59 protein-coding genes, 1 tRNA gene, 1 pseudogene and 1 riboswitch (1 of these 62 cut by a window edge) are annotated in these 55,523 nt (G+C 71.7%); of the genes and pseudogenes, 35 read left to right on the top strand and 26 right to left on the bottom strand.

Annotated features, from left to right (window positions below; all coding sequences use genetic code 11):
* The 5 genes and pseudogenes from L2C96_RS20305 to proB all read left to right on the top strand — a co-directional run.
* Positions 1–506, top strand: a pseudogene (locus tag L2C96_RS20305) (ribonuclease E/G); the annotation flags it as partial.
* Positions 507–661: 155 nt separating this feature from the next.
* Positions 662–976, top strand: a complete 315-nt coding sequence (rplU, locus tag L2C96_RS20300; RefSeq protein ID WP_017987730.1) for a 50S ribosomal protein L21 — start codon at positions 662–664, stop codon at positions 974–976.
* Between the two features lie 15 nt (positions 977–991).
* A complete protein-coding gene (gene rpmA / locus L2C96_RS20295; protein WP_017987731.1) occupies positions 992–1,249 on the top strand; it encodes a 50S ribosomal protein L27 in 258 nt (85 codons plus the stop codon).
* Positions 1,250–1,368: 119 nt separating this feature from the next.
* Positions 1,369–2,826: a GTPase ObgE gene (gene obgE / locus L2C96_RS20290; protein ID WP_237337354.1), complete on the top strand. Its 1,458-nt coding sequence runs from the start codon at positions 1,369–1,371 to the stop codon at positions 2,824–2,826.
* On the top strand, positions 2,823–3,932 hold the full coding sequence (gene proB, locus L2C96_RS20285; protein ID WP_237337353.1) for a glutamate 5-kinase: 1,110 nt from the start codon (positions 2,823–2,825) through the stop codon (positions 3,930–3,932). The genes obgE and proB overlap by 4 nt, the downstream gene beginning before the upstream one ends.
* Here the strand turns inward: proB and L2C96_RS20280 are convergent.
* Positions 3,929–5,218: an MFS transporter gene (locus L2C96_RS20280; RefSeq protein WP_237337352.1), complete on the bottom strand. Its 1,290-nt coding sequence runs from the start codon at positions 5,216–5,218 to the stop codon at positions 3,929–3,931. The two genes, proB and L2C96_RS20280, sit on opposite strands and share 4 nt — an antisense overlap.
* Before the next feature lie 941 nt (positions 5,219–6,159).
* Complete coding sequence (locus L2C96_RS20275; protein WP_237337351.1) at positions 6,160–8,265, bottom strand: RecQ family ATP-dependent DNA helicase; 2,106 nt, start codon at positions 8,263–8,265, stop codon at positions 6,160–6,162.
* 264 nt (positions 8,266–8,529) lie between these two features.
* Between L2C96_RS20275 and nadD the strand changes: the two genes are divergently transcribed.
* The 7 genes from nadD to L2C96_RS20240 all read left to right on the top strand — a co-directional run bounded on the left by nadD (position 8,530) and on the right by L2C96_RS20240 (position 15,106).
* On the top strand, positions 8,530–9,123 hold the full coding sequence (gene nadD, locus L2C96_RS20270) for a nicotinate-nucleotide adenylyltransferase (protein WP_081617688.1): 594 nt from the start codon (positions 8,530–8,532) through the stop codon (positions 9,121–9,123).
* Between the two features lie 73 nt (positions 9,124–9,196).
* Positions 9,197–9,586, top strand: coding sequence for a ribosome silencing factor (gene rsfS / locus L2C96_RS20265; protein WP_020420803.1), 390 nt, complete (start codon positions 9,197–9,199; stop codon positions 9,584–9,586).
* A complete protein-coding gene (locus L2C96_RS20260; RefSeq protein WP_020420804.1) occupies positions 9,583–10,194 on the top strand; it encodes a histidine phosphatase family protein in 612 nt (203 codons plus the stop codon). Before rsfS ends, L2C96_RS20260 begins: the two co-directional genes overlap by 4 nt.
* Position 10,195: 1 nt before the next feature.
* A complete protein-coding gene (octT, locus tag L2C96_RS20255; protein ID WP_237337350.1) occupies positions 10,196–10,930 on the top strand; it encodes a diglucosylglycerate octanoyltransferase in 735 nt (244 codons plus the stop codon).
* Positions 10,931–10,940: 10 nt separating this feature from the next.
* Positions 10,941–11,804, top strand: coding sequence for a DegV family protein (locus L2C96_RS20250; RefSeq protein ID WP_020420806.1), 864 nt, complete (start codon positions 10,941–10,943; stop codon positions 11,802–11,804).
* A 198-nt stretch (positions 11,805–12,002) separates the two neighbouring features.
* Positions 12,003–12,758, top strand: a complete 756-nt coding sequence (locus L2C96_RS20245) for a ComEA family DNA-binding protein (RefSeq protein WP_237337349.1) — start codon at positions 12,003–12,005, stop codon at positions 12,756–12,758.
* A 35-nt stretch (positions 12,759–12,793) separates the two neighbouring features.
* Positions 12,794–15,106 (top strand): ComEC/Rec2 family competence protein, encoded by a 2,313-nt coding sequence (locus tag L2C96_RS20240; protein ID WP_237337348.1) that lies wholly within the window; start codon positions 12,794–12,796, stop codon positions 15,104–15,106.
* Between the two features lie 49 nt (positions 15,107–15,155).
* Here the strand turns inward: L2C96_RS20240 and thrC are convergent, their stop codons facing one another.
* Entirely contained in the window at positions 15,156–16,421 is a 1,266-nt protein-coding gene (thrC, locus tag L2C96_RS20235; protein WP_020420809.1) for a threonine synthase, read from the bottom strand.
* A 13-nt stretch (positions 16,422–16,434) separates the two neighbouring features.
* Positions 16,435–16,567: riboswitch (SAM riboswitch) on the bottom strand.
* 136 nt (positions 16,568–16,703) lie between these two features.
* Here thrC and holA point away from each other — a divergent pair.
* Positions 16,704–17,684, top strand: a complete 981-nt coding sequence (gene holA, locus L2C96_RS20230; RefSeq protein WP_237337347.1) for a DNA polymerase III subunit delta — start codon at positions 16,704–16,706, stop codon at positions 17,682–17,684.
* Positions 17,685–18,031: 347 nt separating this feature from the next.
* Here holA and rpsT read toward each other — a convergent pair whose 3' ends face one another.
* A complete protein-coding gene (rpsT, locus tag L2C96_RS20225; RefSeq protein WP_020420811.1) occupies positions 18,032–18,292 on the bottom strand; it encodes a 30S ribosomal protein S20 in 261 nt (86 codons plus the stop codon).
* A gap of 152 nt (positions 18,293–18,444) precedes the next feature.
* Here rpsT and L2C96_RS20220 point away from each other — a divergent pair, with 152 nt between their 5' ends.
* Together L2C96_RS20220 and L2C96_RS20215 are read left to right on the top strand one after the other, a co-directional pair.
* Complete coding sequence (locus L2C96_RS20220) at positions 18,445–19,308, top strand: EamA family transporter (protein ID WP_020420812.1); 864 nt, start codon at positions 18,445–18,447, stop codon at positions 19,306–19,308.
* Between the two features lie 22 nt (positions 19,309–19,330).
* A complete protein-coding gene (locus tag L2C96_RS20215) occupies positions 19,331–19,711 on the top strand; it encodes a VOC family protein (RefSeq protein WP_020420813.1) in 381 nt (126 codons plus the stop codon).
* A 231-nt stretch (positions 19,712–19,942) separates the two neighbouring features.
* Here the strand turns inward: L2C96_RS20215 and L2C96_RS20210 are convergent, their stop codons facing one another.
* Complete coding sequence (locus L2C96_RS20210) at positions 19,943–20,542, bottom strand: class I SAM-dependent methyltransferase (RefSeq protein ID WP_237337346.1); 600 nt, start codon at positions 20,540–20,542, stop codon at positions 19,943–19,945.
* 102 nt (positions 20,543–20,644) lie between these two features.
* On the opposite strand from L2C96_RS20210, the gene lepA reads away from it, so the two are divergent.
* Positions 20,645–22,495, top strand: coding sequence for a translation elongation factor 4 (gene lepA / locus L2C96_RS20205; RefSeq protein ID WP_020420815.1), 1,851 nt, complete (start codon positions 20,645–20,647; stop codon positions 22,493–22,495).
* A 6-nt stretch (positions 22,496–22,501) separates the two neighbouring features.
* Here the strand turns inward: lepA and L2C96_RS20200 are convergent, their stop codons facing one another.
* The 3 genes from L2C96_RS20200 to L2C96_RS20190 are packed head-to-tail and all read right to left on the bottom strand — an operon-like array spanning position 22,502 to position 24,645.
* Complete coding sequence (locus L2C96_RS20200) at positions 22,502–22,945, bottom strand: pyridoxamine 5'-phosphate oxidase family protein (protein WP_020420816.1); 444 nt, start codon at positions 22,943–22,945, stop codon at positions 22,502–22,504.
* Between the two features lie 9 nt (positions 22,946–22,954).
* A complete protein-coding gene (locus tag L2C96_RS20195; RefSeq protein ID WP_237337345.1) occupies positions 22,955–23,725 on the bottom strand; it encodes an ABC transporter permease in 771 nt (256 codons plus the stop codon).
* Positions 23,722–24,645, bottom strand: coding sequence for an ATP-binding cassette domain-containing protein (locus L2C96_RS20190; protein ID WP_237337344.1), 924 nt, complete (start codon positions 24,643–24,645; stop codon positions 23,722–23,724). The genes L2C96_RS20195 and L2C96_RS20190 overlap by 4 nt, the downstream gene beginning before the upstream one ends.
* A 64-nt stretch (positions 24,646–24,709) precedes the next feature.
* Between L2C96_RS20190 and L2C96_RS20185 the strand changes: the two genes are divergently transcribed.
* The 6 genes from L2C96_RS20185 (at position 24,710) to L2C96_RS20160 (ending at position 29,796) form a co-directional block, all read left to right on the top strand.
* Positions 24,710–25,483, top strand: a complete 774-nt coding sequence (locus L2C96_RS20185; RefSeq protein ID WP_020420819.1) for a TetR/AcrR family transcriptional regulator — start codon at positions 24,710–24,712, stop codon at positions 25,481–25,483.
* A gap of 10 nt (positions 25,484–25,493) precedes the next feature.
* Positions 25,494–26,546 carry a nitronate monooxygenase gene (locus L2C96_RS20180; protein ID WP_237337343.1) on the top strand — a complete coding sequence of 351 codons (1,053 nt, stop codon included), beginning with the start codon at positions 25,494–25,496 and terminating at the stop codon, positions 26,544–26,546.
* 43 nt (positions 26,547–26,589) lie between these two features.
* A tRNA-Val gene (locus tag L2C96_RS20175) sits at positions 26,590–26,661 on the top strand.
* A 434-nt stretch (positions 26,662–27,095) separates the two neighbouring features.
* A complete protein-coding gene (locus L2C96_RS20170) occupies positions 27,096–28,301 on the top strand; it encodes a glycosyltransferase (RefSeq protein WP_237337342.1) in 1,206 nt (401 codons plus the stop codon).
* Positions 28,302–28,354: 53 nt separating this feature from the next.
* Positions 28,355–29,206: a helix-turn-helix transcriptional regulator gene (locus L2C96_RS20165; RefSeq protein WP_237337341.1), complete on the top strand. Its 852-nt coding sequence runs from the start codon at positions 28,355–28,357 to the stop codon at positions 29,204–29,206.
* Between the two features lie 41 nt (positions 29,207–29,247).
* Positions 29,248–29,796 (top strand): glycine-rich domain-containing protein, encoded by a 549-nt coding sequence (locus L2C96_RS20160; RefSeq protein WP_237337340.1) that lies wholly within the window; start codon positions 29,248–29,250, stop codon positions 29,794–29,796.
* On the opposite strand, the gene L2C96_RS20155 is transcribed toward L2C96_RS20160, so the two are convergent.
* From L2C96_RS20155 to L2C96_RS20140, 4 genes are all read right to left on the bottom strand, one after another.
* Positions 29,781–31,199 carry an amino acid permease gene (locus tag L2C96_RS20155; protein WP_020416554.1) on the bottom strand — a complete coding sequence of 473 codons (1,419 nt, stop codon included), beginning with the start codon at positions 31,197–31,199 and terminating at the stop codon, positions 29,781–29,783. The two genes, L2C96_RS20160 and L2C96_RS20155, sit on opposite strands and share 16 nt — an antisense overlap.
* A gap of 97 nt (positions 31,200–31,296) precedes the next feature.
* Positions 31,297–31,770 carry a carboxymuconolactone decarboxylase family protein gene (locus L2C96_RS20150; RefSeq protein ID WP_020416555.1) on the bottom strand — a complete coding sequence of 158 codons (474 nt, stop codon included), beginning with the start codon at positions 31,768–31,770 and terminating at the stop codon, positions 31,297–31,299.
* Positions 31,771–31,837: 67 nt separating this feature from the next.
* On the bottom strand, positions 31,838–32,809 hold the full coding sequence (locus L2C96_RS20145) for an alpha/beta fold hydrolase (RefSeq protein WP_237337339.1): 972 nt from the start codon (positions 32,807–32,809) through the stop codon (positions 31,838–31,840).
* 104 nt (positions 32,810–32,913) lie between these two features.
* Positions 32,914–33,879, bottom strand: a complete 966-nt coding sequence (locus L2C96_RS20140; RefSeq protein WP_237337338.1) for a quinone oxidoreductase family protein — start codon at positions 33,877–33,879, stop codon at positions 32,914–32,916.
* Between the two features lie 44 nt (positions 33,880–33,923).
* On the opposite strand from L2C96_RS20140, the gene L2C96_RS20135 reads away from it, so the two are divergent.
* From L2C96_RS20135 to L2C96_RS20125, 3 genes are read left to right on the top strand one after another with little or no spacing between them, the layout of a single operon-like run.
* Positions 33,924–34,124 (top strand): hypothetical protein, encoded by a 201-nt coding sequence (locus tag L2C96_RS20135; RefSeq protein ID WP_017981180.1) that lies wholly within the window; start codon positions 33,924–33,926, stop codon positions 34,122–34,124.
* A gap of 10 nt (positions 34,125–34,134) precedes the next feature.
* The gene (locus tag L2C96_RS20130; protein WP_027935639.1) at positions 34,135–34,518 is read left to right on the top strand and encodes a guanyl-specific ribonuclease; all 384 of its coding nucleotides are present in this window, start codon (positions 34,135–34,137) and stop codon (positions 34,516–34,518) included.
* Positions 34,519–34,528: 10 nt separating this feature from the next.
* A complete protein-coding gene (locus L2C96_RS20125; RefSeq protein WP_017981182.1) occupies positions 34,529–34,885 on the top strand; it encodes a barstar family protein in 357 nt (118 codons plus the stop codon).
* Here L2C96_RS20125 and L2C96_RS20120 read toward each other — a convergent pair.
* A complete protein-coding gene (locus L2C96_RS20120; protein WP_027935640.1) occupies positions 34,882–35,655 on the bottom strand; it encodes an enoyl-CoA hydratase-related protein in 774 nt (257 codons plus the stop codon). The two genes, L2C96_RS20125 and L2C96_RS20120, sit on opposite strands and share 4 nt — an antisense overlap.
* 134 nt (positions 35,656–35,789) lie before the next feature.
* Here L2C96_RS20120 and L2C96_RS20115 point away from each other — a divergent pair, with 134 nt between their 5' ends.
* A complete protein-coding gene (locus tag L2C96_RS20115) occupies positions 35,790–36,236 on the top strand; it encodes a hypothetical protein (protein WP_237337337.1) in 447 nt (148 codons plus the stop codon).
* Positions 36,233–36,751, top strand: a complete 519-nt coding sequence (locus L2C96_RS20110) for a DUF3558 domain-containing protein (RefSeq protein ID WP_237337336.1) — start codon at positions 36,233–36,235, stop codon at positions 36,749–36,751. The genes L2C96_RS20115 and L2C96_RS20110 overlap by 4 nt, the downstream gene beginning before the upstream one ends.
* A gap of 3 nt (positions 36,752–36,754) precedes the next feature.
* Here the strand turns inward: L2C96_RS20110 and L2C96_RS20105 are convergent, their stop codons facing one another.
* The 11 genes from L2C96_RS20105 to L2C96_RS45345 all read right to left on the bottom strand — a co-directional run bounded on the left by L2C96_RS20105 (position 36,755) and on the right by L2C96_RS45345 (position 46,178).
* Positions 36,755–37,633: a TIGR03854 family LLM class F420-dependent oxidoreductase gene (locus tag L2C96_RS20105; protein ID WP_237337335.1), complete on the bottom strand. Its 879-nt coding sequence runs from the start codon at positions 37,631–37,633 to the stop codon at positions 36,755–36,757.
* A 17-nt stretch (positions 37,634–37,650) separates the two neighbouring features.
* Positions 37,651–38,370 (bottom strand): sirohydrochlorin chelatase, encoded by a 720-nt coding sequence (locus L2C96_RS20100; protein WP_237337334.1) that lies wholly within the window; start codon positions 38,368–38,370, stop codon positions 37,651–37,653.
* Positions 38,367–39,254 carry an ABC transporter permease gene (locus L2C96_RS20095; RefSeq protein ID WP_020416566.1) on the bottom strand — a complete coding sequence of 296 codons (888 nt, stop codon included), beginning with the start codon at positions 39,252–39,254 and terminating at the stop codon, positions 38,367–38,369. The genes L2C96_RS20100 and L2C96_RS20095 overlap by 4 nt, the downstream gene beginning before the upstream one ends.
* The gene (locus tag L2C96_RS20090; RefSeq protein WP_237337333.1) at positions 39,241–40,041 is read right to left on the bottom strand and encodes an ABC transporter ATP-binding protein; all 801 of its coding nucleotides are present in this window, start codon (positions 40,039–40,041) and stop codon (positions 39,241–39,243) included. Before L2C96_RS20090 ends, L2C96_RS20095 begins: the two co-directional genes overlap by 14 nt.
* Positions 40,042–40,051: 10 nt before the next feature.
* Positions 40,052–41,056 (bottom strand): ABC transporter substrate-binding protein, encoded by a 1,005-nt coding sequence (locus L2C96_RS20085; protein WP_237337378.1) that lies wholly within the window; start codon positions 41,054–41,056, stop codon positions 40,052–40,054.
* An 81-nt stretch (positions 41,057–41,137) separates the two neighbouring features.
* A complete protein-coding gene (locus tag L2C96_RS20080; RefSeq protein WP_020416569.1) occupies positions 41,138–42,439 on the bottom strand; it encodes a sulfate adenylyltransferase subunit 1 in 1,302 nt (433 codons plus the stop codon).
* Positions 42,439–43,353, bottom strand: a complete 915-nt coding sequence (gene cysD / locus L2C96_RS20075; protein ID WP_237337332.1) for a sulfate adenylyltransferase subunit CysD — start codon at positions 43,351–43,353, stop codon at positions 42,439–42,441. The genes L2C96_RS20080 and cysD overlap by 1 nt, the downstream gene beginning before the upstream one ends.
* A 10-nt stretch (positions 43,354–43,363) precedes the next feature.
* Positions 43,364–44,068, bottom strand: a complete 705-nt coding sequence (locus L2C96_RS20070; RefSeq protein WP_020416571.1) for a phosphoadenylyl-sulfate reductase — start codon at positions 44,066–44,068, stop codon at positions 43,364–43,366.
* Positions 44,065–44,277 (bottom strand): hypothetical protein, encoded by a 213-nt coding sequence (locus tag L2C96_RS20065; protein WP_084506014.1) that lies wholly within the window; start codon positions 44,275–44,277, stop codon positions 44,065–44,067. The genes L2C96_RS20070 and L2C96_RS20065 overlap by 4 nt, the downstream gene beginning before the upstream one ends.
* Entirely contained in the window at positions 44,274–45,974 is a 1,701-nt protein-coding gene (locus L2C96_RS20060; protein ID WP_237337331.1) for a nitrite/sulfite reductase, read from the bottom strand. Before L2C96_RS20060 ends, L2C96_RS20065 begins: the two co-directional genes overlap by 4 nt.
* A gap of 132 nt (positions 45,975–46,106) precedes the next feature.
* A complete protein-coding gene (locus tag L2C96_RS45345) occupies positions 46,107–46,178 on the bottom strand; it encodes a putative leader peptide (protein ID WP_354708697.1) in 72 nt (23 codons plus the stop codon).
* Between the two features lie 158 nt (positions 46,179–46,336).
* Between L2C96_RS45345 and hemW the strand changes: the two genes are divergently transcribed.
* Together hemW and L2C96_RS20050 are read left to right on the top strand one after the other, a co-directional pair.
* Positions 46,337–47,521: a radical SAM family heme chaperone HemW gene (gene hemW, locus L2C96_RS20055; protein ID WP_237337377.1), complete on the top strand. Its 1,185-nt coding sequence runs from the start codon at positions 46,337–46,339 to the stop codon at positions 47,519–47,521.
* A gap of 135 nt (positions 47,522–47,656) precedes the next feature.
* The gene (locus L2C96_RS20050; protein ID WP_237337330.1) at positions 47,657–48,118 is read left to right on the top strand and encodes a GNAT family N-acetyltransferase; all 462 of its coding nucleotides are present in this window, start codon (positions 47,657–47,659) and stop codon (positions 48,116–48,118) included.
* A 51-nt stretch (positions 48,119–48,169) separates the two neighbouring features.
* On the opposite strand, the gene L2C96_RS20045 is transcribed toward L2C96_RS20050, so the two are convergent.
* Positions 48,170–48,640: a MarR family winged helix-turn-helix transcriptional regulator gene (locus L2C96_RS20045; protein WP_027935645.1), complete on the bottom strand. Its 471-nt coding sequence runs from the start codon at positions 48,638–48,640 to the stop codon at positions 48,170–48,172.
* Between the two features lie 86 nt (positions 48,641–48,726).
* Between L2C96_RS20045 and L2C96_RS20040 the strand changes: the two genes are divergently transcribed.
* From L2C96_RS20040 to L2C96_RS20030, 3 genes are all read left to right on the top strand, one after another.
* A complete protein-coding gene (locus L2C96_RS20040) occupies positions 48,727–49,368 on the top strand; it encodes an FMN-dependent NADH-azoreductase (protein WP_237337329.1) in 642 nt (213 codons plus the stop codon).
* Between the two features lie 80 nt (positions 49,369–49,448).
* Positions 49,449–49,943, top strand: coding sequence for a SigE family RNA polymerase sigma factor (locus tag L2C96_RS20035; protein WP_237337328.1), 495 nt, complete (start codon positions 49,449–49,451; stop codon positions 49,941–49,943).
* Positions 49,944–49,945: 2 nt separating this feature from the next.
* Positions 49,946–50,842 (top strand): hypothetical protein, encoded by an 897-nt coding sequence (locus L2C96_RS20030; protein ID WP_237337327.1) that lies wholly within the window; start codon positions 49,946–49,948, stop codon positions 50,840–50,842.
* Between the two features lie 9 nt (positions 50,843–50,851).
* Here L2C96_RS20030 and L2C96_RS20025 read toward each other — a convergent pair whose 3' ends face one another.
* The gene (locus L2C96_RS20025; protein WP_237337326.1) at positions 50,852–51,787 is read right to left on the bottom strand and encodes a LysR family transcriptional regulator; all 936 of its coding nucleotides are present in this window, start codon (positions 51,785–51,787) and stop codon (positions 50,852–50,854) included.
* 115 nt (positions 51,788–51,902) lie between these two features.
* On the opposite strand from L2C96_RS20025, the gene L2C96_RS20020 reads away from it, so the two are divergent.
* The 3 genes in view from L2C96_RS20020 to L2C96_RS20010 are tightly spaced (at most 23 nt apart) and all read left to right on the top strand, a layout consistent with a single transcriptional unit that may run on beyond the window.
* Positions 51,903–52,784: an FAD binding domain-containing protein gene (locus L2C96_RS20020; RefSeq protein ID WP_237337325.1), complete on the top strand. Its 882-nt coding sequence runs from the start codon at positions 51,903–51,905 to the stop codon at positions 52,782–52,784.
* Positions 52,785–52,788: 4 nt separating this feature from the next.
* Positions 52,789–53,304, top strand: coding sequence for a (2Fe-2S)-binding protein (locus L2C96_RS20015; RefSeq protein WP_237337324.1), 516 nt, complete (start codon positions 52,789–52,791; stop codon positions 53,302–53,304).
* Positions 53,305–53,327: 23 nt separating this feature from the next.
* On the top strand, positions 53,328–55,523 hold the 5' portion of the coding sequence (locus L2C96_RS20010) for an aerobic carbon-monoxide dehydrogenase large subunit (RefSeq protein ID WP_237337376.1). 159 nt of this gene lie beyond the right edge of the window; only the first 2,196 of its 2,355 coding nucleotides appear in the window; its start codon is at positions 53,328–53,330; its stop codon lies beyond the right edge, outside the window.

Below are 55,523 nucleotides of genomic sequence, written 5' to 3'. Positions count from 1 at the left end.
CGCCCACGTCGGCCCAGCCCACGTCGGCCCAGCCCACGTCGGCCCAGCCCACGTCGGCCCAGCCCACGTCGCCCCGGCCTGGGTCGGCCGGGTCCGCGTCGGTGCAGACTGCCTCGGCCCAGACCCAGCCTGTGTCGGCCCAGCCTGAATCTGCTCAGCAGGCGTCGCCCGAGCCCACCTCGGCGCAGCCTCAGGCCGGTGAGCCCGCCGCGGAGCAGGCGAAGCCCTCCCGCGCCCGGACCCGCCGCGTCGCCCGCAGGCCCGCGGCGCCCCCGGAGCCCGTCCAGGCCGCCGGCGAGCCGCAGGCCCCCACCGTCCCGGCCGGCCCCGTGGCCGGCGGACCGGCGCCCACCCTGGAAACCTCCAGCCCGGAAGCCACCGGGCAGGAGGAGGCGTCGCCCGAGGTCAGCGTGCCCACCCCGGCCACCAGGACGGCCCGCCGGCGCCCGCGCCGCGCGGCCTCCCGCCCGGCCGGGCCCCCGGTGCACGCGTCGGACCAGAGCTGATCCACCTACGTGAGCCCCGGTGTCAACCGGCACCGGGGCGTCACGTAACCTGTAAGACGGCCCGTCCCCGGACGGGCTATGGCGCGATCACCGGACCGCACACAGCGGGACGTGGCGCAAGCCCTCACCCATTGTCGAGTTAGCAGGAGACTTCCGTGTCGGCGTACGCGATCGTCAAGACCGGCGGCAAGCAGTACAAGGTGGCCGTCGGCGACGTCGTCGAGGTCGAGAAGCTCGAGGGCAAGCCGGGCACCGAGCACTCTTTCCCCGCCGTGCTGTACGTCGACGGCAGCGATGTCACGGCGGATGCCGAAGCACTCGCGAAGATCTCGGTCACCGGCAAGGTCGTCGAGCAGACCAAGGGTCCCAAGATCCGCATCCACAAGTTCAAGAACAAGACCGGCTACCACAAGCGGCAGGGTCACCGTCAGAAGCTGACCCGCGTCGAGGTCACCGGAATCACGAAGTAAGGAGCTGCAGGAGCCATGGCACACAAGAAGGGTGCGTCCAGCTCCCGCAACGGGCGCGACTCCAACCCCCAGTACCTCGGCGTCAAGCGCTACGGCGGTCAGCTCGTGAACGCCGGTGAGATCCTGGTCCGCCAGCGCGGCACCAAGTTCCACCCCGGCCTGAACGTCGGCCGTGGCGGCGACGACACGCTGTTCGCCCTCGCGGCGGGCACCGTCGAGTTCGGCGCGAAGCGTGGCCGCAAGACGGTCAACATCGTCCCGGCCGAGGCCTGAGGGTCCGGCTAGACAACCCAGCACCTTCAGCGAGGGGCGGGCCCGGAACAGATCCGGTCCCGCCCCTTGTTGCTGAAGATGGCTGATATCCCTCCGAAGAAACGAGAAGAGGCTTCACGATGGCGTCCCGGTTCGTTGACCGCGCGGTGATCCACGTCGCCGCGGGCGACGGCGGGCACGGCTGTGCCTCGATCCACCGCGAGAAGTTCAAGCCGCTCGGCGGCCCCGACGGGGGCAACGGCGGCAACGGCGGCGACGTGCGACTCGTCGTCGACCCGAACGTGCACACGCTGCTCGACTTCCACTTCCACCCGCACGCCAAGGCCACCAACGGCCGCCAGGGCCAGGGCAGCCACCGCGCGGGCGCGGCAGGCGAGACCCTGGAACTCAAGGTGCCCGACGGCACCGTCGTGATGTCCGAGGACGGCGAGGTCCTGGCGGACCTGGTCGGTCCGGGCACGACGTTCGTCGCCGCCCAGGGCGGGCGCGGCGGCCTCGGCAACGCGGCGCTGGCGTCCAAGGCCCGCAAGGCGCCCGGGTTCGCCCTGCTCGGCGAGCCCGGCGAGGAGCGCAGCCTCGTCCTGGAGCTGCGTTCGGTCGCCGACGCCGGCCTGCTCGGCTTCCCGTCGGCCGGCAAGTCGTCGCTGATCTCGGTGCTGTCCGCGGCCAAGCCGAAGATCGCCGACTACCCGTTCACGACGCTGGTGCCGAACCTCGGCGTGGTGAACGCGGGCGACACCGTGTTCACGATGGCCGACGTGCCCGGCCTGCTCCCCGGCGCGAGCGAGGGCAAGGGCCTCGGCCTGGACTTCCTGCGCCACATCGAGCGCTGCGCGGTGCTCGTGCACGTCGTCGACTGCGCCACCTACGACCCGGGCCGTGACCCGGTGTCCGACGTGGACGCCCTCGAGGCCGAGCTGGCCCGCTACACCCCGGCGCTGGGCGGCGAGCTGGACTCCCGCCCGCGGGTCGTGGTGCTCAACAAGATCGACGTGCCGGACGCGGCCGAGCTGGCCGAGATGGTGCGTGGCGAGTTCGAGGCGCGTGGCCTGCCGGTGTTCGAGGTTTCCACGGTGACCCGCCAGGGCCTGCGTGAGCTGACCTTCGCGCTTGCCAAGGAGGTCGAAAAGTACCGGGCGGCGCAGCCGGAGGCGGAGCCGACGCGGATCGTGCTGCGGCCGGTGGCGGTCGACGACTCGGGCTTCACCATCGAGGAGGACCCGGAGGAGCCGGGCGGCTTCATCGTGCGGGGCGCGCGTCCCGAGCGGTGGATCCGGCAGACCGACTTCGGCAACGACGAGGCCGTGGGTTACCTCGCGGACCGGCTCAACCGGCTGGGTGTCGAGGACGCGCTGGCCAAGCGCGGCGCCGAGCCGGGATGTCCAGTGACGATCGGCAACATCACCTTCGAGTGGGAGCCCTCCACGCCGGGCGTGGCGGCGCACATGACGGGCCGGGGCACCGACGTGCGGCTGGAGCAGAACAACCGCGTGTCGGCCGCCGAGCGCAAGGAAGCCCGGCGCATCCGCCGTGACGGGCCGGACCAGCCCGAGGACGAGGACTCGACAGCACGATGAGCGTGGCCCGCAAAGCCGTCGCGGCGGCGGAACGGCTGGTCGTCAAGGTCGGCTCGTCGGCGCTGACCACCGCTGGTGACGGGCTCGACGTGACGCGGCTGAACGCGCTGGTCGACGCCATCGCGGCGCGGATCGCGCAGGGCAGCCAGATCGTGCTGGTGTCCTCGGGTGCGATCGGCGCCGGGCTGGCGCCGCTCGCGCTCGGCAAGCGGCCGCGGGACCTCGCGACCCAGCAGGCCGCGGCGAGTGTCGGCCAGTTGCAGCTCGCGCACGCTTACGCCGAGTCGTTCGGCCGGTACGCGCTGACGGTGGGCCAGGTGCTGCTCACGTCCGACGACGTGGTGCGCCGCGCGCACTACCGCAACGCGCAGCGGACGTTCTCGCGCCTGCTGGCGCTGGGCGCGGTGCCGGTGGTCAACGAGAACGACACGGTGGCCACCGAGGAGATCAAGTTCGGCGACAACGACCGCCTGGCGGCGCTGGTGGCGCACCTGATCGGCGCGGACGCCCTGGTGCTGTTGTCCGATGTGGACGGTCTGTACGACGGGGATCCGCGATCGGGTTCGACGCGGCGCATCGCCGAGGTGACCGGCCCGGCGGATCTGGAGGGCATCGCCGTCGGCATGTCCAGCTCGGGGCTCGGTACGGGCGGGATGGTGTCCAAGCTGGCCGCCGCGCGCACGGCCGCGTCGGCGGGGATCCCGGTACTGCTGGCCGCGGCGTCCGATGCTTCGCGGGCGTTGTCCACGGCCGAGGTCGGGACCGCTTTCCGAGCGGCCGACAGCCGGCTGTCCGCGCGCCGGTTCTGGCTCGGCTACGCGGCGGGGACGCGGGGGCGCCTGCACCTCGACGACGGTGCGGTGGCCGCGGTCGTGCGCCGGCGTCGGTCGTTGCTGGCCGCGGGGATCACCGGTGTGGACGGTGATTTCGAGGCGGGTGACGTGGTGGAGCTGGTCGACCCGGCGCAGCGTGTGGTGGCGCGTGGTGTGGTGGCGTTCGACGCGGGGGAGTTGCCCGAGCTGATCGGCCGGTCCAGCCACGAGCTGCCGGAGGAGCAGCGCCGGGAGGTCGTGCACGCCGACGATCTGGTGCCGTTCCGCCGTTAACGCAGTTCCGTGCCCTTCGTTTCGGGGAGGGTGAGCAGCACGAGGAATGCGATCACCGCGCCCGCCGCGACGTACCAGAAGAACAGGATCGACGCCCCGGCGGCGGAGAGCGCGCTGATGACCAGCGGCGCGGTGCCGCCGAACACGGCGACAGTGAGGTTGTACCAGGCGCCGATGCCGAGGCCGCGCAGTTCGGTGGGGAACAGTTCGCTCATGATCGCGGGCGCGAGGCTGGACAGGGCGGCGTAGAGCCCGAGGCCGACGCAGAAGACGACGAGCAGGTTGCCGAGGCCGGGTTTGACCAGTGTGGACAGCGGCACGATGAGGATCGCGGTGGCCGCGGACCAGGCGAACAGCTGGGGTTTGCGCCCGATGCGGTCGGAGAGCGCGCCGTAGGGGTACTGGAGCGCGACGAACAGCGCGGTGCCGATGGACAGCGCGAGGAAGACGTCGACGTCGTTGGCGTGGCGGGTCTTCACCGCGAACGGAGTGAGGGCGCTGAAGAACGTGTAGTAGCACAGCGTCGAGAGCATCGTGATGCCGACGAGCTGGCCGACGGCCTTGGGGTGTTCGCGCAGGGTGGTCAGCAGGGGGCGGCGGACGCGTTGCGCGCGGCCCTTGTTCTGCTCGAACTGTTCGGTCTCGGAGAGGCTGCGGCGCAGCCACAGCCCGACGATGCCGAGGACGCCGCCGAGCAGGAACGGGATGCGCCAGCCGTAGGAGCTCATGGCGGCCTTGTCCATGGTGCGGGCGAGGACGAACCCGAGCACGGACGCGAGCAGCACCGCGGAGCCGGTGGAGATGTAGAAGAAGGACGAGTAGCGCCCACGCCACTTCGGCGGGGCGATCTCACCGAGGTAGGCGGAGGCGTTGGACACTTCGCCCCCGAGAGAAAGCCCCTGCGCGATGCGCGCGAGGAGCAGCAGGATTGGTGCGAGCCAGCCGACCTGCTGGAAGGTGGGCAGGATCGCGATGACGATGGAGCCGCCCGCCATGAGCGTGATGGTGAGAATCATGGCCGGCTTGCGGCCGCGCACGTCGGCGAACCGGCCGAGCAGCAGGCCGCCGAGGGGCCGGAAGAAGAAGGCGAGCGCGTAGGTGGCGAACGTGTTGATCTGGGCGAGCAGATCGTTGCCCGCGGGGAAGAACGCGGTGGCGAAGTAGATGCTGAACGTCGCGTAGATCGTCCAGTCGAACCACTCCAGCGCGTTGCCGACGCTGGCCGCGAACAACTTCCGGACGGGCAGCCGGTGCCGGACTTCTGTGCCCACCTTCGACTCGACCATGGCGCACCTCCACGTTCACCCGATGGGGTCGGACAATGCCACACCTCGGCCGGGACCGAAAGATTCTTTTCTGCCGGAAACGTGCTGACCTGTGCTTTTCTCCCCGGGGCGGGTCAAAGTGACACCCACGTGGCCGATGCACCCCACACCGCCGCGCCCCACGCGCGGCCCCCCGGCGGCCCCCGCCAGGCCGAGCCCCGCCGCTTGCCGTGCTGGCCGCTCGGCCCATGGCCGTCGCGCGAGTTGCGCCGTCTGCCCCGCAGGCTGCTTGGCCCGCGAGGCCTCGGGGCGGGCTTTGCCGCGTGCCGTGCAGGCGGTCCGGCCAGCGAGGCCCGGGCGAGCCCCGCCGCTTGCCCCGGACGCCGCTCGGCCCGCGAGGCCTGGCGGCGAGCTTGTCGCTTGGCCGGCAGGCCGTCCGGCTCGCAGGGCGACTGGGCCAACCGTGCGACGGGCGAGTCTTGCCGCTTGCCCTGTAGGGCCGTCCTGCCCGAAGTGCTGCCGAGCGAGCCGTACCGCCTCGCCAGCCGGGGGCGCCCGGTGGGCCGAGCCGCCAAGCGAGCCGTGCGCCCGGGCGAGCCGTCCCTCCGCACGGGCGGTGCCGCCGAGCCGGTGTGCCGCCGAGCGGTGTGCCGCCGGGCGAGCCGCGCCGGGGCGAGCCGGGCACCCCGGCGAGCCGTGCCTCCGCACGGGCCGTGCCGCCGGGCCGGTCGTGCCGCCGGGCGAGGCAGGTTGTCGGGGCAACTGGTCTGGCCAGCCAGCACCGGTGGCGTGCACCGTGCGGCCCCGGCCCGGCCAACGCAACCGCCTGTGAGGCTGTGGTTGGGCGACGTGCCGTGCTCAGCTCGTTGTCGGGTAGACGTTGGCGGTCAATCGGTTGCGAAGCCGCCTTGGCCCCGAAGGCTGGGCGTCTCGATCAAGAGTCCCCCGTCAATCCCCTCCCTTCAGTTCGTGCTCGCCAGTGCGAACGGCAGCACCGCAGGCGCCCCGCCCTGCCGTAGGAGCCGGGTGGCCAGCGTCATGCTCCAGCCGGTGTCCACGAGATCGTCCACAAGCAACACGGGACCATCCACCCCGGACAATTCCGCGGCCAGTGCACTCGGCACCGCAAGCGTTTGCCACAGGTCCGCGACCCGCTGCGCGCTGTTCGCCCGGCGTGGACGCCCGCCCCGGCTCTCCAGTGCGCCGAGGAAACGCAGTCGTCCGATCTGCGCCAGTCGGCTCGCCAGGTCGTGTACCAGGCGCGGCCGGGTCGCGGAGGGCATCGCCACCACGGCCACCGGCCTCTGCTCCCACCGCCAGGACGCCAGAACCTGAACGCAGGCCTGGAAAATGCGGTCCGGCACCTCGCCGTCGGCGGCCCGCTCGCCGACCAGCTCGCGCAACGGCCCGCCCCATCCGACGTCCGTCAGCCGTCCGAGTGTGCGTCCCGGCTCGGCCAGCTCGCCCTTCCCGATCCGCCCGGACAGCGGCACGTCGAGCGATGCCATGCCCGTCGGCCACTGGCGACGCGGGCTCACCTCGACCCCGGGCCGCCGGAGCCGCTCGTCGGTCTTTTCGACCGCCTCCGCCGAAACGGTGACGTCCCGATGCTCGCCCGTGCAGTTGTCACACCGGCCGCACGGCTCGGCGTATGGGTCGTCGAGCTGACGGCGCAGGAACTCCATCCGGCACGAAGTGGTGGCCTGGTACTCCAGCATCGCCTGCTGTTCCGCCCGCCGCGCTTCGGCGACACGCTCGTACCGTTCGCGCTCGTAGTGCCAGTCCTGCCCCGTCGCCTCCCAGCCGCCCTTGACGCGCCGCACCGCGCCGTCCACGTCGAGCACCTTCAGCACCATCTCCAGCCGCGACCGGGACAGTTCGACCATCGGCTCGAGCGCCACCGTCGACAGTGGCCGGTCGGCGTAGGCGAGCGCGTTCAGCACCTGGTTGACGCGCTGCTCGTCCGGGAACGCGAGAGACGAGAAGTACCGCCAGATCTCGGCGTCCTCCGCGCCCGGCAGGAGGATCACCTCGGCCCGGCGCACGCCACGGCCGGCACGGCCGACCTGCTGGTAGTAGGCGATCGGCGAGGACGGCGCCCCGACGTGGACGACGAAACCGAGGTCGGGCTTGTCGAAGCCCATGCCCAGGGCGGACGTCGCCACGAGCGCCTTGACCCGGTTGGCGAGCAGGTCGTCCTCGGCAGCCTCGCGATCGGCCGGCTCGGTCTTACCCGTGTACGCCGTGACCGGGAACCCGCGCTCCCGCAACATCTCGGCGATGTCGTGCGCGGCGGCGACGGTGAGCGTGTAGATGATCCCGGACCCCGGCAGCTCGCCGAGCCGGTCCGCCAGCCACGCGAGCCGCGCCTGCGGGGTGGGCAGCTTCGCGACCGACAGGTGCAGGCTCTCCCGGTCGAGCGGGCCGCGCAGCACCAGGGTGTCACCGCCCTGACCGAGCCCGAGCTGTTCGGCGACGTCGGTGACCACCCGGTCGTTGGCGGTGGCCGTGGTCGCCAGCACGGGCACGTCCTCAGGCAGCCCCGCCAGCAGCGTGCGCAGGCGGCGGTAGTCCGGCCGGAAGTCGTGACCCCAGTCGGAGATGCAGTGGGCCTCGTCGACGACGAGCAGCCCGGCCGTGGTGGTCAGCTTGGGCAGCACCGTGTCGCGGAAGTCGGGGTTGTTCAGCCGCTCCGGGCTCACCAGGAGCACGTCGATCTCGCCGGCGGCGATGCGCGCCTGCACGTCGTCCCACTCCTGCTGGTTGGCCGAGTTCATCGTCGCCGCGTGGATGCCTGCCCGCCCGGCCGCCGCGATCTGGTTGCGCATCAACGCCAGCAGCGGCGAGATGATGACCGTCGGACCCGCTCCTCGCTCGCGGAGCAGGGCGGTGGCCAGGAAGTACACGGCCGACTTGCCCCAGCCGGTGCGCTGCACGACGAGGGCGCGCCGGTGGTGGGCGACCAGTGCCTCGATGGCTGTCCACTGGTCGTCGCGCAGGGTCGCGCCGTCCCCGGCCAGTGCCCGGAGCAGCGTTTCGGCGCGTTCGCGCAGGAGGTGAAGGTCCACGGATCAACGTCTACCCGAAGGCTGCGACGAAACCGAGCCGAGTACCGCACGAGTGGACCAGTCGTCGAGTAATGTGACGCAAGACACAGCGAATGTCCGCATCAGGACACCCGAACGGCCGAGTCTCCTAGCTGTCGGGGTTCACTTGCGGGTTCGCCGGCGCCTCCGGAGGTTCCCCTCGAACCCCCGGCGGAGCGAAGTGCGCGGGTGCTGTTACCGGGGAGCGGGGCAGTACCCGCGCACTCGCGCTTCTACGATCCGTTCATGTCACCACGCCGAATCGGGGTCATGGGCGGCACGTTCGACCCCGTCCACCACGGCCACCTCGTCGCGGCCAGTGAGGTGCAGTCCCGGTTCGACCTCGACGAAGTGATCTTCGTGCCGACCGGCCAGCCGTGGCAGAAGTCCGGCAGGCAGGTCACCAGGGCCGAGGACCGCTACCTCATGACCGTCATCGCCACCGCCTCCAACCCGGTCTTCTCGGTGAGCCGGGTGGACATCGACCGCGGCGGCGAGACCTACACCGTCGACACCCTGCGTGACCTCAAGGCCGAGTACCCCGAGGACGAGCTCTTCTTCATCACCGGCGCCGACGCGCTGGAACAGATCCTGACCTGGCACAACGCCGACGAGCTGTTCACCCTCGCGCACTTCATCGGCGTCACCAGGCCCGGGTACAAGCTCAACGACCACCACCTGCCCAGCGGCAAGGTGAGCCTGGTCGAGGTGACCGCGATGGCCATCTCCTCGACCGGCTGCCGCGAACGCGTCGAGCACGGCGAACCGATCTGGTACCTGGTGCCCGACGGCGTCGTCCGGTACATCGACAAGCGCGGGTTGTACCGCAAGCCTGCCTGACACGCCGCTGGGCCCGCGGACGGCGGCAGGTACCCTCGGTGGACCGACGGTCTCAGGATGAGGGAGCACAGGAGTGGCAGCGACGTCCCAGGCACGTGACATCGCGACCGTGGCGGCGCACGCCGCCGCGGACAAGAAGGCCACCGACGTGGTGGTGCTGGACGTCTCCGAGCAGCTCGTCATCACCGACGTGTTCGTCATCGCCTCGGCGCCCAACGAGCGCCAGGTGGGGGCCATCGTGGACAACGTCGAGGAGAAGCTGCGGGAGGCCGGGCACAAGCCGGTCCGCCGCGAGGGCGCGCGCGAGGGCCGCTGGGTCCTGCTCGACTTCGTCGACGTCGTGGTGCACGTCCAGCACGACGAGGAGCGCTCGTTCTACGGCATCGAGCGGCTGTGGAAGGACTGCCCCCGCATCGAGGTCGACGGGCTCGCCGAGGCCGTCGACGCCGGGGACGCCTCGTGAGTTTCCGGCGCCTCGTGCTGTGGCGTCACGGGGAGACCGACTACAACGCCGCCGGCCGCATGCAGGGCCACCTGGACTCGGCGCTCACCGAGGTGGGCTGGAACCAGGCCCGCTTCGCCGCGCCCGCGCTCGCCCGCTTCGAGCCCGACCTGGTCATCTCGTCCGACCTGCACCGGGCGATGGACACCGCGACCGTGCTCACCGAGGCGATCGGGGTGCCGCTGCGCATCGACAAGCGCCTGCGGGAGACCCACCTCGGCGAGTGGCAGGGGCTGACCGGCGCCGAGGTCGACGAGGGCTGGCCCGGCGACCGCGCCATCTGGCGCGTGGACGCCACCTGGGCGCCCCCGGGTGGCGAGTCCCGCGTCGAGGTCGCCGAGCGCGCCTCCGAGGTCGTCAGCGACCTGCTGGCCGGCGACGACCCGGGGGAGACCGTGCTGCTGGCCGCGCACGGCGGCCTGATCACGGCCCTCACCGGCAAGTTGCTGGCCCTGCCGGTCGAGGCGTGGCCGCAGCTCGGTGGGATCGGCAACTGCCACTGGGTCGAGCTGGGCCTGCGCGACGGCCGCTGGCGGCTGCACGCCTACAACGCCGGAATGCTCGGCTGAGATGCCGAGGCTGCTGGTCTTCGGGGACTCGCTGAGTTTCCAGGGCCCGGAGAGCCCCTGCGCGGCCGACGAGCCGCGACTGTGGCCGAACATCGCCGCCGCGGCTCTCGGCGGCAGCGCGGAGCTCGTGGCGTCCGCGGGCTGGACGGCGCGCGACGCGTGGTGGGCCATGATCGGCGACCCCCGGGTGTGGGCCGATTTGAAGCACGCCGACGTCGTGGTGCTGGCCGTGGGGAGCATGGACACGCTGCCGTCGCCGCTGCCGACCTACCTGCGCGGCGGCCTGCGGTACCTGCGGCCGTCCGGGCTCCGCCGCGCCGTCCGCAAGGCGTACCTGGCCGCCCAGCCGCGGCTGGCGGTCGCGATGCGCGGCCGTCCCCGGGTCTTGCCCGCGAAGCTGACCGTGCACTACCTCGACCGGGCGGTCTACGCGCTGCGCATCCTGCGGCCGGAGCTGCCGATCGTGGCCGTTCTGCCGAGCGTCCACCGCGCGTCGTCCTACGGCAACGTGCACACCGGCCGGGAGGAGACGGCGGCCGCCATCGCCGCCTGGTCGCGGCGGGTGGACGTGCCGTTGCTGAACCTGGCCGAGGTCGTGGGGGAGCACGTCCTGAGCGGTCGCGGCAACCCGGACGGCATGCACTGGGGCTGGGAGGGGCACGCGCTCGTGGGCAAGGCGATGGCCGCGCTGATCGGTCCGCTCCTGGCCCCCGGCGAATCGCCCGACGGCACGTAGGCTGACCGTCGTGCCGGTTGCCGTCATCACGGATTCCACCGCCCATCTGCCCGAGGGCTTCGCCGAGCGCCACGCCCTGCGCGTCGTCCCACTGCACGTCCTGATCGACGGGGTCGCCGCGCTCGACGGTGTCGAGGTGGGGGCTGCGGCGCTCGCCGAGGCGCTGGGGCAGCGCCGGATCGTGACCACCTCGCGCCCGACGCCCGGTGAGTTCGCCGCGGCCTTCCGCGAAGCGCTGGAGGCGGGCGCTGACTCGGTCGTGTCGATCCACCTGTCCAGCGAGATCTCCGGGACCTGGGAGTCCGCGGTGCTGGCCGCGCAGGAGGTCGGGCCGGACCTGGTGCGGGTCGTCGACTCGCGGGGAACCGCCATGGCGCTGGGGTTCGCGGCGTTGCACGCGGCTCGGGCGGCGTCGGCCGGTGCGTCGGCGGCCGAGGTGGAAGCGGCCGCGACGGCGGCGGTGCACTGCTCGGAGACCCTGTTCGTGGTCGAGACCTTGGAGTACCTGCGGCGGGGCGGCCGGATCGGCGCGGCGGCGGCGCTGCTGGGCACCGCGCTGGCCATGAAACCGGTGCTGCACCTGGACGACGGCCGGATCCAGCCGCTGGAGAAGGTGCGCACGATGAACCGCGCCACCGCGCGCCTGGTCGAGCTCGCGGAGGAGGCCGCGCGGGGAGAGCCGGTCGAGGTCGCGGTGCACCACCTCGCTTCGCCGCAGCGGGCGGTGGAACTGGCGAACCGCATCGAGGAGCGGCTGACCGTCGTCGAGGGTTGCGTGGTGTCGGAACTGGGTGCCGTGATCGGCGCGCACACCGGGCCGGGCGTCGTCGGCGTTGTCGTGCAACGGAACCCCGGCGGGCCTGGCAGCCGCTGAGCTTCCCGGGGACTCAGGAACCCTTTTCGCGCAAGCGCTTTGGGTCTTGCGTCCAAACCCTTCCACGTTGCCATACGCCACCGACAGAAAACCCTGGCACCGCGGCAGAACGCGCCACTTGTCCACAGACCCCCACTTGTCCACAGCCTCCGCGATTCCCACTTCTCCCTCCTCTCCGCGCCCCCTAGCGTCGAATGCGTGTTCGAACGATCAGCCCCGGAATCGCCGGGCATTCCCGTCAACCGCCGGCTCGAGCAGCTCGCCGGTCAGGCCCTCGCGGCCGACCGCGACACCGGGCCGCCGGGTGCCGTCGGGCGGCTGGTCGAGCGCTGGGTGCCCGAGTCGCTCACCGGCAGCCCTCAGCGGCGGCGCCTGACCACGGTGCTGCTGGCCCTGGTCGGCGTCCTGGTGCTCGTCGGGACGTCGATCGCGCTCCTCGGTGGTAGTCCGCCCGTCGAACGCGCGCCGGTGCTGCCCGCGGCGCCGGACCGGCCCGCGCCGGTCAGCGCATCGGCCAGCCGGGTCGCCGACAGTTCGCTGGTGATCAGCGTGGTCGGCAAGGTCCGGAACCCCGGGCTGGTCACGGTCCCCGGCGGTGCGCGGGTGGCGGACGCCCTCCGCGCGGCAGGCGGCGCGATCGAGGGCACCGACGTCACGGCGCTGAACCTCGCGCGCAAGCTGGCCGACGGCGAGCAGATCTACGTCGGCATCCCGCCGCCTGCCGGAGTGCAGCAGCCGGCCGAGAGCGGCGGCGCCCCCGCGCTCGTCGACCTGAACACGGCCAGCGCCGAGCAACTCGACGCCCTGCCGGGGATCGGCGAGGTCACTGCCCAGCGCATCATCGACTGGCGCACGAAGCACGGGTCGTTCCGGTCGGTCGACCAGCTGCGTGAGGTCGAGGGCATCGGCGAGACACGATTGTCCCGGCTGCGGGAGCAGGTGACGGTCTCGTGATCACGGAACCTGTTGTCCGGCATGACTTTCGCCTGGTGCCGGCCGCGTTGTCGCTGTGGCTCGGAGCGCTGCTCGGACTGTTGTGGACGTGGTGGCTGGCTCTGGCGTGCGGCGCCGCGGCGGTGCTGGTGTCCTTGGGGCTGCTGATCAAGCTGCGTCCGGCTCGGTCGCGCTGGTGGGCGGGCGCGGCGGCGCTGCTCGTGGCCGGTCTCCTGCTCGCCGGTCCGCTCGGCCTCCGGTTGAACCGGGCCGAGCACGACCCGCTCCACGGCCTCGCACAGCGGGGCACGGAGGTGACCCTGCGGGTGCTGGTGACGGAACGTCCGAAACCCGTGCGGTCGGCCGGATATGCAGATCAGCAGGCCGGGCCGAGGTCAGTGGTGATCGCGGCCGACGTCCTGCACGCGGAACGTCACGCTGAGCCGGTGGTCTCGACCGGACGGGTCGCGCTGCTCGCGCCGTTCGCGACGTGGAGCGAGATCATTCCGGGTCAGGAGGTCACCGCGAGCGGCGAGCTGGCTCCGCCGCGGGACGCTGACCTGACCGTGGCCGCGGTTCACGTTCGCGGGCCGCCCGTGGAAGCTACGGAGGCGCCCTGGTGGCAGCGCGCCGCGGAATCGATGCGTGAGGCGCTCCGCAACGCGTGCGCGGTCCTGCCCGAGGAGCAGGCCGGGCTGGTGCCGGGGCTCGTCGTGGGCGACACGAGCGGGCTGTCCGAACGGCTCGACCGCGAGTTCACCGACGCTGGCCTCACGCACCTGATGGCGGTCAGCGGGTCCAACGTCGCGATCGTGTGCGGCGCCGTGCTGCTGCTGTTGCGGCTCTTACGGGCAGGACCACGGTTGTCCGCGGCGCTGTCCGGGGCAGCGCTGGCCGGGTTCGTGGTCCTGGCGGGCGGGGAGCCGACCGTCCTGCGGGCCGGAGTCATGGGCGCGATTGCCCTGCTGGCGCTGGCGCTGGGGCGGGAACGCTCAGTCGTCCCCGCACTGGCCGCCGCGACTTGCGTCCTCGTGGCGTGGGACCCGGCGATGGCCGTCAGCTTCGGCTTCGTGTTGTCGGTGATCGCGACGGCCGGGCTGGTGCTCCTCGCGCCGCGGTGGGCGGAAAGCCTTCACCGGCGCGGCGTTCCGCCGGGCTTCGCCGAAGGGCTGGCGGTTCCGGCGGCGGCGTTCGTCGTGACAGCGCCTGTCGTGGCCGGCATGGCCGGGCAGCTCAGCCTGGTCAGCGTGGCGGCGAACGTGCTGGCCGCGCCCGTGGTCGCGCCGGCGACCGTATTCGGGGTGCTCGCGACGGTCGTCGCGACCGCGTGGCCTGCCGGAGGTGAGCTGATCGTCCGGCTGGCCGGGCCGGAGGCGGGCTGGTTGATTCTCGTGGCGCGGCGTGCGTCGGAGGTGCCCGGTGCGGTGCTGGCGTGGCCCAGCGGCTGGTGGGGCGGGTTTCTCGCGCTGGTGGTCGCCATCGCCGTGGTTCTGGCATTGCGCCGTCGGCGCTTGCGGGTGCTGCTGGCGCTCGTGCTGGCCGGGGTGCTGCTGCTCGTCGTTCCGGGCAAGGTGATTGCGCCCGGCTGGCCGCCACCGGGATGGGCGGTGGTCGCCTGTGACGTCGGTCAGGGCGACAGCCTCGTGCTGGCCACCGGTGAGCCCGGACGGGCGGTGGTGGTGGACGCCGGGCCCGAGCCGGGGCCGGCCGACCGGTGTCTGGACCGGCTGGGCATCGAGCGGGTGCCGCTGGTGGTGCTGAGCCACCTGCACGCCGACCACATCGGCGGACTCGACTCGGTGTTCGAGGGACGCTCGGTGGGGGCGATCGCGGTCGGGCCCGGGCGGCAGCCCGGCTGGGCGTGGCGGCAGGCCGGCCAGATCGCGGCCCGCCACCGGGTCCCGCTGCTCGAACTGGACCTGGGCCGGCGGCTCGAGTGGCCGGCGCTGAGCCTCGAAGTGCTGGGACCCAGATACGTGTCCGAAGGGGAGGACGACGACGGAACACAGATCAACAACAGCTCGGTGGTGCTACGAGCCCGCACACCGGCCGGCAGCGTGCTGCTGACCGGCGACGTCGAACTCGCCGCACAGGCCGACCTGCTGGCCGCGGGAACGGATCTGCACGCGGAGATCCTGAAGGTGCCGCACCACGGCAGCAGGTTCTCGCTGCCCCAGTTCCTGGCCGCGGTGTCCGCGCGGCTGGCGCTGGTGAGCGTCGGTTCGGGCAACCGTTACGGCCACCCGAACCGGACGACGCTCGACACCCTGACCGCGGACGGTGCGCTCATCGCCCGCACGGACACCGACGGCGACACCGCGGTGATCCCCGACCAGACCGGACCGGCGGTCGTTCGCCGGGGAAAGTGAAGTGGAACCTTGATCAGAGGCGCCGGGCCTGGCAGAGACCCGGGACCTGTCAGAGGCCCAGGGCCTTGTGCACGGCCGCCGCCGACGGCGGGACCGTCGCCTTCGGGCCGACCTCGTTCTCGATGGCGTCCAGGGTCTTCAGGCCGTCACCGGTGATGAGCAGGACGGTCTCGGCGTCCGGGTCGATCTTGCCCGCCTCGATGAGCTTCTTCGCCGTCGCGACGGTGACACCACCGGCGGTCTCGGTGAAGATGCCCTCGGTCCGGGCGAGCAGGCGGATGCCCTCGACGACCTCTTCGTCGGTCACGTCCTCGATCGCGCCGCCCGTGCGGCGAACCGTGTCGAGCACGTAGGGGCCGTCGGCCGGGTTGCCGATCGCGAGCGAGCGGGCGATGGTGTCCGGCTTGACCGGCTGCACCACGTCGTGGCCGTTGCGGAACGCCGCGGACACCGGCGAGCAGCCGGCGGCCTGCGCGCCGAACACCTTGTACGGGGTGTCGTCGACCAGGCCGAGCTTGGCGAACTCGCGGAAGCCCTTGTCCACCTTGGTCAGCTGGGAGCCCGAGGCGATCGGCACGACGATCTGCTCGGGGATCCGCCAGCCGAGCTGCTCGGCGACCTCGTAGGCGAGCGTCTTCGAGCCCTCGGAGTAGTAGGGGCGCACGTTGACGTTCACGAACGCCCAGTTCTCGTGCTCGGCGGCCAGCTCGGTGGCGAGGCGGTTGACGTCGTCGTAGTTGCCGTCGACAGCGATCAGGTTGCCGTCGTAGACCGCGGTGGTCAGCACCTTGGCGCGCTCGAGCGAGGAGGGGATCAGCACCACGGACTGCCAGCCGGCGCGGGCCGCGGCCGCGGCGACGGCGTTGGCCAGGTTGCCGGTGGAGGGGCAGGCCAGGGTGTCGAACCCGAACTCGCGAGCCGCGGCCAGCGCGACGGCGACGACGCGGTCCTTGAACGAGTGGGTGGGGTTGCCGGTGTCGTCCTTGACCCACAGGCTCTTCACACCGAGAGCCTTGGCGAGCCGGTCGGCCTTCACCAGCCTGGTACAGCCGGGCTCGGTGTTCGGGATCTCCTCGACGTTCGAGGGCACCGGCAGCAGCCGCTTGTAGCGCCAGATGTTGCGCGGGCCCGCCTCGATGTCCTCGCGGCGGACGCGACCGAAGTCGTAGGCGACCTCCAGCGGCGAGAAGTCCTCGGCGGAGACGAACTCCGGGGCGAGCGGCTGGCGGTGGCCCTCTTCCTTGGAGACCAGTTCCACGGCCGGGCCGAGGTCGACGGTGCGACGGGTGGTGGTCGAATCGAGGGCTGCAGTCATCGCGAGGTTCCTTTCCTCATCTGCCCCGCTGACGCGGGCCGGAATTGGCACCGTGATCGTCAGCTACCTCGCGGAATCGAGATGACAGGCTGACGCCGGTTGCCGGGGCTTCGTCGGGCCGTTCCCTCTGCCCCTCTGGATGAGCGGTATTCGGTTGTGGTGGCTGTCGCGCTCGCGCGATGCCTGGTTGACAACATACGGCACCACGCTCGGAGCACGCCATGCCCCTGCGGGTTTCATCACGCTCCGGAGCTGTCGGTGGTCCGTGGGAGGATCTGAACCGTGACCGCGCCGGCAACCACCTCCGCCCCCCTGCAGCTCGTGCTCGGCGAAGAGGAGCTGCTCGTCGAGCGCGCCGTCCGCGCCGCCCTGGAACAGGCACGCCGGGAGGACGCGACGGCCGAGCTGACGAAGGTCCGGGTGTCCGATCTCACGCCGCCCGGACTGGCCGAGCTGGTCAGCCCGTCGCTGTTCAGCGAGGGACGGGTCATCGTGCTGGAAGGCGCGCAGGACATCGGCCAGGAGCTGGCCGACGCGGTGCTCGCCTACGCGAAGATGCCTGCCGACGGCGTCGTCCTGGTCGTCGTGCACACCGGCGGCGGCCGCAGCAAGGCGGCCAAGTCGCTGCCCGCGGCGCTGCGCAAGGCCGGCGCCCAGGTGACCGAATGCCCGAAGATCACCCGGCCGGCCGATCGGGAGTCGTTCGTCCGCAACGAGGTGCGGCAGGCCGGCGGCAAGATCGACCCGGCCGGCGTGGCCGCGCTCATCGACGCCGTCGGATCCGACCTGCGGGAGCTGGCCGCGGCGGCGTCGCAGCTGGTGGCGGACTCGGGCGGGCGGGTCGACGAAGAAGCCGTGCGCCGCTACCACAGGGGCCGCGCGGACGTGACGGGCTTCGCGGTCGCGGAAAAGGCCGTCGCGGGCGAGCGCGGCGCGGCGCTCGAAGCGATGCGGTGGGCGCTCCAGATCGGCGTGGCGCACGTCCTGATCGCCGACGCCCTCGCGGACGCCGTCCGCACCATCGCCCGCGTGTCGGCGGCCGACCGCGGCAACCCGAACCAGATGGCCGGTGAGCTGGGCATGCCGCCGTGGAAGATCCGCAAGGCGCAGGGGCAGTCCCGCGGGTGGACGCAGGCCGGACTGGCCGACGCGATGGCCGTGGTGGCGCGGGTGAACGCCGAGGTCAAGGGCCAGGCCGCGGACCCGGCCTACGCGCTCGAACGGGCTGTCCTGGAACTCGCCGCCGCCCGCGACAAGCGCTGAGTTCAGCGCCGCGGTCGGGCCGCGGCCGTTCGGCTCCTGGAAGCGGGGCGCGGTGGGGTGGGGAAGGTTTCGGCGTTCGGGACGAGCGCTGAGTTCGGTGCGCGAGTCGGACTGCGGTTGCTTGGTGAGGGGTGGGGCGGGCTCATCATCGCTCGGAACGAGCGTGAGTTCGCTGACCGGCGGGTCCGGGTGAGGGGCTGGCGCCTGCTGCGCCAATGGCTGTCCGGGCGCCGGAGCCGAGCGCGTAGGGAATTGCGGCTTCAAGTCCCGTCCCTCGCGAACCCGTCAGCCCTGGACAGCAGAAGGGCGGGCACCCTGCTGGATGCCCGCCCCTCGGAAGATCAAGCTCAGAGCTGGTTGACGCGCTTGGCCATCGCCGACTTCTTGTTGGCGGCCTGGTTCGCGTGGATGACGCCCTTGCTGGCGGCCTTGTCCAGGGCGCGAGCGGCAGCCTGCTGCAGCTCGACGGCCTTGGCCTTGTCGCCCGCCTCGGCGGCCTCGCGGAACTTGCGGATCGCGGTCTTCACCGAGGACTTGACCGACTGGTTGCGCTGGCGCGCCTTCTCGTTGGTCTTGATGCGCTTGATCTGGGACTTGATGTTGGCCATGAAGGCGCTCCTTCGATCTGTCGGTGGCTTCGCTGCCGCGCTGTACCGGCCCCGGCGTGCGGGTTTCCTCCCTGGCGGAATGCCGCACGGCAACGACCGACAAGGTTAGCAGGGCGTTACGGTGGCACTCGCACTGGCTGGGGAGGCTGCAGGTGAACGGCACGGCGCTCGGGCTCGTCCTCGTCGCCGCCGTCGTGCACGCCGGGTGGAACCTCGCCGCCAAGCGGGTCGACGACGGGGCCCGGTTCGTCTTCCTCTACTACACCGTCTCGGCGGTGGTCTGCGCACCGGTCGCGGTCGTGGCCCTGGTGGTCGAGGGGCAGCATCCACAGTGGACCTGGCTGCCCGCGGCGCTGCTGACCGCGATCTTCCACATCGCCTACGGCATCGTGCTGCAGCGCGGCTACCGCGTCGGCGACCTGTCCGTCGTCTACCCGCTGGCGCGGGGGAGCGGGCCACTGCTGTCGGTGCTCGCGGCGGTCGTCCTGCTCGGCGAGCGGCCCGGGTGGCTCGGGCTCGCCGGCGCCCTGCTCGTCGTGACCGGGGTGCTGGTGATCGGGCTCGGCTCGCGCTCGGCGGCGGACGCCCGCGCCCGCCGGGCCGGGGTCTTCTACGGGCTGCTCACCGGCGTCACCATCGCGGCCTACACGCTCTGGGACGACCACGCCGTCAACGCCCTCGCCGTCCCGCCGCTGACCTACTTCGCCGCCGGTGCGGTGCTGCAGAGCCTGCTGCTCGCGCCCACGGCCGTGCGCGCGGACGGGCGGATCGGCGCGCTGTGGCGGGCGCACTGGCGGGAGGCGGTGGCCGTCGGGGTGCTGTCGCCGGTCGCCTACGTGCTCGTGCTCTACGCGATGCGCATGGCGCCGGTCAGCCTGGTCGCGCCCGCGCGTGAGGTGAGCATCGTGCTGGGCGGGATCGCGGCCTGGCTCGTGCTGCGCGAGCCGCACCCGGTGCGCCGCCTGGTCGGCTCGGTCGTCGTCCTGGCCGGAATTGCCGCGATTGCGGCTTCCTGACCAGGTGGGGTAGGCAGGAGGTATGGACGTCCTGAGCAGCCGGGTGCTGATCCACCCCCGCGACCCCGAGAAGACCACGGCGTTCTACCGGGACGTGCTCGGCCTGGCCATCTACCGCACGTTCCCCGGCGGGACCGTGTTCTTCACCGGCCAGGGCTACCTGGAGGTCGTCGGCCGCGGCGAGAAGGGCACCAGCCCGGACGTGGAGCTGTGGTTCCAGGTCCGCGACCTCAAAGCCACGCTGGACGAGCTGGCCGAACGCGGGGTCGTGCCGGACCGCGAGGCCCGCCGCGAGCCGTGGGGCCTGGACGAGGCGCGCATCTCCGACCCGGACGGGACGTCGATCGTGCTGGTGGAGATCCCGCCGGACCATCCACTGCGGACGGACATCCGCCCGCAGTGAGCCGCCACGCGCGGCCGGCGGCGGGCCTGCGATTGTTCCGGCGCGTTGGCGGATCCCGCGAAGCCGGGTTCGGGCTCGCGGCGCTGGTGGTGCCTGGAGGCTGAATCTTGGGGGCGCTGACCGCGGATTTCGCGGGGGGCTGGGTCTGGACTCGCGCCGCCAAGGGCGTGCGCGGCGCCGGTGACGGCGGATCTTGCGGGGCCGGTTTTGATTTTGGGGTAGCAGGGCGGCTCAGGCGGGGCGGTGGGCGCGGAACTGGGCGGCCAGCGGCGCGGTGACCCCCGGGGGTTGCCACACCCACGTCTGCAGGTCCGTGAAACCCGCCTCGACCAGTTCGGCCGCCAGCTCGTGCCGCGGCACGGGGAGCCACTTTTCGTGCGCCGAGAGGATCAGCCGCCCGCCCGGGCGCAGCACCCGCCGCAGCTCGTGGAAGCCCGCGGGGCGGTCGTCCCACAGTTGGACGTTGTTCACGCTCACCACCACGTCCACGGAGGCCTCGTCCAGGCCCGTCCGCTCGGCCGAACCGCGGGCCAGCCGGACCCGGCCCGCCGCGATCTCCGCCGCGCAGCGGGCCTGCGCCAGCTCCAGCATCTCCGGCGACGGGTCCACCCCGTGCGCCAGCGCCGCGCGCCGGCCGGCCAGGCGCAGGCCCACCCCGGGACCGGGGCCGACCACCAGGACCGTCTCCTCCCGGGTGAGCCTCGCCACGTCCACGACGTGCGATTCCGTCGCGCCGTTCGCGTGGGCCATCACGGCCCCGCCGATGCGGCCCAGCAGGCCGCGGGGGTGACCGAAGGCCCGGTCCAGGATCTGCTCGATGGTTGTGCTCATACCTCCAGGTCAGCACTCGCCACCGCTCACCGGCATCGGGGATGACCCGGAAATCGGGCATGGGAACATGGAGTCGTACCCCACGACGAGCCGAGGATCCGAGTGAGCACGTTCGCCGACCAGACCTTCACGCCGCCGGAGCAGATCCGGAACTTCTGCATCATCGCGCACATCGACCACGGCAAGTCCACCCTGGCCGACCGGATGCTGCAGCTCACCGGCGTGGTCGAGGAGCGGGCCATGCGCGCGCAGTACCTCGACCGGATGGACATCGAGCGCGAGCGGGGCATCACGATCAAGGCCCAGAACGTGCGCCTCCCGTGGCAGGTCGACGGCCGCGACCACGTCCTGCACCTCATCGACACCCCGGGCCACGTGGACTTCACCTACGAGGTCTCCCGGGCGCTGGAGGCGTGCGAGGGCGCGATCCTGCTGGTCGACGCGGCACAGGGCATCGAGGCGCAGACCCTGGCCAACCTGTACCTGGCGCTGGAGAAGGACCTGCACATCATCCCGGTCCTGAACAAGATCGACCTCCCCGCGGCCGACCCCGACAAGTACGCCGCCGAGCTGGCGCACATCATCGGCTGCGACCCGTCCGAGGTGCTGCGCGTCTCGGCGAAGACCGGCATGGGCGTGCCCGACCTCCTGGACGAGGTCGTCCGCCAGGTGCCGCCGCCGGTGGGCGACGCGGACGCCCCGGCCCGCGCCATGATCTTCGACTCGGTCTACGACACCTACCGCGGCGTGGTCACCTACATCCGCGTCGTGGACGGCAAGATCACCCCGCGCGAGCGGATCCGGATGATGTCCACCGGCGCCACTCACGAGCTGCTGGAAGTCGGCATCATCTCGCCGGAGCCCAAGCCCAGCGCGGGCCTCGGCGTCGGCGAGGTGGGTTACCTGATCACCGGCGTGAAGGACGTCCGCCAGTCCCGGGTCGGTGACACGGTCACCTCCGAGCGCAAGGGCGCCACCGAGCCGCTGGCCGGTTACCGCGACCCCAAGCCGATGGTGTTCTCCGGCCTCTACCCGGTGGACGGCTCGGACTACCCGGAGCTGCGGGAGGCGCTGGAAAAGCTGCAGCTCAACGACGCGGCGCTGACCTACGAGCCGGAGACGTCGGTCGCGCTCGGCTTCGGCTTCCGCTGCGGCTTCCTCGGCCTGCTGCACCTGGAGATCACCCGCGACCGGCTGGAGCGCGAGTTCGGCCTGGACCTGATCGCCACCGCGCCGAACGTGGAGTACCGCGTGGTGCAGGACGACGGCACCGAGGTGCACGTCACCAACCCGTCCGACTGGCCGACCGGCGTGAAGATCGCCGAGGTGCACGAGCCGCTGTCGAAGGTCACCGTGATCGCCCCGTCGGAGTTCATCGGCGCGATCATGGAGCTGTGCCAGAGCAAGCGCGGCAACCTGCTCGGCATGGACTACCTGTCGGAGGACCGCGTCGAGCTGCGCTACAACCTGCCGCTCGCCGAGATCATCTTCGACTTCTTCGACTCGTTGAAGTCCCGCACCCGCGGCTACGCCTCACTGGACTACGAGGAGGCCGGCACGCAGGTCGCCGACCTGGTGAAGGTCGACATCCTGCTGCAGGGCGAGCCGGTCGACGCGTTCTCCGCGATCGTGCACAAGGACGCCGCCTACGGCTACGGCAACAAGATGGCGGGCCGGCTGCGCGAGCTGATCCCGCGGCAGCAGTTCGAGGTGCCGATCCAGGCCGCGGTCGGGTCGCGGATCATCGCGCGCGAGACGATCCGCGCCATCCGCAAGGACGTGCTTTCCAAGTGCTACGGCGGTGACATCTCGCGGAAGCGGAAGCTGCTGGAGAAGCAGAAGGAAGGCAAGAAGCGGATGAAGAACATCGGCCGGGTCGAGGTTCCGCAGGAGGCCTTCGTCGCGGCGCTGTCCACCGACGAGCCCTCCGGCGACAAGGGCAAGAAGAAGTAGCGGCCGTCAGGCGGTGCCGGAGATCCGGGCCGCCTCGACGAACACTGCGCACCGCCGCTCCTCGGCCATCACGCGGTCGTAGGTGTCCCAGTCGTCGTGGGTGCCGCCGGCCGCGGTGAAGATGTCGCGCAGCAGCCGGGGCAGGCCGGCCGGGTCGAAGGCCTCGTCCGGGTGGTCCGGGCCGATCAGCCGCACCGGTCCCTGCACCGCCGCCCACGTCCAGCCGCGCCGGAACACCACGGTCGCGTTGCCCCGCGCGCGCAGCAGGTCCAGCTTCTTCGCGTGGCCGACCGCCACGAACGCGACGGACGGGCGGCCGGACACCGGGTCGTCGAGGACCCCGGCGTTGACCACCGAAGCGTGCACCGAGCCGTCCGCCCGCGCGACCGCCACCGTGGCCAGGCCGGTTTCCTGGGCGGCGAGCGAGCGGACGGCGTCGAGGTTCGTCATGGGGCCAAGCTAGCGCCGGGAGCGCCGCCGGAACAACGCGCCCGCGACCGGCACCGCGACCAGCGTGATCCCGCCCCACCACAGCAGCGCGAGCCAAGCCGAGTTCCCGACCGGCCCGCCGAGCAGCAGCGCCCGCACGCTGTCGACCACCGGGGTGACGGGCTGGATCTCCACGAACGCGCGCAGCCCGTCCGGCATCGTGCTCGGCGGCACGAACGCGCTGCTCAGGTACGGCACGAACACCAGGATCATGCCCAGCCCGGCGGCGCTCTCCGTGCCGCCGGCGACCAGCCCGAGGATCGCCGCGATCCACGAGATCGCCACCGTGAACACCAGCAGGATGCCGAGCGCGGCCAGCCACCCGCCGACAGCCGCGGTGGGGGAGAAGCCGATGAGCAGGCCGACGCCGATCATGATCGCGAGCGACAGCGCGTTCCGGACGATCGCCCCGGCGATGTGCCCGGTGAGCACCGCGACGCTCGACATCGGCATCGAGCGGAACCGTTCCACCACACCGCGTTCGAGGTCGTCCGCGACACCGACGGTGGTGGAGGTCGAGTTGAACGTGACGCTGATGGCGATGATCCCGGCGAGCACGTAGTCGATGTAGGCCGTGCCGCCCGTGTTGATCGCGCCGCCGAACACGTAGCGGAACATCAGCATGATCGCGACGGGCAGGAAGATCGCCGTCATCGCCTGGTCGGGGGAGCGCAGGATGTGCCGCACCGACCGTCCGATGAGGACGGCCGAGTTGTTCGCGTTCCAGTACAGGGTGCTCATCGTGCCGCTCCGATCGTCGTCGAGCCGGTCAGGGACAGGAAGACGTCGTCGAGCGACGGGCGGGTCAGCGCGAGGTCGGCCACCTCCGCGCCGGCCTGGTCGAGGCGCTCCAGGACCTCGCGGACGTCACGGGCGCCGTCGACGGGCACGTTCAGCACCAGGCCCTCCCCGGCGTGCGCCTCGCCGAGCACCAGCCGGGCCACCTCGAACGCCTCCGCGGTGGCGAAGGTCAGGTCGAGGCGCTCGCTGCCGACGCGCTGCTTGAGCGACGCCGGGGTGCCCTCGGCCACGACCCGCCCGCCGTCGATCACCGCGACCCGGTCGGCCAGCTCGTCGGCCTCCTCCAGGTACTGGGTGGTGAGCAGGACCGTCACGCCACCGGCCAGCAGGTCGCGCACGGTCTCCCAGACACCGGCGCGGCTGCGCGGGTCCAGCCCGGTGGTGGGCTCGTCGAGGAACAGCACCGGCGGCGCGGTGATCATGCTGATCGCCAGGTCGAGGCGCCGTTCCATGCCGCCGGAGTAGGTCTTCACCGGCCGTCCGGCGGCCTCGGCCAGGTCGAACTTCTCCAGCAGTTCGCTCGCCCGGCGGCGGGCCGCGGCGGCGCCGAGCCGGAACAGGCGGCCCATCATCACCAGGTTCTCGTAGCCGGTCAGCAGGCGGTCGACCCCGGTCTGCTGACCGGTCACCCCGATGATCCGCCGCACGTCCCGCGCCTGCCGCACCACGTCGAACCCGCCGACCCGCACCGAACCCGCGTCCGGCGCGAGCAGGGTCGTCAGGATGCGGACGGTGGTGCTCTTGCCCGCGCCGTTGGGCCCGAGCAGGGACACGACGCTGCCGCGCTCGACGGTGAGGTCGACACCACCGAGCACCTCTCTGCCCCCGAAGGCCTTGCGCAGGCCGCTGACCTCGATCATCACTCTCTCCCCTGGAACTGTGTATGGCGTAGACTGCTTTGTGTAAGTGATACACAGTTCTAGGATGGCCGTCAAGGACGAAAGGACGGCGATGACGGCGGAACGCACGCGAACCCTCGAACTCCTGTGGGGCGGGGGCGAACGGCCCACCCGGGGGCCGAAGCCCGCGCTGAGCGTGGACAAGATCGTCCGCGCGGCGATCGAACTCGCCGACGCCGAAGGCATCGAGGCGGTGTCCATGCAGCGGGTCGCGGCGGCGGTCGGCAAGACGACGATGTCGCTGTACCGGTACGTGTCGGGCAAGGACCAGCTGATCGAGCTGATGGTCGACTACGCGGCGGAGGAGGAACCGCCGAAGCCGGCGGGCGAGGACTGGCGCGCCGAGGTCGCGGTGTGGGTGCGCGCGGTGTGGGAGTTCCACCTGCGGCACCCGTGGATGCTGCGGATCCGGTTGAGCGGCCCGCCGTCGGGGCCCCGGCAGCTGGCCTGGATGGAAGCCGGGATGCGGGCGATTTCCGGGCTGGGCCTGACCGGCGCCGAGATGATCTGGGCGATGACCTTCCTGGACGGCGCGGTGCGTGAGCTCGCGCGGATCTCGCTGGACATGGCGGAGGCGCAGCGCGAGGCGGGCATCACCGGGCAGGAGGCGGACGCGGACTTCGCCGCCGGGCTGCGGAAGTACCTGGATCCGGAGCGGTTCCCGATGCTGGCCGCCACGATCGCCGAGGGCACGTTCGACCCGGACGCGGAGGACGCCGGGATCCTGCCGGACCTGGAGTTCGGCGTGCAGCGCCTGCTGGACGGTCTCGAGGCGTACGCGCGGCGCCGGAAACCCTAGGGTGGGGAGCATGTTCGAAGAGCTGCGTGTCCCCGTTCTCGTGGCGCCGATGGCAGGCGGGCCCACGACACCCGAACTCGTCGCCGCCGTTGCCGAGGCCGGGGGATCCGGTTTCCTCGCCGCCGGGTACCTGAGCGCGGAGGCGCTCGGCGAGCGAATCGCGAAGACGCGGGAGCTGACGAGCAGGCCGTTCGGGGTCAACCTGTTCGTGCCGGGGCGGGAGTCCGATGTGGATCTGTCGCCCTACGTGCGGCGGCTCGAGGAGGAGGCCCGGCACTACGAGGCCGAGCCGGGCGACCCGCGCTGGGAGGACGACGACTACCCGGCGAAGGTCGAGCTCGTGGCGGCGCAGCGGATTCCGTTCGTGTCGTTCACGTTCGGGCTGCCGTCCACAACGGACGTGGCGCGGCTGCACGAGGCCGGTTCGCAGGTGATCGTGACCGTCACCACCCCGGAGGAGGCCGTGCGAGCGGTCGAGGCCGGCGCGGACGCCCTGTGCGTGCAGGGCTTCGAGGCGGGCGCGCACCGCGGCTTGTTCGTCGACGATCCGGAGCACCCGGCCGGGGGCGAGGTGTACGGGCTGCTGGCGTTGCTGCGGTTGATCGGATCCGCCGTGGACCTGCCGCTGATCGCGGCGGGCGGGATCGTGCACGGCGCGGACGTCGCCGCAGTGCTGGCCGCCGGCGCGGACGCGGCGCAACTGGGCACCGCGTTCCTGCGCGCCGACGAGGCCGGGACGCAGCTCGCGCACCGCAAGGCGCTGGCCGAGGGCGGGCGGGTCACGGCCATCACGCGGGCCTTCAGCGGCCGCCCGGCGCGCGGGCTGGTGAACCGGTTCCTGACCGAGCACTCGCCGTACGCGCCCTCGGCGTACCCGCAGGTGCACCACCTGACCAAGCCGGTGCGGGCGGCCGCGCACGCCGCCGGCGACCCGGAGGGCGTGAACCTGTGGGGCGGGCAGACGTACTCGGTGGCGCCGGAGGGCCCCGCGGTGGAGATCGTGGCGCGCCTGAAGGCCGAAGCGAAGGCGGCGCAGGAGCGGGTGACCCGGCGACTGGGGTAGGTGCGCGGCGCCCGGGCGGGATGGGCTAGGATTTCGGCACACCGGGCGATTAGCTCAGGGGGAGAGCGCTTCGTTCACACCGAAGAGGTCACTGGTTCGATCCCAGTATCGCCCACCCGGACGGCCCGTCGACATTCGTCGGCGGGCCGTTTGTGTTCGCGGGGAGCGGTGTGGGGTTTCGTCCCAGCTCCATCCGCCGTCGTGCGCCCAGGGTCGTTGCAGGGCGCGGCCAGCATCGACTCGGCGCAAGAGAGGCGGCGGTGGCGGCGCAAGCCGCGATGGACGCGGTCAACACTGGCAGCGGACGATGCGGCGGCGCACGCCGGGCAGGCCGTCGACGCGGCGAACCACGCTGCCGTGATGCCATCGCTGGAGATATCGAACTGGTCAGGTGTGAGGGACTGGATCCGATCGAGAGGGACACCGCTGACTCGCTCCCTCTACCTCCAACTTATCCCGGGCCAGGGGGCTTGCCGCAAGCCCCGGTCGGTGCTCCAGAATTGCCCACCGCCGGCCGGACGAGCCGGGGGAACGGGGGGGGATCGCGAAGTGCGTGTGCTGCTGACGTCGTGGGGATCGCGTGGGGATGTCGAACCGCTGGTGGCGCTTGCGGTGGCGCTGCGGGAGTTCGGCGCCGAGGCGCGGCTCTGCGTGCCGCCCGACGAGGAGTTCGTGGAGCTGCTCGACCGGGCCGGTGTGTCGCTGGTGCCGTTCGGCCCGGCGGTCCACTCCATCGTCGCCAGGCCGAAGCCGCCGACGGTGGAGGACGCGTTCCGGCTCGCCCGCGAGCTGGTCGCCGCGCGGTTCGAAACGCTGACGGCCGCGGCCGAGGATTGTGACGCGCTCGTGGCGACCGGACTGATGCCCGTCGGCGCCCGGGACGTGGCCGAAAAACTCGGCATCCACTACGTGCTCGCCTGCTTCCACCTCCTCGGGCTGCCGTCACGGCACTTCCCGCCTGGACGACGGCCCGGCACGCCCTCCCCGCGGGACGAAACCGACAACCGCGTGCTGTGGGAGCAGGACGCCCAGCGGGTGAACGACCTGTACGGCGAAGCGCTCAACAGCCACCGCGCGGCGATCGGCCTGCCGCCGGTCGCCAACGTCCGCGACCACGTCCTCACCGGACGGCCGTGGCTGGCCGCGGACCCGGTGTTGTGCCCGTCGGAGGGCCGCACGGAACTCGACGTCGTGCAGACCGGGGCGTGGGTCCTGCCCGACGAACGCCCGCTGCCGGACGACCTGGCGGCGTTCCTGGACGACGGTGCGCCACCGGTGTACGTCGGGTTCGGCAGCATGGCCCCGCACGTCGCCCGGGAGGCCGCGCGGGTGGCCGTCGAAGCGGTCCGCGCGCAGGGCCGCCGCGTCCTGCTCGCCCGCGGCTGGGCCGGGCTGACCCCGGACGCCGGCGACTGCTTCGTCGTCGGCGAGGTCAACCAGCAGGCCCTGTTCCGCAGGGTGGCCGCCGTCGTGCACCACGGCGGCGCGGGCACCACCACGACCGCCGCCCGCGCGGGTGCGCCGCAGGTCATCGTGCCGAGGATCGCGGACCAGCCGTACTGGGCCGGGCGCGTGACGGAGCTGGGCATCGGCGCGACCCACGAGGGCCCGTCCCCGACCGTCGACTCTCTGTCCGCCGCGCTCACCGCCGCCCTGGCACCCGCGACGCGCGCCCGGGCGACCGAGGTGGCCGGTCAGGTCCGCGGCGACGGCGCGGCGGTGGCCGCGAAGCTGCTCCTGTCGGAAGCCGCCTGACTGGGGGTGTCAGGACCAGGCGAGCCGGCCGCGCCGCGGATTACGGTGGAAACGTGGCCGACGAACCGAACCTGCTGGGCGACTTCCTGCGCGCCCGCCGCGAACTCGTCACCCCCGAACAGGCCGGGATCCCCGTCCACGGCGTGCGGCGGGTTCCCGGTCTGCGCCGCGAAGAGGTCGCGATGCTCGCCGGCATCAGCGCCGACTACTACCTGCGCCTCGAACAGGGCCGCGACCGCAGGCCGTCGGTCCAGGTGCTCGATTCGATCGCCCGTGCGCTCCAGCTCGACGAGGAGATGACCGCCTACCTGGTCGGGCTCGCCACCGACAAGCCCCGTCGCAGGCGTCGGCCGGCCAGGGAGACGGTGCCCGCCGGCACCGCCAAGCTCCTCGGGACACTCCCGCTGCCCGCGTTCGTCGAAGGGCGCTACTTCGATGTCCTCGCCGCCAACCCGCTGGCCACAGCGTTGTCGCCACGTCTGGCGCCGGGCGGCAACCGGCTGCGGGACGTGTTCCTCGACGCGGGCGAGCGGGCACTCTTCCCCGACTGGGAAACCGCCACCGAGGAGCTGATCGCGGGCTTCCGCCAGTCGGTGGGCACCGACATCGACGACCCCCGCTTCGTCGAGCTCGTCGGCGAGCTGTCCCTCGCCAGCCCCCGGTTCCGGCGCGTCTGGGCCCGCCACGACGTGCAGCCGCGGCAGGGCGCGGTGGTGCGGTTCGACCACCCCCAGGTCGGCCCGCTGGTGCTGCACCGGGAAAAGCTCGTGGTCACCACCAGCAGCACCGACGGGATGATGCTGGTCGTGTACCACGCCGACGCGGGCAGCGACGACGCGGACAAGCTCGCGCTCTTCGCCTCCGCCGCCCTGCCGGCACCCGCGCCGGATCACTCCTTCGGCTGAAAGAGGTGCGCGGCCGCGCATGGCGGCGCACCCTTTCGTCCATGGCGTTCGGAAAAGCCGCCGCCGTGGCGGCTGTCCTGATCACGGCTGCCGCGCCGGCGGCCGGGGCCGAACCCGCCCACGGGGAGCAGGCCTTCACCGTCAGCGGCACGTTCACCGCGCCCGAGGGGATCACCTCGGTGTTCGTCGCGGTGTGGGGCGCAGGCGGCGGGGGTGGCGAGGCGAACCCCGGCGGCGGCGGGGGAGCGGCGTGGTGCTCCGTCGCGGTCACCCCGGCCGCCGAGTACACCGTCACCGTCGGTGTGGGCGGGCCGGCCGGGGAGCCGGGCAGCGACTCCAGCGTGGGCGTCGCCGGAAGCCCGGCGCTCGTCGTGGCGCACGGCGGTGCGGCCGGGACCGCCGAGGCGCCGGGCCGGGGCGGCGCCGCCGACTGCGGCACCTCGCCCGGCCTCGCCGCGCCCGGCAGTGACGGCACCGCCGACCGGCCCGGCGAGGCGGGCGTGATCCCGAGCGCGCCGCCGGGCGGGATCGGCGCCGGCGGCGCGGCCGGGATGCCCGGCGCGCCCGGGTACGCCTACTTCTGGTGGTGATCCGCCAGCTTCGAGTGCCGCCTGCTGTAGGCGAAGTACACCACCAGGCCGATGGCGAACCAGACCGCGAACCGCAGCCACGTCTCCGGCTGCAGGAACGTGATCAGCCAGATCGAGAACGCCACCCCGATCGCAGGCACCACCGGCATTCCCGGGCAGCGGAACGTGCGTGGCAGGTCCGGGCGGCGGTACCGCAGCACCACGACCGCCACGCACACCACCACGAACGCCAGCAGGATCCCGATGTTCGTCAGCTCCGCGGCCTCGCCGATCGGCAGCAGCCCGGCGATCACCGCCGCCGCCACGCCGAGGATCCACGTCATCCGGCTCGGCACCTTCTTCACCGGGTGCGTGCCGGAGAACCACTTGGGCAGCAACCCGTCGCGGCTCATCGCGAACCCGACCCGGGTCGCGCCCAGCAGGAACGTGAACAGCACCGTGAGGATGCCGAGGATCGCGCCGACCGCGATCACGCCGCCGAGCCAGCGCAGCCCGACCGATTCGAAGGCGCTGGAGAACGCGGCTTCGGAGTCGATGTCGGTGAAGGGCACCATCCCGGTCAGCACCAGGCACGCCAGCACGTACAGCACCATCGAGATCCCGAGCGAGTACAGGATCGCCTTGGGCATGTGCTTCTGCGAGTCGCGCGACTCCTCGGCCGCGGTGGACATCGCGTCGTAGCCGAACACGGCGAAGAACACCGTCGCCGCGCCGGTGAACGCGCCGCTGACACCGAACGGGAAGAAGTCGGACCAGTTGCCGGTGTTGACGTGGAACGCGCCGACCACGATCACCAGCACCACGAGCGCGACCTTGAGGTACACCAGCAGCGTCTCGAACCGCGCCGCCGAGCGCATGCCCTGGTTCAGGACGAACGCGATCAGCAGGCACAGCAGCGCCGCGAACAGGTTCACCTTGTACGAACCCGATGCGACGCCCTCCGGTTCGGTGCCCGGCGCGCCGGACATCCACAGTGGCAGGTGGATGTCCAGGAAACCCAGCAGGTCGTTGAAGTAGCCGGAGATGCCGATCGCGACCACCGCGACGATCGCGGTGTACTCCAGCAGCAGGTCCCAGCCGATCAGCCAGCCGACGAGCTCGCCGAGGACCGCGTAACCGTAGGTGTAGGCCGATCCGGCGCGCGGGATCAGCCCGGCGAACTCGGCGTAGGAGAACGCGGCCGCCGCGCTCGCGATCCCGGCCACCAGGAACGAAATCAGCACGGCAGGCCCGGCGGTTTCGTTCGCCACCGCGCCCGCGAGCGAGAAGATGCCCGCGCCGATGATCCCGCCGACGCCGATCGCGGTCAGCTGCCACAGGCCCAGGGTCCGCTGGAGCCCGCCGCCTTCCACGGCCTCGATCTGCTCGACGGGTTTGCGCCGGAACAGCTCGCGTACGGCCACCGATCCTCCCAATCACTCGTCCGGGTGTGACCGGATCACGTTACTAGGGAGGGGCGCGCCCCGGGACCTACGAAGGTCCCGGGGCTTTTCCGGCGAGTCAGCCGAACTGGCCCGGCTGGTAGTCGCCGGCCGGGTTCCGGATGATGACGTTGATGCGGTTCCACGTGTTGATCAGCGCGATCGCGGCGACCAGCGCGGCGAGCTGCTCCTCGTCGTAGTGCTTGGCCGCGTTGGCCCACACCTCGTCGCTGACACCGCCCGCGGCGTCGGCGAGGCGGGTGCCCTCCTCGGTCACCTCCAGTGCGGCGCGCTCGGCCTCGGTGAACACGGTGGCTTCCCGCCACGCCGCGACCAGGTTGAGCCGCGTCGGCTCCTCGCCCGCGGCCACGGCGTCCTTGAAGTGCATGTCCGTGCAGTACCCGCAGCCGTTGATCTGACTGGCCCGCAGCTTCACCAGTTCCTGCGTCCGGGCGGGCAACGTCGACTCGGCGAGCACCTTGCCTGCCCCGAAGAGGTGCTTGACGAACTTGCCCGCGGTGGGGCTGGTGAAGATGTTCAGACGAGCGTCCACGGTGAACTCCTGTTCCGTTCGGGGTTTCTGCCTCCTTGACGGAACAGCGCGCCGAGATGTGACAGCCTCAGCCCGCGGCGGCTTTCTGCGTGAGCGCGGCCGAGCGGCGGCGCGGCTTCTTGTGCAGCACACCGGCGCGGAAGTAGCTCAGCAGGTCGGCGATCGCGACCGGGTCGTCCAGCTGCGGGCAGTGGCCCCACTCCTCGCGCATCATCAGCCTGCTGTGCGGCACCAGCGCGTGCAGGCGCCGTCCGGCGGCGGCGGTCACCAGGCGGTCCTTGCCGCACGCGACGACCAGCAGCGGGACGCTGATGCCGTCCAGCCCCTCGTACGCCTCGGCCAGCTCGGCGACCAGCTGCCGCGCCTGGTCCAGACGAGTGGTGGTCGAGCGGAAGTCCGGGAACAGCCCGGTGAACCGGGCCACGTGGGCGACGTCCGCGGCGGCGCGGTCGGCGTAGAGCAGCCGCGGCACCACGAACTCCGCGATGGTCCGCACCACGAACCCGGGCACCGGCAACGGCAGCGACGCGGCCAGCCGCAGCGGCAGCGGGTACTTCCCGACGGTCCGGACCAGCCAGGAGTCGACGAAACCGGGCGCGGCGATCGACACCACACCCGCGATCGGCAGCTCCTCGCGGCAGGCCGCGCGCAGGCTCATGGTGCCGCCGAGCGAGTTGCCGCCGAGGACGACCTTGCCGCGGTCCGAATAGAACCGCACCACCTCGGCCACGAACGCGTCGAGCTGCGCCAGCATCGCGCCGGGGCGCAGGGGGTCGGCCTCACCGAAACCGGGGAGGTCGACCGCGACCGCGGGGATCCCGGCGGCGGCGAGTTCGGCCAGCGCCGGGCGCCAGGTGTCGGCGCTGTCGCAGTAGCCGTGCAGGAGGACGAGTCTTCCGGTGCCGCGCTTCGGCTTGGGGCCGACCTCGAGCACCCTGGTGCGCACGCCGGCGAAGCTCCGGTGGCCGGCCCGGACGACTTCCGGGCCGGCGAGCCGTGAGCCCGGCGCCGCCTCGATCTCCCGCTGCACTGCGGTCATGTACCCAGATTAGCGAGTAAATCTCGGGTTCCGCTCAGTAGACGGGGATAACAAACCGGTATCAGCGCCATGTCAACAAGGCGTCTATGCAGGTCAGAGGGTTATCAGCGGGTGAAAACGACCTTGCCCGCGGTCTCCCCCTCCTGCATCAGCCGGAACCCCTCGGCGGCTTCCGACAGCGGGAGCTCCTTGCCGATCTGCGGCTTGATGCCGGTCAGGTCCAGGTAGCGGAGCATGTCCTCCAGCTCGTCCCGGGTGCCCATCGTGGATCCGACGACCCGCAACTGCAGGAAGAACACCCGCTGCAGGTCCGCGCTCGGGTCCGGACCACTGGTCGAACCGGACACCACGACGATCCCGCCCGGCTTCAGCGACTTGAGCGAGTGGCCCCAGGTCGCCTTGCCGACGGTCTCGAACACGCCGTCCACCCGCTCCGGCAGCCGCGCGCCGGACTCGAACGTCTGGTGCGCGCCCAGCTGCTCGGCCAGCGCCCGCTTCTCCTCGGACCGGCCGGTCACCCACACCCGCAGGCCCGCGGCGCGGCCGAGCTGGATCAGCGCGGTCGAGACGCCACCGGAGGCGCCCTGCACGAGCATCGTCTGCCCGGGGCGCAGGCCCGACTTCACGAACAGCATCCGGTACGCGGTCAGCCACGCCGTGCCCATCGTGGCGGCCTCGGCGAAGGACAGCCCGGCCGGCTTCGGCACGGCGTTGCGGGCGGGCACGACCACGTAGTCGGCGAAGGTGCCCTGGTGCTTCTCGGTGAGCAGGGTGCGCTTCGGGTCGAGGGTGTCGTCACCCTGCCAGCCGGGGGCGTTGATCACCGAGTGCAGGACGACCTCCGTCCCGTCCTCCAGCACGCCCGCCCCGTCGCAGCCGAGGATCATCGGGAACTGGTCCGGCTTGATCCCGACCCCGCGCAGGGTCCAGATGTCGTGCATGTTGAGGCTGGCGGCCTTCACGGCGACCTTCACCCAGCCGGACGGCACCTCCGGCTCCGGTCGCTCGCCGACGGTGAGAGCGTCGAGCGGGTTTTCGGGGTTCGGTTCACTGGCGTAGACGGCGAACATGCCTGCAACGTACCTCGCCGGGCCCCCTGGCGTACCCTGGTCAGGTGTTCGACGGCCTGGCGACCTGGTGGGACAACGCCGAGCTGTGGCTTGCGCAGCTGTGGTTCCCGTTGCAGTTCCTGCTGGTCATCGCCGTGCTGGCGCCGCTGTGCGTCGGCGCCGCGTGGCTGATCGACCGGATCGTCGACCGGGTGGCCGCGTGGTTGCGGCCGGGCCGCGACGAGGACGTTTCGAGCCGGTCCTAAGGTGTCGCTGGTGTCAAGCAGGAGGCGGATCACCGTCGCGCTCGTCGGGCTCATCGTGCTCGTGTTCGGTGGCTGGATCGTGCGCGAAACCACCACGTCGACCGAGCCGGCGAGTGGGCTCACGGCGTTGTCCAGCCTGCCGGCCGAGGCGGGCCAGACGTGGCGTCTCATCCAGGCCGGCGGGCCGTTCCCGTACCGCAGCGACGGAACGGTGTTCGAGAACCGGGAAAAGCGGCTCCCCGTCAAGGAGAGCGGCTACTACCGGGAATACACGGTGCCCACGCCGGGCAGCGCGGACCGCGGGGCCCGGCGGCTGATCACCGGGGCGCAGACCGAGCTGTACTACACCGGTGATCACTACGCTTCCTTCGTCCAGGTCGACCCGTCGAAGTAGCGAGAACCCCATGTCCTCTTCCCAGACGATCGTCGAGCAGGCCCGCGCGCGCGGCGCCTACTCGCACATCATCGGCAGCAGGCCCGCGGACAAGATGTCCGCCCTCGACGCGATCGCGTCCGCTTTGTCCTTTCCGGACTGGTTCGGCCGCAACCTGGACGCGCTGTACGACTGCCTGACCGATTTGTCGTGGCTGCCCTACGGCGAGCACGTCCTGGTGTGGGCCGGATCGGACCTGCTCAAGGACGCCGACCCGAAGGCGTACCTGGCGATCCGCAGCGTCCTGTCGGACGCCGAGCGAGCCTTGGCGCCGGGTGGCGACCGCGCCGACAGCCGCCGGCTGACGGTCGCCCTCACCGACGACTAGTCCTGCGGGACCCAGTTCGGCTTGCGCTTCTCGCCGAACGCGCGGATGCCCTCCTGGCCCTCTTCGCTGGCGAAGAACTGCGCGGACAGCTTGAGCATGTCCGGGAAGCCGTCGGCCGGGGTGGCCGGGCGAGGGCTGGCGAGCAGTTCCTTGGTCGCGGCGAGCGCGGCCGGGCCGCCCAGTGTGAGGGAGCGGACGTAGGCGTCGGTGGCCTCGTCCAGCCGGTCGGCGTCGACGGCCTTGTTGATGAGGCCGATCTCGGCGGCGCGCTCGGCGTCGAACACGTCCCCGGTGAGGAACAGCTCCTGCGCGGCGCGCGGGTTGACGCGCGGCAGGACGGTGAGCGAGATGACGGCGGGCACGACGCCGATGCGGACCTCGGAGAACGCGAAGGTGACCTCCTTGGCGGCGACCACGAGGTCCGCGGCCGCGACCATGCCCACGCCGCCGGCGCGCGCGAGACCGGACAGCTTGGCGACGACCGGCTTCGGGCTCGTCCAGATCTGCTCGAGGATGCGGGGGAACTCGTTGACGCCCTGGTCACCCGCCCCGGCGCCGCGGGCTTCCTTGAGGTCCATGCCTGCGCAGAACACCTTGCCGGTGTGGGTGAGAACGATCACCCGGACGGCGTCGTCGTCCTTCGCCTTGGCCAGCGAGGCGGACAACTCGCGGCGCAGCTGGGCCGACAGGGCGTTCCGGTTGTGCGGCGAGTCGAGGGTGATCGTCGCGACACCACTCGCCACTGAGTAATGCACCAGTTCATCAGTCACGGGCTCACTGTAGTTCGGGCGGCGCGGCGGGGGAGCGCGGTTGTGAGCGGCTGCGCATCGGGACGATCCGGTGACAGCGCGTCAGCGGGCACGCTACGGTGCAACCGAGTGATTCACGGGGGGAGGAGCTGGTGATGGCTGAGGAGGGCTCGACCTCATCCGCCGATCAGTTGGCGGACGTGTTCGGTGGCGAAAGCCACTTGAACGCCATGCACGCCGACGCGAAGCGCATGCTGGCGGACGCGAAAGCGGGCCGCTGGGCCGTGGACGAGGAGACGGGATCGCACCTGCGGCGTGCGGTCACACAGATGCAGGATCGGATGAGCGACCTGACCTTGCGGATCAACCGGCTGCAGCAGGCGCCGAGGTTCGGCAACGACGAATACGCGAAAAGAGCATCGGCGCACTTTCTCACAGCGATGGACTCGGATGACCAGTCGCTCGTCCGGGTGTTCCTCGCGGCTCAGGACATGCTCGCGAGCCTCGGCCAGGCTATCGAGATCGCGATCAGCAAGTATGACGCGTCGGACGACGCAGCGGTCCAGGCGCTGCATACGTTCAAGGATCAGGAACTTCGGTGACCATCAACCTTCGCATTCCTCATGCCGTGGCAGGTGCGTGCCTGGCGGCAACCATGGCCGCTTGCACCACCACCGTTGCGGGAACAGCATCGCCCGTGCCCGGTGTGAGCCCCACTGCGAACGCAGACGTGTTCGCAGGGCTGAACGCGTGCCAGGTTCTCGACCAGTTGGTCGCGGGAGAAGGATTCAATCCCGGCGAAAACACGAGTCGACGCAACGAGTGTGGTGCTCTCAAGCCGCGGTTCGGATCGTACGGGCTTGCCCTGGATCCCGTGCAGGGACTCCGCGAGTACCGCGAGACGAACGACGCCGTGATGGAGGTTTCGGTCAACGGGCGGAACGCCTTGCAGGCCGACATTCCCACCGGCGGGTGCGCGATCGCCATCGAGGTTGGCGAGCACGCCCGCGCCTTGGTGCAGGTCGCACTGGTCACTAGCCCGCGCGATCCGCAGGCTTGCGTGGACGCCCAAGCCCTCGCTGAGAAGCTCGAACCCCTGCTCCCCAAGGTCCAGTAGACCTCAGTTCTGCCGCGGCAGCAGCTCTTCCACGAACCGCTCCAGGAACGCCTCGAACGGCGACCCACCCCGGTGGTAGATCACGAACTTCGTCAAACCCGCTTCCAAGTGGCCGTCCAGCAGGCGGTGCAGCGAAGCCCAGTCCGTGGCGATCACGTCCGCCGGGTCGGTGTCCGGGCGTCGGGAGCGCACCGTGGCGGCCAGGGCGTCCGGGATGCCGTCCTCGGCGAGCATCAGGCTCATCCCGTAGTGGTCCGCCTCGATCGAGCGGCCCGCGGCAGCCGCGGCGGTCTCGATGGCCTCGCGGGCCCGGCGCGCTTCCGCCGGGGACAGGAAGCTTCCCAGCCAACCGTCGGCGTACTGGCCGATTCGCCGGTACGCCGCGGGCGCACTCCCGCCGAGCCAGATGTCCACCGGGCGCTCCAGCCGCGGGCCCAGCGAGACGTCCTCCAGCTTCCAGAACTCGCCCGCGAAATCGCCCGCACCGGCCAGCGCCGCCCGCAGCAACCTCAGCGACTCGTCGAACACCGCGGCCCTCGCGCCTGCCGGGACGTCGAACAGCGGCCACTCGCTGCGGCGCGCCGGGCGCAGGCCGAACACCGGCAGCACCCGCTTCGGCGCCAGCGCCGCCAGCGAGGCGATCTGCTTCGCCACCAGCACCGGGTGCCGCCCCGGCAGCACCGCCACCGAAGTGCCCGCCTTCAACGACGAAGTCCGCGCCAGCGCGTGCGCCATCCCGACGAACGGGTCCACCGCGTCCGAGTACACCTGCTCGGAAAACCACACCGAGTCGACCCCGGCGGCCTCCAGCCGGTCGACGATCCCCGGCAACTCCACGGGCGAGGTCTCAGCCCCCAGCCCAACCCCGATCCGGATCTTCACGCCACCCACGTTACGGGTCAGGCCGACCGGGCGGCACCAGCCAACGCGGTGGCGTACCGCTCCAACACGAGCGACGCCACCCGCGGATCACCGGCCAGGCAGTCGGCCAGCGCCACCGACGGCTCGGCCTCCCGCGCGAGCGCGGCGATCCGGTCGGGCAGCAACCCGGGCGCGAGGAACCACGACGCCACCGCGATCCGCGACGCCCCACGTGCCCGCAGCTTCGCCACCGCCGCGGGCACGTCCGGCTTCGCGGCGCTCGCGAACGCCGCCACCGCCCGGAAACCGTGCCGCGACTGCCACCGCCGGGCCAGCGCCGCGACCGCCTCGTTCGCCGCCGCGCGCGACGAACCCACCGCGGCCAGCACCACGCCCAGCCCGGGATCGGACACGTCCGCCACCGCGGCCAGCCGGTCGAACGCCACCGGCTCCAGGTCCGCGCCCAGCACGTCGGCGATCGTCACCCGCAGCGCGGGCACCTCCGCCACCAGCGCGGGCAGGTCGACCCGCGCGTGGAAGGCACTGCCCAGCAGCAACGGCACCACCACCGCCTCCCGGTGGCCCGCGCGCACCAGATCCCGCAGCACGTCCGTCACCAGCGGCTCGGACAGGTCCAGGAACGACACCCGCACGTCCAGTTCCGGCGCCGCCGCGGCGATCCGGTCCACCAGCGCCCGCACGGTCGCCGCGGACCGCGGGTCCCGGCTCCCGTGCGCGACGGCGACCAGCGGGATCACAGCGACCCCAGCCCGCGCGCCCGCAACACGGCACGCTCCAGCGGCCGGAACACCAGCAGTTCGATGCCGACGCCGACCAGCAGGATCAGGAAGATCGCCGCGATCACGGTCGACATGTCGTTGAGGAACCGGCCGTCGTCGAGGTAGGCGCCAAGGCCCTTGCCCAGCAGCGGCGACGTCGCGATGATCTCCGCCGCCATCAGCGACCGCCACGAGAACGCCCAGCCCTGCTTCAACCCGGCGAGGTACCCGGGCAGCGCCGCGGGCAGCAGGATGTGCCGGGCCGTCGCCAGCCGCCCCGCGCCCATCACCTTGCCGACACGCGGCAGGATCGGCGGGATCTGGTCGATGCCCGCCACCAGGCCGTTCGCGATCGACGGCACGCTGCCCAGCAGCAGCACCACGTACATCGCGGCCGGCTCGACACCGAACCACAGCACCGCGGCGGGCACCCAGGCCACCGACGGCAGGCTCTGCAGACCGGACAGGAACGGCCCGATCCCGGCCCGCACCAGCTTCACCTTCGCGACCAGCAACCCGAGCGGCGTCGCGATCAGGATGGCGACGAGGAACCCGAGCACCGCGCGGTGCACCGACGTCCACACGAACCCGAACGCGTCCCCGCTGGTGAACCGGCCCCACAGCTCGTCCCACACCGCGAGCGGCGCCGGCAGCTGGTACTCCGGCCAGAACGCGGCCGCCCACAACGCCTGCCAGACCGCGATCACCAGGACCAGGAACACCACCGGCGGCAGCACCGACCGCACGAACCGGCCCCAGCCGCCCTTCTTCGCGGCAGGCTGGACCGGCGTGTCGAGCGCGTCCAGACCCGCTTCGACCGCCGCGGCGTCCGGTTCGGCGGTCGAGCCCTCAAGCGGCGGCATGGCTGCTGATCACCTCACGCAGGCGGCGGTTGATCACGTCCACCGCGTTCACCTCGTCCTGCCCGGCCAGTCCGTCGACGCGCCACTGCTGCACGACCTTGCCCGGCCGCGACGACAGCAGCACCACCCGCTGCCCGAGCCGCACCGCTTCGCGCACGTCGTGGGTCACGAACACCACCGCGGTGCCGGTCGCTTCCCAGATGCGCAGCAGCTCGGCCTGCAGCACGTCGCGCGTGATGGCGTCGAGCGCGGAGAACGGCTCGTCCATCAGCAGCAGCGACGGCCGCTCCTCGCCGTCTTCGGTGTGGGTGGCCGACGCCAGCGCGCGGGCCAGTGCCACGCGCTGGCGCATGCCGCCGGACAGTTCGTGCGGGCGCTTGGCGCCCGCGCCGGACAGCCGCACCAGCTCCAGCAGCTCGCCGGTGCGGGTCTTGCGCTCGGCGCGGCCCATGCCGGCCAGCTTCAGCGGCAGCTCGACGTTCGCCGCGGCGGTCAGCCACGGCATGAGCGCCGCCTCCTGGAACATGACCGCCGGCCGGGACGTGGTCAGCTCGATCTCACCCGCGCTCGGCCGATCCAGGTTCGCGATCAGGTTCAGCAGGGTGGTCTTGCCGCAGCCCGAGGCGCCGAGCAGGCAGACGAACTCGCCCGGCGCGACGTCGAGGTCGACCCCGGCGAGCGCGGTCACGGCGTCGCGACCCTGCCCGAAGCTCTTGTGCACCCCGGACAACCGCACGGCGTGCCCGGTCGCGGGCTCCACCGGCGGGCGTCCCAGCGTGGCGGTCATGAACAGCCTCCTACTTCTTGTCCAGGCCGGACGCGCTGACGGCCGGCTTCCCGGCCTGGGCGAGCACGGTGTTGAGCAGGGTGAGGTCGGCGAACCCGGCGACGTCCGGGGCCTTGTCCTTCACCCCTGCGGTCACCTGGTCCTGGGCCAGCTGCGGGAACTGCCCGGCCAGCGGGTCGGTGGTGAGCTGGATGCCCTGCCACGCGCGGTCCAGCGTGGCGGTCGCGAGCGCCTTGCCGGTGAGCTGCTGCAGCTGGTTGTTCACCGCGGTCTTCGCCTTCGCCGGGTCGGACGCGGCGAGCGTGTTGGCGTCGAGCAGGCCCTGCAGGATCGCGGTGACGGTCGCCGGGTGCTCCTTGAGGAACTGGGTGCGCACGATCAGCACGGTGGTCGGGAACTGCCCGCCCGGCCACAGGTCCTTCTCGTCGACCAGGACCTTCGCGCCGGCCTCCAGCACCAGCCGCGACGCCCACGGCTCGGGCAGCCACGCGGCCTGGATCGCGCCGGACTTGAACTGGTCGAGCGTCAGCGCGTTGTCGATGTTCTGGACCTTGACGTCGCTGAGCTTCTGGTCGGCGATCCACTTCTTCAGCGACACGTCCTGCGTGTTGCCCAGCTGCGGCGACGCCACGGTCTTGCCCTGCAGGTCCTGCGGCGTGTTGATCGACGGCTGCACGACCAGCTGCGCGCCGCCCGAGGTGGCGCCCGCGATCAGCCGCACGGCCTCGCCGCCGGACTGGGCGTAGGCGTTGATCGCCGGGCCGGAGCCGATGAACCCGATGTCCAGCGAACCGCCGAGGAGGGCGTTGACCTCCTCGGGGCCGGCGTTGAACTTGGTCGGCACCAGCTTGGTGTTCCCGAGGTGCTGCGCGAACAGGTTCTGGTCCAGCCCGATCAGCGCGGACGCGTGCGTGACGTTCGGGAAGTACCCGAGCCGGACCTCGGCCGCCGGGCCCTGATCGGTCGCCGTCGCCGAGTCCTCCGATCGGTCCGCCCGTGAACACCCGGTCACCACTGCCAATGCGGACAACGCCACTGCTGCCAGAGCCAGAACACGAGTTTTCACGGACGGACCTTTCGGTTGGGGGATGGGGAGTTACGGGCCGGGGGAGACCACGTCCCGGTCGCTGCGCAGCACGGGAAGCGGCGCACCGACCATCCCGGCCGCCAGCGTGGTGCCGTCGGCCGGGTCGATCACCAGGAAGGCGCCGGTGCGCCTGCTGACCTCGTACTCGTCGACCGGCAGCGGTTCCGCGACGCGGACCTTCGCGCGGCCGATCTCGTTGAGCTGCAGCGTCTCCGGGTAGTCCACAGTGGACAGCTTCTGCTCGTCGAAGCGGGAGAGCAGCTCGTCGACGAACGCCTGCACCGTGCGCGCGCCGTGCTTGACCAGCACGCGGGCGCCCGGCCGCAGCGGTTTCTCCGACAGCCAGGCCAGCGTGGCGTCCAGCTCGTCGGTCGCCACCGGGGCCGAACCCGCCGCCGCGATCACGTCACCGCGCGCGATGTCCAGGTCGTCGGCCAGCACCAGCGTCACCGAGCGGCCCGCGGCCGCCTCGGCCAGCTCGCCGTCCGGCGTGTCGATCCGCTCGACCGTCGTGCGCAGGCCCGCGGGCAGCACCACGACCTCGTCGCCGGGGCGCACCGTGCCCGCCGCGACCTGGCCCGCGTAGCCGCGGTAGTCCGGGTACTCGGGCGTGCGCGGCCGGATCACGTACTGCACCGGGAAGCGGAACGGCGCGTCGTGCGGGTCGGGCGCGACCGGCACGGTCTCCAGGTGCTCCAGCAGCGTCGGGCCGGAGTACCACGGGGTGTGCGCCGAGCGCTCCACCACGTTGTCACCCACCAGTGCGGACACCGGGATCGCCAGGACCGATCCTTCGGCGTAACCCAGCGACGTGGCGTGGTCGGTGAACTCCTTCGCGATGACCCGGAAGGTCTCCTCGTCGTAGTCGACCAGGTCGATCTTGTTCACCGCGAGCACCAGGCGCGGCACGCCGAGCAGCGCGAGCACCGCGGCGTGGCGGCGGGTCTGCTCGATGACGCCCTTGCGCGCGTCGACCAGCAGCACGGCCAGCTGCGCCGTGGAGGCGCCGGTGACGGTGTTGCGGGTGTACTGCACGTGGCCGGGGGTGTCGGCGAGCACGAACGACCGCTTCGGGGTCGCGAAGTAGCGGTAGGCCACGTCGATCGTGATGCCCTGCTCACGCTCCGAGCGCAGGCCGTCGACGAGCAGCGACAGGTCCGGAGTGGACAGACCGCGGTCGACGCTGGCGCGGGTGACCGCGTCCAGCTGGTCGGCCAGCACCGACTTGGTGTCGTAGAGCAGACGGCCGACGAGCGTCGACTTGCCGTCGTCGACGCTCCCGGCTGTGGCGAGCCGCAGCAACGAGCTCATCAGAAGTACCCCTCCCGCTTGCGGTCCTCCATGGCGGCCTCCGACAGGCGGTCGTCGGCCCGGGTGGCGCCGCGCTCGGTGAGCCGGCTCGCCATCACCTCGGCGATCACTTCCTCGACGGTCGACGCTGTGGATTCCACGGCGCCGGTGCAGGAGCCGTCGCCGACCGTGCGGTAGCGCACCGTCAGCTCCTTCACCTCTTCGCCGTCACGCGGACCGCCCCACGGTCCCTCGGTCAGCCACATGCCGTCGCGCTTGTAGACCTTGCGCTGGTGGGCGTAGTAGATCGAGGGCAGCTCCACCTTCTCGCGCGCGATGTAGTTCCACACATCGGCTTCGGTCCAGTTGGAGAGCGGGAACACCCGCACATGTTCCCCCGGACGGTGCCGTCCGTTGTACAGGTTCCACAATTCGGGACGCTGCCGTCGCGGGTCCCACTGGCCGAACGCGTTGCGCAGGCTGAAGATGCGCTCCTTGGCCCGCGCGCGCTCCTCGTCGCGGCGCCCGCCGCCGAACACCGCGTCGAACTTGTGCTCGGCGATGGTGTCCAGCAGCGGCTGCGTCTGCAGCGGGTTGCGGGTGCCGTCGGGGCGTTCGGTCAGGCGGCCGTCGTCGATCCAGTCCTGCACGTTCGCGACGATCAGCCGCAGGCCGTACTTGTCCACGACGTGGTCGCGGAACGCGATGACCTCGTCGAAGTTGTGCCCGGTGTCCACGTGCAGCAGCGGGAACGGCACCGGCGCCGGCCAGAACGCCTTGATCGCCAGGTGCAGCAGCAGGGTCGAGTCCTTGCCGCCGGAGAACAGGATCACCGGCCGGTCGAACTCGCCGGCCACCTCCCGGAAGATGTGGATGGCTTCGGATTCCAGTGCCGCCAGGTTGTCGGTCGCGGCGTCGGTCGCGGCTGTGGTCACTTCCCTCTCCCTACGCGTGCAGGCCGCACTCGGTCTTGGACTTGCCTGCCCAGCGGCCGCTGCGCGGATCGGCGCCCGGCGCCACCTTCGCGGTGCACGGCGCGCAGCCGATCGACAGGTAGCCCTCGCCGACCAGCGGGTTCTGCAGGATGCCGTGCTCGTCGATGTAGGCGTTGAACTCGTCGTCGGTCCACGGCGCGATCGGGTTGACCTTGACGAGGCCGTTGCGGTCGTCCCAGGTGACGATCGGGGTGTTCGCCCGCGTCGGGGCGTCCACGCGGCGCACGCCGGTGACCCACGCGGAGTAGTTCGACAGCGTCTTGCGCAGCGGCACCACCTTGCGCAGGTGGCAGCACAGGTTCGGGTCCCGCTCGTGCAGCTTGGGGCCGTACTCGGCGTCCTGCTGCGCCACGGTCTGCTCGGCGGCCGCGTTGACGATCTTCACGTCCGGGTACACGGTCGCGACCGCGTCCCTGGTGCCGATCGTCTCCGCGAAGTGGTAGCCGGTCTCCAGGAACAGGATGTCCACATCGGACTTCACCTTGGTGGCGAGGTCGATGAGCACCGCGTCCTGCATGTTGGAGGCGACGATGAAGTCGTCGCCGAAGGTCTCCGCGGTCCAGCGCAGGGCCTCCAGCGCGGTCGCGTCGGCCAGTTCGGCGGACGCCTTCTCCGCCAGTGCCTTCAGTTCTTCGGTCCTCGTCGCGGTGGTCACTTGCTCGCTCCTTCCGGAAAGCGCAGCCCGATGAACTTGACGGTGAAGACGCGGCGGCACGCGCCGCAAAGCCAGGCTCCGTCGCCCTCCCGTCGCCCACCGCCACCCTCAACGGTGGCGCTGCGCGCCGCTGCGTCTTCCTGAGGACGGAGGTCCTCGTCCCCGCAGTACGGGCAGTGGAACGGCGTCGCTCGTTCCTGTGCCGTCATCGGAGATCGGCCTCGTCGGCCCGGGCCACCCACTGCGGGAAGCGCTCGCCCTCTTCCCGCTGGCCCAGGTAGTTGCGCACGACCCGCTCGACGTAGCCGATCAGCTCGTCGCCGGTCACCTTGTGGCCGCGCAGCTTCCGGCCGAACCCGGCGTCCAGGCCCAGTCCGCCGCCCAGGTGCACCTGGAAGCCCTCGACCTGGTTGCCGTCGTCGTCGGTCACGATCTGGCCCTTGAGACCGATGTCCGCGGTCTGGATGCGGGCGCACGAGTTCGGGCAGCCGTTGATGTGCACCGTGACCGGGTTCTCCACCTGGTCCTGGATGTCGGCCAGCCGCTCCTCGAGCGCGGTCACCAGGTCCTTGGCGCGCTGCTTGGTCTCGACGATCGCGAGCTTGCAGAACTCGATGCCGGTGCAGGCCATCACGCCGCGCCGCCACGGGCTCGGGTCGGTGGGCAGGCCCAGCTCGGCCAACTCCGCCTGCAGGCCGGGCACGTCCTCCTCGGCGACGTCGAGCACCAGCAGCTTCTGCAGCGGGGTGAGCCGCACCCGGTTCGAGCCGGCGCACTCGGCCGCCTTCGCGACCTTGATCAGCGTCGAGCCGGACACCCGGCCGCCGATCGGCGCGGCGCCGACGTAGAACTTGCCGTCCTTCTGCCGGTGCACGCCGACGTGGTCGTGCTGCACGGCGGGCGCCTCCGGCGCGGGGCCGTCGATCAGCTTGCGCTTCAGGTACTCGTCCTCCAGCACCTGGCGGAACTTCTCCGCACCCCAGTCCTTGACCAGGAACTTCAGTCGCGCGCGCGAGCGCAGGCGGCGGTAGCCGTAGTCGCGGAAGATGCTGATGACGCCTTCCCAGACCTCGGGCACCTCGTCGAGCGGCACCCAGGCGCCCAGCCGCTGGGCGATCATCGGGTTGGTGGACAGGCCGCCGCCGACCTGCACGTCGAAGCCGGGGCCGTGCTCGGGGTGGCGCACGCCGACGAACGCGACGTCGTGGATCTCGTGGGCCACGTCCGGCAGGCCGGACACCGCGGTCTTGAACTTGCGCGGCAGGTTCGCGTACTCCGGCTTGCCCAGGTAGCGGCGCTTGATCTCGTCGAGCGCCGGGGTGCCGTCGATGATCTCGTCCTCGGCGATCCCGGCGACCGGGGAGCCGAGCATGACGCGCGGGCTGTCGCCGCACGCGGTCATGGTGGTCAGGCCGGCGCCCTCCAGCTTCTCCCAGATCGTCGGCATGTCCTCGATCCGGATCCAGTGGTACTGGACGTTCTGCCGGTCGGTGATGTCCGCGCTGTCGCGCGCGTAGGTCTGCGAGATCTCGCCGATGACCGCGAGCTGCTCGGTGGTCAGCGCGCCACCGTCGATGCGGACGCGGAGCATGAAGTACTCGTCGTCCAGCTCCTCCGGCTCCAGCGTCGCGGTGCGGCCGCCGTCGATCCCGGGCTTGCGCTGGGTGTAGAGGCCGTACCAGCGGAACCGGCCACGGAGGTCGCCCGGATCGATCGAGTCGAAGCCGCCACGCGCGTAGATGTTTTCGATCCGCGATCGAACGTTGAGCGGGTGGTCGTCCTTCTTCGAGCGCTCGTTCGGGTTCAGCGGCTCCCGGTAGCCGAGGGCCCACTGGCCCTCACCACGACGCTGCCGGGCGCGCGGGGTTCGGGCGGCGGCAGGGTTGTCGCGCGTCGGCGAAGCCATGTTCGAGTCCTTCCGGGGCTCTCGCGAAGGCGCCGCGCGCACGGAAATGCCCTGGTCAAAGCCCGTGGTGGGGGTTTGGCAGTCCGCGGCGTGACGGCGCCCGCTGGTCCTAGCTGGGTGGCGGTGGCGGCGTCAGTTCGTTTCGCGGCACAGGGCGCTGGCGACACGCCGGAAGTCGACGTGGCGACGCACCACGAGGAGCACTCCGGCATAAGTCACGGGATCAGCGTGCCACGCTGCTCACGATGTGGTCCAGCCCGCTCCGCATGCTGGGATACGCATCACGCTGAAAAAATCTCCGGCAGACTGGCGCGCGAGTTGGATCAGGGACACTGGGAAGCGTGAGTGATACTTCCGCCCCGGTGGCGTTCGCACTGCCGGAGCACGCGCTGGCCGGGCTGGGGACGCGGCCCTTCGGCGTGTACGTGCACGTGCCCTTCTGCGCGACGCGCTGCGGCTACTGCGACTTCAACACCTACACCGCCGGTGAGCTGGGCACGAGCGCGTCGCCCGAGTCGTGGCTGGAGGGGTTGCGGCGCGAGCTGGACCTGGGCGCGCGGGCGCTGGGCAACGCGCCGGCGGCCGAGACGGTGTTCGTCGGCGGCGGCACCCCGTCGCTGCTGGGCGCCTCCGGACTGGCCGATGTGCTGGACGCGGTGCGCGACTCCTTCGGGCTGGCGCCCGGGGCCGAGGTGACCACGGAGTCCAACCCGGAGTCGACGTCGCCGGAGTTCTTTTCCGGGCTTCGCGAGGCCGGGTACACGCGGATCTCGCTGGGGATGCAGTCGGCGGCCTCGCACGTGCTGAAGATCCTGGACCGCACGCACACGCCGGGCCGCCCGGTGGCCGCCGCGAAGGAGGCGAGGGCCGCGGGGTTCGAGCACGTGAACCTCGACGTCATCTACGGCACGCCGGGAGAGCGGACCGCGGACCTGCGTGCCTCGCTCGACGCCGTGCTGGAGGCCGGGGTCGACCACGTGTCGGCGTACTCGCTGATCGTCGAGGACGGCACGGCGCTGGCCCGGCGGGTGCGGCGCGGTGAGCTGCCCGCGCCGGACGAGGACGTGCTGGCGGCGGACTACGAGCTGATCGACTCGGTGCTGTCGGCGGCCGGGCTGGGCTGGTACGAGGTGTCGAACTGGGCGGCCTCGGAGGCGGCCGCGTGCCGGCACAACCTGGGCTACTGGCGCGGCGGCGACTGGTGGGGCGCGGGGCCGGGGGCGCACAGCCACGTCGGCGGGGTGCGGTGGTGGAACGTGAAGCACCCGGCGCGCTACGCCGCGGCGCTGGCTTCCGGCGGTTCGGCCGAGGCCGATCGAGAAGTGCTCACGCCCGAGGAGCAGGCCTTCGAGCGGATCATGCTGGAGCTGCGGCTCGCCGAGGGGCTGCCGGTGTCCGCGCTGACCGCCGACGGGGCGCGGGAGGCCGAGGCCGCGGTCGCCGAGGGGCTGCTGGACGCCGCCGCGTTCGCCGGGAAGCAGCGGTGCGTGCTGACCTTCCGGGGGCGCCTGCTGGCCGACGGGCTCGTGCGGCGGCTCGCTCCCTGAATATTTCGCTCGCGGAGATCATCCCGGCGCTGCTAGCTTTCGCGGCACCTGGTGACTTCGGGAGGTCGAGGAATATGGCTGTCAGCGGCCGTCCTTCGCCTGCCCGTTTTCTCTCACCAGGAGTTCTCCTTGTTCTTGACCACTGATCGTCTTCTGCTGCGCCCGTGGACCGGAGCGGAGGCCGCCGCCGTCCGAGCCGGTGATCGCCGCCCGGACTGGGCGGGCGATTTCCCCGCCGAGGGCGACGTCGTGATCGCCGGGCTGCTCGCCGAGCGCCCGGACTGGCTCGCCGCGTTCGGGCACCACCTGGTCGTCGAGCGCGCCACCCGGCTCGTCGTGGGTTCGATCGGGCTGTTCTGGCCGCCCGAGGACGGCGTCGTGGAGATCGGCTACGGCATCGTGCCGAGCCGCCGCGGACGCCGGTACGCCGCGGAGGCCACCGTCGCGCTGACCGGGTTCGCGCTCACCTCGCCCGAGGTGCGGAGCGTGTCCGCCCAGGTGGAGCGCGCCAACCCGGCCTCGGTGCGGGTGCTGGAAGCGTCCGGCTTCACGCTCGTCGCCGACGAGGGTGAGGTGCTCCGCTTCAGCCGGTCGTAGCGACCGGGCGGCCCGCGCGAGCAGCTCGCGCGGGCCGTCGCGGCGGGTGGGTCAGCAGTCGGGAATCGTCTCGGTGCAGATGGGCTGCTCGCCGTTGCTCGCGGTCTGCAGCAGCCGGTACAGGGTCTCGCGCTGGTCTCCGTCGAGTGCGCAGAACACTTCGTCCTCCACGGCGGCCAGCGCGAACTCCGCCTTGGCCAGCGTCTTCGCCCCCGCCTCCGTCAGCGAGACCGTGTGCCGCCTGCGGTCCTCCGGCGACCGCCGCCGCTCGACCAGCTGCTCGCGCTCCAGGTCGTTGAGCAGGCCGACGACGTTCGTCCCGTCCATTTCCAGCGTGCTCGCCAGCGTCTGCTGCGAGATCCCGTCCCGGTCGCGCACCAGGGTCAGGGCCAGCAGGTGCCGCGGCCGCAGACCCAGCGGTTCCAGCACGGTTTCCGAGCGCAGCCGCAGCCGGCGCGCCAGGTGGTCGATCAACGCGCCGACCCGGTGCGCGGGCTGGTTCACAACCGGCAGGGAGGCCACCTCGTCACTTTACCCAACCGAAGCGGCTATCGGTGTGCTATAGATAATTTGCGTAACACCAATCAATATTGAAGGGCAAACCACCTATGGCGCACCTACTGCACATCGACTCGAGCATCCGCGGCGAGGAGTCCGTCAGCCGAAAGCTGACCGCTCGTGCGGCGGAGGCCTGGCGCGCCGCGCACCCCGAGGGCACCGTCACCTACCGGGACCTCGCCCGGAACCCGGTTCCGCACCTCGGCGAAGCAGGCAACACGGCCCGCATGGTGCCGCCGGCGCAGCACACCGACGCCCAGGCCGCGGCCTGGGCGCGCATGGAGGAGCTGATCGGCGAGATCAAGGCGGCCGACACCGTGCTGCTGGGCCTGCCGCTGTACAACTACGGCCCGCCGAGCGAGGTGAAGGCGTGGGTCGACCACCTGATCGTCCCCGGCCTGGCGTTCGACCCGGAGACCGCGCGGGGGCTGCTCGGCGACCGGGAGTTGATCGTGCTGGCCAGCCGGGGCGGCGGCTACGGCCCGGGCACCCCGCGCGAGGGCTGGGACCACGCCGAGCCGTGGCTGCCGCACGGGCTGTCCCTGACCGGTCTCGAACCGCGCGTGATCACCGCCGAGCTGACCCTCGCGCCGCAGAACCCGGCCATGGCCGACCTGATCCCGCTGTTCGAGCAGAGCCTCGCCACCGCGGAGAAGGAGATCGACGCCCTGTGGGTGCCCGCCGCGGCCTGATCGTGTGACCCGGACCGCACTTTCCGGGAAAAGTGCGGTCCGGCTGCAACCGCCACCCGTGGTGCGAGCATCTGCTCTTCGTGCACTTCGACGATTTCGCCCGCGAGCAGCTGCCGGGGCTGGTGCGGTTCGCGGCGGTCCTGACCGGGGATCCGGACCTGGCCCAGGACCTCGTGCAGGAGGCGCTGGTGCGGGCCCACGAGAAGTGGGCCCGGGTCGCCGAGACCGACCGGCCCGACCTGTACCTGCGGAAGATGGTCGTCAACGGGCACCTGTCGTGGCGGCGCCGCTGGTACCAGCGCGCGGTGCGGTCGGTCGCGGACCCGACGTGGTTCCGCGAGCCGCACACCGCCGACCCGGCCGGCCGGATCGCCGACGGCGCGCAGCTGAAGGAACTGCTGTCGGGGCTGAGCCGGTCGCAGCAGGCCGCCATCGTGCTCCGGTTCTACGAGGACCGCGACGACGAAGAGATCGCGTCGGTACTCGGCTGCGCGGTGGGTACCGTGCGCAGTCACATCTCCCGCGGCCTGTCCGTGCTGCGGGTCCGCCTGGGCGCCGAGATGGAGGTGGCCTGACCATGTCCGAAATGCGGAATCTGCGGGAAGCGCTGAAGACCCGGGAGGCGCTCGCTCCTGATCCGGACGCGGTGCTCGCCGGGGCGCACGGCCGGATCCGGCGCAGGCGCGCCCAGCGGCGGATCGCCGGCGCGGCGGCCGCGGTGGCGGTGGTGATCGCCGGGGTCGGCGCCGGGATGACCGTGCTGCGCCCCTCGAACGAACCCGAGTCGATCGAGGCCGCCGCGGGGGCGACCGACCTCCCGGTGCCCGCGCCCGCGTTGCCGTTCACGGTCGGCGAGCTGCCGTCCGGGTTCGAGCTGAGCAGCTGGACCGTCTCCGGCAGCGCCGCGAGCGGCCGGTACAACGGCTACTACGGCAACTACCTGGAGATCAGCGTCGGCGACTTCCCGGACGCCGACGTCGGGGAGTCGGGCATCGTGACGGATCTGGCGGGCGGGGGATCGCAGGCGAAGGTCCGCATCGCGCCGGACCGGGTGGTCTCGGTGCTGACCAAGGCCTGGCAGATCCCGGACATCAACATGCTGCAGATCGCGCGGTCGGTCCGCCTCGTGCCGACGCCGGTGCACTCGATGCTGCGCAGCCTGCGCGCGCCGGCCGGGCTGACCGTCCGCCAGTGGAGCGGTGACGCGCGGTACGAGTACCTGACGCTGTGCCCGCCCGAGGTGCCGGCGCAGTCTCCGGCCCGGTCGGACGGGCGGTGCTACAGCGTCTCCGTGAACGGCCCCGTGCCTCCCACCACGACCAGGGCCACGACGACGACCGATGTGCCTGCCCCGATGGTGGGGGTCAAGACGGTGCGCCGCATCCTCGACGGCGGCAAGGTTCTGATGGTCGACACCGAGCAGGGGGAGCAGGCGGTGGTGGAGGCGATCGCGGCGTCCGCGGTCGCCGGGTGACCGGGGCCGTCAGCTCCAGATGGTCACGTAGACCGGTGGCCGGAAGCGGGACGGCGGCACCCCGGCGCCGGGTGCGCGCATCACCTGCATCGCCGCCGGGGTGCCCAGGAAGTGCCGCAACGAGTTCGCCGCGGTGGAACACCGGTTGTGCGGCAACGTGGTCAGGTGCCAGTACTCCGTCCGCGGGGTGACCGGCGTCGGCAGCACGACCAGTTCGTGCCTGCGCCGCTGCGGCGCCACCAGGTGCTCGAAGGCCAGCGACACCCCGCTGCCGTTGGCCGCCGCCGACCACGCCGCCGTCTGGTTGGGGAAGACGCGGATGGCCGATTCCGGAACGGCCATGCGGCGCAACAGTTGTGCCGTCCCGCTGCCCGGGTCCGCGCCCGACGGGTCCACCAGCCACGGCCACTGCGCCGGGCCGCCGCGAGGCCGGAACCCAGGCGCCGCAACGGCGACGATGTTGCACCGGAACACCGGCTCGCTCTCCACGTCGCCGTCCAGGCGCGGCCCGAGCGCGGCGTCGGCGAGCCGGTTCGTGACCAGCACCGGCATCTCCGCCACCTGGGCCAGCCCCGCCGACGCGTCCACCGACTGGCCCGTTCGGCGCATGAACGCTTCGAGCAACGGATCCGCGACGAACTCCGCGATCGTGCTCGTGACCACGACGTGCATCCGTTCGGCTACGCCATTGGCCTCCCGAACGGCGGCATCGGCATCCGCCCCGAGGGCTACCATCTGTGTGGCGATCGGCAGCAGGCGGCTGCCGCCCGGCGTCAGCGTCATTCCGTTGGCAGTGCGCACGATCAGCTTGTCACCGTGGTGCTGCCGCAGCGCGGCGAGCGCCTGCGACACCGCGGGTTCGCTGACACCGAGGGTCCGGGCCGCGTCGGTCACCGAGCCGAGCCGGGCCACGAGGACGAAGGCGCTCAGCTGACCGAGCGTCATCTCACACCGGTCCGAATCACTTGAACAGCCTACATAAGTGATCCCTTAATCGGCCATTGTCGGTTTCCCCCACCGGGTGCACCCTGTGCCGAAAATCCATGCCCGGGGAGGGCGCATGCAAGTACCTGCGCAGTTCCAGTACGAACGAGCCACGAGCGTGGCCCACGCACTGAGTCTGCTGACGAAGTTCGGTCCGGAGAGCCGGATCGTGGCAGGCGGGCACAGTCTCATCCCGATGATGAAGCTGCGCCTGGCCCAGCCGCAGGCGCTCATCGACATCAACGACCTGTCCGAATTGGCCCGGATCAGCGTCGAGGACGGCACTTTGTGCGTCGGCGCCATGGTGCGTCACGCCGATCTGCTGTCCTCGGCGGTCGTGGGGGAGCACTTCCCGATCTTCCACGACGCCGAGCGGGTGATCGCCGATCCCGTGGTGCGCAACCGCGGAACGGTCGGCGGTTCGCTGTGCCAGGCCGATCCGTCCGAGGACCTGTCCGCCGCGTTCGCCGCGGTGCGCGGCGAGGCGGTGATCGAGGGGCCCGGCGGGCGCCGGGTCGTGCCGGTCCGTGAGTTCTTCACCGGTCCTTACCAGACCGTGGTGGGGGACAACGAAATGCTCGTGCAGCTGCGCGTGCCGATCTCCTCGTCCGCGTCGGCCTACGAAAAGGTCGAACGCAGGGCGGGGGACTGGGCGGTCGCCGCGGCCGGCGCCGAGCTGCGGATCGAAGGCACGCAACTGGTTTCGGTCGGCATCGGGCTCACCGCGCTCGGGGCGCCGAACTTCCACGCGCCGGAGGCCGAGGAGTACCTGCTCGGCGGACCGGCGGTGGACGAGCGCTTCGCCGAGGCGGGCCGGATCGCCGCGCGGCACTGCGAACCGGTTCCGGACCAGCGCGGGCCCGTCGACTACAAGCGGCACCTCGCGGAGGTCCTCACTGTCCGCGCGCTGCACCGGGCCCGCACCCGTTGGCACGGCAACCACCGCCAGGAGGCCTGAACACATGGAGATCACGGTCACCGTCAACGGGCAGCAGCACACGCGGGACGTCGAACCCCGCCTGCTGCTCGTGCACTTCCTGCGCGACGAGCTGGGCCTGACCGGCACGCACTGGGGTTGCGACACGTCCAACTGCGGCGCGTGCGTGGTGTGGCTGGACGAGGCGCCGGTCAAGTCGTGTACGGTCCTCGCGGTGATGGCCGACGGCCGCCGCGTGCGCACCGTCGAGGGGCTCGGCGACTCCGCCGGGCTGGACCCGGTGCAGCAGGGCTTCACCGAATGCCACGGCCTGCAGTGCGGGTTCTGCACGCCGGGCATGATGCTGACCGCGCGCTGGCTGCTCGACCACCATCCCGATCCGTCCGAAGAGGACATCCGCGAGGCGATTTCCGGCCAGCTGTGCCGGTGCACCGGCTACGAGAACATCGTCAAGTCCATCCGGTGGGCCGCCGAGCACGACACCGCTGCCGCGGCGGTCCCCGAGGAGAGCACTGTGGACAGTGCGGAGGTGTCCGCGTGACCACCACCGAGAACCACACCCCGATGGGGTTCGGGCGCATGCACCGCAAGGAGGACGCCCGGTTCATCCGCGGTCACGGGCAGTACGTCGACGACGTGAACCTGCCCGGGATGCTGCACGGCGCCGTGCTGCGCAGCCCGCACGCCCACGCGCGCATCGTGTCCGTCGACACGAGCGCGGCCGAGGCGCACCCGAAGGTGAAGGCCGTCATCACCGGCCAGACACTGGAGGGGCTGAACCTCGCCTGGATGCCGACGCTCTCGCACGACGTGCAGGCCGTGCTGGCCACCGACAAGGTCCGGTTCCAGGGCCAGGAGGTCGCCTTCGTCGTCGCCGACGACCACTACGCCGCCCGCGACGCGCTGGAGCTGATCGACGTCGAGTACGAGCCGCTACCGCCCGTCGTGGACGCCCGCCGCGCGCTGGAGCCGGACGCGCCGGTGATCCGCACCGACATCGACGGCAAGCGGGACAACCACATCTTCGACTGGGAAGCAGGCGACGCCGCGCGCACCGACGAGGTGTTCGCCCGCGCCGACGTGGTGTCCGCGCAGGACATGCTGTACCCGCGGGTGCACCCGGCGCCGATGGAGACCTGCGGCGCGGTGGCGCACCTGGACCCGATCACCGGGAAGCTCACCGTGTGGACGACCACGCAGGCGCCGCACGCGCACCGCACGCTGTACGCCCTGGTGGCCGGGCTGCCCGAGCACAAGATCCGGGTCATCTCGCCGGACATCGGCGGCGGGTTCGGCAACAAGGTCGGCATCTACCCGGGTTACGTGTGCGCGGTGGTCGGCTCCATCGTCACCGGCAAACCGGTGAAGTGGGTGGAGGACCGCTCGGAGAACCTGATGAGCACGTCCTTCGCCCGCGACTACCACATGCACGGCGAGATCGCGGCCACCAGCGACGGGAAGATCCTCGGGGTGCGCGTCAAGGTGCTCGCCGACCACGGCGCGTTCAACGGCACCGCGCAGCCGACGAAGTTCCCCGCCGGGTTCTTCAGCGTCTTCACCGGTTCCTACGACATCGAGGCGGCGCACTGCGCGGTCACCGGCGTCTACACCAACAAGGCGCCCGGCGGCGTCGCCTACGCGTGCTCGTTCCGCATCACCGAAGCGGTCTACCTGGTCGAGCGGCTGGTCGACGTGCTGGCCTACGACCTCGGAATGGACCCGGCGGAGCTGCGGATGCGCAACCTGCTCAGGCCGGAGCAGTTCCCGTACGTCAGCAAGACCGGCTGGGAGTACGACTCCGGCGACTACCCGCGCGCGCTGAGCCAGGCGATGGACATCGCCGGCTACGCGGAACTGCGGGAGGAGCAGAAGCGGCGCGCGGCGACCGGTGACGGGCCGCTGATGGGCATCGGCATCAGCTTCTTCACCGAGGCCGTCGGCGCCGGGCCGCGCAAGCACATGGACATCCTCGGGCTGGGCATGGCCGACGGCGCCGAGCTGCGCGTGCACCCGACCGGCAAGGCCGTGCTGCGGCTGTCCTGCCAGAGCCAGGGGCAGGGCCACGAAACGACGTTCGCGCAGATCGTCGCCGAGGAGCTGGGCATCTCGCCGGACGACATCGAGGTCGTGCACGGCGACACCGACCAGACGCCGTTCGGCCTCGGCACCTACGGGTCCCGGTCGACGCCGGTGTCCGGCGGGGCGACGGCGGTGGTGGCGCGGCGGGTCCGCGAGCGGGCCAAGATCGTCGCCTCGGCGATGCTGGAGGTGAGCCCGGACGACCTGGAGTGGGAGAAGGGCCGGTGGTTCGTCCAGGGCGACCCGGACTCCGGCAAGACCATCCAGGAGATCGCGCTGGCCGCGCACTCCGACCTGGAACTGCCCGACGGCGTCGAGGGTCACCTGGACGCGACGTGCGTCTACAACCCGCCGAACCTGACCTACCCGTTCGGCGCCTACATCTGCGTCGTCGACGTCGATCCCGAGACCGGGCAGGTGAAGGTGCGCCGGTTCGTCGCGGTCGACGACTGCGGCGTGCGGATCAACCCGATGATCGTCGAGGGCCAGGTGCACGGCGGGCTGGCCGAGGGCATCGGGATGGCGCTGATGCAGGTGATGGCGTTCGACGAGGACGGCAACCACCTCGGCGGGTCGTTCATGGACTACCTGATCCCCACGGCCGTGGAGTGCCCGTCGTGGGAGCTGGGCGAGACGGTGACCCCGTCGCCGCACCACCCCATCGGGGCCAAGGGCATCGGC

The organism is Amycolatopsis tucumanensis (assembly GCF_021654135.1).
Classification (GTDB): domain Bacteria; phylum Actinomycetota; class Actinomycetes; order Mycobacteriales; family Pseudonocardiaceae; genus Amycolatopsis_E; species Amycolatopsis_E tucumanensis.
Note: the sequence above shows the minus strand (reverse complement) of the source record. Positions and strands in the feature narration are given on the sequence as shown.

Bases quoted from the DNA above. Each gene is read 5' to 3' on its own strand.
- rpsT (WP_020420811.1), bottom strand. From the start codon at position 18,292: ATGGCCAACATCAAGTCCCAGATCAAGCGCATCAAGACCAACGAGAAG.
- L2C96_RS20200 (WP_020420816.1), bottom strand. From the start codon at position 22,945: ATGACGAACCTCGACGCCGTCCGCTCGCTCGCCGCCCAGGAAACCGGC.
- L2C96_RS20060 (WP_237337331.1), bottom strand. From the start codon at position 45,974: ATGGCTTCGCCGACGCGCGACAACCCTGCCGCCGCCCGAACCCCGCGC.
- L2C96_RS20145 (WP_237337339.1), bottom strand. From the start codon at position 32,809: ATGACCGCAGTGCAGCGGGAGATCGAGGCGGCGCCGGGCTCACGGCTC.
- L2C96_RS20160 (WP_237337340.1), top strand. From the start codon at position 29,248: ATGGCGTTCGGAAAAGCCGCCGCCGTGGCGGCTGTCCTGATCACGGCT.
- obgE (WP_237337354.1), top strand. From the start codon at position 1,369: ATGGCGTCCCGGTTCGTTGACCGCGCGGTGATCCACGTCGCCGCGGGC.
- L2C96_RS20095 (WP_020416566.1), bottom strand. From the start codon at position 39,254: ATGCCGCCGCTTGAGGGCTCGACCGCCGAACCGGACGCCGCGGCGGTC.
- L2C96_RS20210 (WP_237337346.1), bottom strand. From the start codon at position 20,542: ATGAGCACAACCATCGAGCAGATCCTGGACCGGGCCTTCGGTCACCCC.
- thrC (WP_020420809.1), bottom strand. From the start codon at position 16,421: ATGACTGCAGCCCTCGATTCGACCACCACCCGTCGCACCGTCGACCTC.
- L2C96_RS20195 (WP_237337345.1), bottom strand. From the start codon at position 23,725: ATGAGCACCCTGTACTGGAACGCGAACAACTCGGCCGTCCTCATCGGA.
- L2C96_RS20030 (WP_237337327.1), top strand. From the start codon at position 49,946: ATGTCCGAAATGCGGAATCTGCGGGAAGCGCTGAAGACCCGGGAGGCG.
- L2C96_RS20090 (WP_237337333.1), bottom strand. From the start codon at position 40,041: ATGACCGCCACGCTGGGACGCCCGCCGGTGGAGCCCGCGACCGGGCAC.
- L2C96_RS20280 (WP_237337352.1), bottom strand. From the start codon at position 5,218: ATGGTCGAGTCGAAGGTGGGCACAGAAGTCCGGCACCGGCTGCCCGTC.
- rpmA (WP_017987731.1), top strand. From the start codon at position 992: ATGGCACACAAGAAGGGTGCGTCCAGCTCCCGCAACGGGCGCGACTCC.
- L2C96_RS20065 (WP_084506014.1), bottom strand. From the start codon at position 44,277: ATGACGGCACAGGAACGAGCGACGCCGTTCCACTGCCCGTACTGCGGG.
- L2C96_RS20215 (WP_020420813.1), top strand. From the start codon at position 19,331: ATGGACGTCCTGAGCAGCCGGGTGCTGATCCACCCCCGCGACCCCGAG.
- L2C96_RS20020 (WP_237337325.1), top strand. From the start codon at position 51,903: ATGCAAGTACCTGCGCAGTTCCAGTACGAACGAGCCACGAGCGTGGCC.
- L2C96_RS20185 (WP_020420819.1), top strand. From the start codon at position 24,710: ATGGCCGTCAAGGACGAAAGGACGGCGATGACGGCGGAACGCACGCGA.
- nadD (WP_081617688.1), top strand. From the start codon at position 8,530: ATGTCACCACGCCGAATCGGGGTCATGGGCGGCACGTTCGACCCCGTC.
- L2C96_RS20140 (WP_237337338.1), bottom strand. From the start codon at position 33,879: ATGTTCGCCGTCTACGCCAGTGAACCGAACCCCGAAAACCCGCTCGAC.
- L2C96_RS20190 (WP_237337344.1), bottom strand. From the start codon at position 24,645: ATGATCGAGGTCAGCGGCCTGCGCAAGGCCTTCGGGGGCAGAGAGGTG.
- L2C96_RS20115 (WP_237337337.1), top strand. From the start codon at position 35,790: ATGGCTGAGGAGGGCTCGACCTCATCCGCCGATCAGTTGGCGGACGTG.
- L2C96_RS20040 (WP_237337329.1), top strand. From the start codon at position 48,727: ATGGCGCACCTACTGCACATCGACTCGAGCATCCGCGGCGAGGAGTCC.
- octT (WP_237337350.1), top strand. From the start codon at position 10,196: ATGCCGAGGCTGCTGGTCTTCGGGGACTCGCTGAGTTTCCAGGGCCCG.
- L2C96_RS20025 (WP_237337326.1), bottom strand. From the start codon at position 51,787: ATGACGCTCGGTCAGCTGAGCGCCTTCGTCCTCGTGGCCCGGCTCGGC.
- L2C96_RS20125 (WP_017981182.1), top strand. From the start codon at position 34,529: ATGTCCTCTTCCCAGACGATCGTCGAGCAGGCCCGCGCGCGCGGCGCC.
- proB (WP_237337353.1), top strand. From the start codon at position 2,823: ATGAGCGTGGCCCGCAAAGCCGTCGCGGCGGCGGAACGGCTGGTCGTC.
- L2C96_RS20015 (WP_237337324.1), top strand. From the start codon at position 52,789: ATGGAGATCACGGTCACCGTCAACGGGCAGCAGCACACGCGGGACGTC.
- L2C96_RS20080 (WP_020416569.1), bottom strand. From the start codon at position 42,439: ATGAGCTCGTTGCTGCGGCTCGCCACAGCCGGGAGCGTCGACGACGGC.
- L2C96_RS20180 (WP_237337343.1), top strand. From the start codon at position 25,494: ATGTTCGAAGAGCTGCGTGTCCCCGTTCTCGTGGCGCCGATGGCAGGC.